Raw genomic sequence first — 55,575 nt, 5'->3', positions numbered from 1 at the left:
GGCGGATTGCGCGGCGGTCGGCGACTTCTCGCGCGGCGCGCAAGTTGATCGGAACGTTCTCGTCGGTGCTGCGTCCGGGCAGGTCGAGATCGGCGGCGGTGACGGTGCGTCCGTCGGCCATGATGACGGCGCGTTTCAGCCGGTTCTCCAGCTCCCGGACGTTGCCCGGCCAAGCATAAGCGTCGATCGCTGCGAGTGCGTCGGTGGACAGGCCGCGCACGCTCGGGTTCAAGTCGCGGCTAAAGCGGTTGAGGAAGTGCCGGGCGAGCAGCACGGAATCGCCTGCGCGCTCCGCGAGCGATGGGATCTTCACCACGATTTCGGCCAGCCGATAATAGAGGTCCTCCCGGAACAGGCCATTCGCAATCATCGCTTCCAGGTCCTGATGCGTCGCGCAAACGATGCGGGTGTCGACGGCAATCGGCTGGCGCCCGCCGATACGCTCGATCACGCGCTCCTGCAGGAAGCGCAACAGCTTCACCTGGAGGGGCAGGGGGATGTCGCCGACTTCGTCGAGGAACAAGGTGCCGCCTTCGGCGAGCTCGATCTTGCCGACGTTGGACTTGACCGCGCCAGTGAATGCGCCGCGTTCGTAGCCGAACAGTTCCGCCTCGAGCAGGTTCTCAGGGATCGCAGCGCAGTTGATCGCGACGAAGGCGCCCTTGCGGCCACTCTGCTCGTGGACGGCGCGGGCAAGCAGCTCCTTGCCCGTCCCGCTGGCGCCGAGCAGCATGACCGAGACGTCGGCGCTGGAAACGCGCTCGATGGTGCGCGCGACCTTCAGCATCTCGGGCGCCGCGCTGACGATGGAGCCGAGCACGGTCGTTTCGTCGCCGGCTTCGAGACGGCGGTTCTCGACCTCGATTTCGTGCAGGTGGAAGGCGCGGGCGACGATGAGGCCAAGTTCGTCGATGTCGATCGGTTTGCGGTAGAAATCGTAGGCGCCGAGACCGATCGCCTTGAGCGCGCTTTCGCGAGCCCCGTGGCCCGTGGCGACTATGACCTTCGTGTCCGGCTTGAGCCGAAGGATCTCTTCAAGCGCGGCGAGACCTTCGGACGTCCCGTCGGGATCGGGCGGAAGGCCAAGGTCGAGCGTGACAACTGCGGGCTCATGGGCGCGCAGGGCCTCGATGGCCGATGCTCGGTCGCCGGCGCATACCACCTGATAGCCCTCGTAGGCCCATTTGAGCTGACGCTGCAGGCCCTCGTCATCTTCGACGACCAGGAGCACGGGAAGGTCTTTGTCGCTCATGCGCGTTTCCGTTCAGGTTCGGATTGCTGTTCCGCCGGAGCGGCGGGCAGGAGAATGGTGAAGGTCGTTCCGCGACCCGGATTGCTGTCGACGCTGATCTGGCCGCCCATCGCTGCGATTAGCGACCGCGCCTCGAAGGCGCCGATGCCAAATCCGCCCGGCTTGGAAGAGGAGAAGGGCTGGAACAGCCGATCGCGAACGAAATCCGAATCCATCCCTGTTCCCTGGTCCGCAATCGCGATCGAGACGTCATCGCCGCGCGACGAAACGCGCACCGTCACCGGTAGCGTCGGCGAGCAGGCTTCGACGGCATTCTGGAGCAAATGGCCGACGGCCTGCTCCAGCGCCGCACTGTCCGCGACGGCGCTGATGCCGGCATCGCCGAGCAGCTTCACGTCATGGTCCCCTCGCTTGGCGGCAATCGCCGCCGCGAGGATCGGGCGAAGCGGCTGCGGTTCGAGGCGCTGAACCCGCGACGTCGATTTGGGCGACAGCCGCGCGAGCAGGTCGTTCATCTTGCCGACGGAAGATTTCAGCGTTTGCACCATGTCGGCGCGAAACTCGGGATTGTCGGCGTGACGCTCCGCATTGCGGGTCACCAGGGATAGCTGGCTCACCAGGTTCTTCACGTCGTGAAGGATGAAGGCGAAGCGGCGGTTGAATTCCTCGAAACGCTGCGCGTTGGCCAGCGCCTGCTGCACATGGGACTCGGCCAGCGCGCTCGCCGCATGGCGGCCCGCGGCGCGAAGAAGGTCGAAATCCTCCCAGTCGAGCGCCCGCTTGTAATCCGGCGTTGCGAGCAGGACGATGCCGATCAGCCGGTCGTGGTGGACCAGCGGGATGCCAGCCCACGCGCGGTCGTCGGCAACGAGCTGCTGCGGAACGGGAAGTGCGCGATCTTGCGGGCTTGCCCAGCCGTTCCGCAATCCGTCAAACTCGATCACGCGGCGGCATGCCTCGAGCCTCGACCAGAATTCGCCGGCGTCGTGCAGCGGCGCCGGACTTCCTTTCGGCCAATTCCACGAAGCTGCAGTCGAAATCACGCCGGAATCGCTGACAAGCAGCACTCCGCCCGGCGCGTCGACGATGTCCGCCAAAGCCTTGATGAGGCGGTCGCCCAGCGGCGGCGCATCCGGCTCCGCGCGGCCGAGCGTCGCAGTGAACTGAAGCCATTCCGTTCGATAGTCGTAACGATGCTCGAAGAGGTGCTTGGCGAGCTTCACCTTGACCCAGCCGCGCGACCATTCGGAAAGCGGCAGGATGACGGCGCCGGCAATAAGCACGAGCAGCAGGGCCGCCGTGCCTGCGCTGCCCCAGTTCCATTCTGTGTGCCGCAGCGCCCCGGCGAGCACAGCCATGAGTGCGAGGTATCCGCCCACGGCCACGAGCGACAGCGATTGAAAGGTCGCTGCGCGCGACAGCTTGATCTTGAGCGTCCGCCTCAGCCCGCCGGTCCAGGCGAACAACGGTGCAGTGACGGCCATGAACGCGCCGCGGAGCGCGAAAAGGTCCTCGACCGCGGACGAATTCGTTCCCTGGAGATAGGCCAGGGTCGCGAGGTTGAGGTCGTAGCCCCACATGAGGGTCAATCCGAGCATCGGTCCGCGAATGCTGACTCGGCTCTCCGGCGCCGCCTGACCGTATACATTGTGCACCAGGATCAGCGCGCCAGCAGAGGTCGTGATGCGAAGCAGGCTCCCGGTCGACAACACGTCGTCGAACTGGGCCGGCGACAGCGGCACGATGAGGGCGATCGTGCTCAACACGAGATGGAGCCCGATCGAAAGCGCAACGGCGCCAAAGACCAGCCGGACCCCGGTCAGGCTCTGGCCCCGCATTCCGCCGGCCATGTCGTAGAGGAGCATGACCCAGGCGAGGTTGCGCAGGGTGCCGAAGGTCATCGTCATCGGATCGGCGCGGCCGAACACCGCCGCGACGAGTGCCCAGACCGCAGTCGCCGCGCACGACGCCACGAGCAGCTTCTCGGAGCGGTCGGTGCGGAACCGCGCGCGCCACAAGACGACCGACGCGAATGCGCAGGCCGCCGCTGCATAGCTCCAGAACAGGATCAGCTCCTGCACGCTATTGCCCCTGTCAATTCCACCGACATGGGACAGGTGTCGCTAAATTTTACAAATAAGTGGTGAACGCTTGCGCGGACCCCGCATTCAGCGCAGCAGGTTCGCGACAGACGGAGGCTTCAGATGATCGAGAAACGCGCGATCGGTGACAGCGGGATCGAGGTTGCTCCGCTGGCCCTCGGCGGCAATGTCTTCGGCTGGACTGCTGATCAACCGACGAGCTTCGCGATCCTCGATGCGTTCGTCGACGCCGGCGGAACGATGATCGATACTGCCGACGTTTATTCGGCCTGGGTCCCCGGCAACAAAGGCGGCGAGAGCGAGACCGTCATCGGCAATTGGCTGCGCGCCGATCCGGGCAAGCGCGACAAAATTGTCATCGCCACGAAGGTCGGCTTCTTTGAGGGTCTTGCGCCTGAGAAGATCACGGCGGCCTGCGATGCGTCGCTTGGGCGGCTCGGGCTCGATTGCATCGACCTTTACTACCATCACAAGGACGATGCCCAGGTGCCGTTGGCGGAAAGCCTGGGAGCGATGGACGCGCTGGTGAAGGCCGGGAAGATTCGCGCGCTCGGCCTGTCGCAATACACTCCGGAGCGGCTGAACGAGGCGATGGAAACCGCAGCGTCCGAAGGTCTTACGAAGCCTTGCGCGCTCCAGACCTGGTACAATCTCGTCGAGCGCGGGAAGCTGGAAGGGCCGCTCCGGGACGCGGCGCTCGAGAATGGCCTTGGCATTGTTCCTTTTTATGGGCTCGCCAACGGCTTTCTCACTGGCAAGTACCGCAATCGCGAGGATCTCGACAAAAGTCCGAGAGGACTTCGCAACATCGAATATCTCGAAGGTCGCGGGATGCGCGTGCTCGAAGCGATGGACGCCATATCGGCGGAGACGGGCGCGGCGTTGGCCACGATTGCGCTCGCATGGACCATCGCTCAGCCGGGCATCGTCTCGGCGCTTGCGAGCGCAACGAGCCTGCGACAGCTCGATGAGCAGCTCGCCGCATTTCAGTTCAAATTGAGTCCGGCGCAGCTCGCTCGCATGGACGAGGCCAGCGCAGAGACCGTGCCGGCCTAGCTCCTCTTGAGGATGTCCAGCGCGGCCAGGGTCATAGCCTCGGTCGCGGTCGAGATGACCGTTTCCGCGTCGGGCGCCCAGAAAGGGCTGTGCAGCGACGGCAACTTGCTCGGATCACCGTTCACGGCGTCCCACTTTGCCTTCGGCACGCCGCCTACCCAGAATAGAGTTCCCTGAACGGATGCATCGTCCAGCCAGTATCGGCCCACATCCTCACCGACCATTAGCGGTGGCAGGATCGAGGTTCGGTCCGCTCCGAAATGCTCCCGGAACAAGTCGAGCTCGTGGTTGGACAGCTTTTCGGAATTGAAAGTCGCGGGCGTGTGCTGCTCTTCACGAATGGTGACGATCGGCATCTTGTCGTCCGGCACGCCCGCGGCGATGGCTTCGCCTCGCGCGATCCGTCCAATGCCGTCCAGCAGCAGCTTGCGTACCTCCGGCTTGTAGGTCCGGACCGTAAGCTGAAGCTTCGCTTCGTCAGGGATGACGTTGTGCTTGTTTCCGGAATTGAAGCTGCCGACGGTGACGACCGCAGGATCGAGCGGATTCTTCTCCCGGCTGACGAGGGTCTGCAGCGCAAGGACGATTCGTGAGGCGAGCACGATCGGGTCCTTCGTCGCTTGAGGCGTCGCACCGTGCCCGCCGACGCCGTTCACGATGATGTCGACATTATCGACGCTTGCGGTCGTGTATCCTGGCGTCAGGCCGATGTTGCCCGCGGGAAGGATTGCGGAATCGTGGAAGGCGAGAACGTAGCCGGGCTTCGGAAAGCGTGTGTAAAGGCCCTCGGCGAGCATGGCCCTTGCGCCCTCTCCGGTTTCCTCGCCGGACTGAAGGATCATCATCAGCGTGCCGGACCACTGATCCTTCATTGCCACTAGGCGGCGTGCCGTCCCCAGCCATGACGCAATGTGCGTGTCGTGCCCGCAAGCATGCATGACCGGCGTTTCGGTGCCGTCGGGAAGCTTGCCGACGGCCTTCGAAGCGAAGGGCAGGCCCGTCTGCTCCCTTACCGGCAGCGCGTCCATGTCTGCACGCAACATGAGCACGGGGCCGGGGCCGTTGCGCATGACGGCGACGAGACCGGTCTTGCCGACCTTCTCCGTCACCGTGAAGCCGAGCTTGCGCATCTCCGGCGCCAGCTTGGCCGGAGTCCGATATTCCTGCATCGACAGCTCGGGGTTCGCGTGCAGGTCGCGGTAGAGCGTCATGAGCTGCGGCATGTCGCCGCTGATGGCGCTTTGGAGCGTGGCTGATTGGGCTGGAGCCGCCAAGGCCAATCCAGCCAGGAACATGAACGTTTGCACTAACCCCCCTCTAAGTAGCCGGCACCAGCTCCATCACGTCAAGCTGGGACTCGTAATGCGGTTGCGGCATCACCAGGCGCCAGCGCTTGTTTCCGATACGCTCGACATAGCCCGCAACGTCGCGCGTTTCATCCAATCCATATTGAAGCGCGCCCAGCTCGTCGCCGAGCGCCATGGTCCCGAGGAAAATTTGCCGCAACATGTCACCGCCAAAAAGTAGCCCGACCTGGCGCTGCGACCCGTCCAGCTTGCGAAGCTTCTGAAGCTGCCCGGCAGCACTGACGCGGCAAGTAAAAGCTGGATAGCTGACATAGTCGAGCATGCCTTCGGTCTTCGCGCCGACCTTGATGGTGCGGCAGCGATACTCGCCGTTGGGGATTGGCCCACCGCCGAGCGCCGCATCGGGGTCCAGCAGCGCGCCTTCACGAGCGATCTCGCCCGAATGCCCTTTGCTGTTTGCGGCGGCGATGGCTTCCACGAACGTGCGCCGCCAATTTCGCAGTCGCAGCCTATCGCCTTCGGTTGCAACCTGCCGCCAGTCGTTGGTGTGCTGCGCGATCATCCGCGTCGGCTGAGCGATCGTGCTGCATCCGGTCACGGCAAATGCTACGCCTAGGAGAAGTCCCAATCGCATGCGAGCGAGCCTAGGCTGCCGTCCAGCCTCCGTCCATGCTGAGGTTCGCGCCGGTTATCGACGCCGCTTCGTCGCGGCAGAGGAAGACCGCCAGGGCCGCAACCTGCTCCGGAGTGACGAACTGCTTGGTCGGCTGTGCTGCGAGCAGGACGTCGTTCATGACCTGCTCCCGGGTCATGTTCCGGGCTTTCATCGTGTCGGGAATCTGATTCTCCACAAGGGGGGTCCAGACGTAACCCGGCGAGATGCAATTGGCGGTCACCCCATCCCGCGCGGCTTCGAGGGCCAGCGTCTTGGTGAAACCCGCGACCCCGTGCTTGGCGGCGACGTAGGCCGATTTGTTGGGGGAGGCGATGAGGCTGTGAGCAGAAGCCGTGTTGATGATCCGCCCCCAGCCTTTCCGCTTCATTCCTGGAAGCGCGTGACGCGTGGTGTGGAACACGGCGGACAGGTTGATCGCGATAATTGCATCCCACTTTTCCGGCGGGAATTCCTCGACGGGAGAAACGTGCTGGATTCCGGCATTGTTGACGAGGATGTCCGGACCGCCCAGCTCTTTGCCGCAGCGTGCGACCATGCGCTCGATCGCATCCGGGTCGGACATGTCCGCGCCGTCGTGGACGGCGCCGAGCTCGTCGCAGATGCTCGCGATCTCGTCTTCCGGTCCGAAGCCATTGATCATCAATTTGGCGCCCTCGGTCGCCAGCGCCTGGGCGATCGCCAGGCCGATGCCCGAAGTCGAGCCCGTCACCAGGGCCGTCTTGCCGTCAAGAATCATCTTGTCTCCTTGAGGCGCTAGTCGCCGCCTGACCAACGATTTGCAACCGGGTGGGACAGTCGCGCATTACGGCCCTGCAACGGAGGATGAAGATGCGGCTAGGCGGCGAGGGTCCAAGCGGGAATTTCGAAGACCGGACCGGACAAGGCGGAGGTCTCGGCTTCGGGGGTGGCGGCGGCAACATGCTCGGCTGCCTGCTGCCGTTCGTGCTCAGCCGTTTCGGCATCGTCGGGGTGGTCATCCTGCTCCTCGGCTATTGCGCGCTGACCCAGCTGGGCGGGGGAGGCGGCGGGCTGCTTCCGGGCGGCCCGAGCACGAGCAGCCAGGCAGGCCGGTCCACGCTCGACCCCAACATGCGCGACTTCCTGACGCGGGTGCTCGGGTCCACCGAAGAGACCTGGGGCGAGATCTTCCAGAAGAGCGGCGAGCGCTACACGCCGACCAAGATGGTCGCCTATTCCGGCGGCACGCAAACGGCATGCGGCTTCGGCCAGGCCGTCATGGGCCCGTTCTACTGCCCCAACGACAAGAGCATCTACATCGACCCCGATTTCTTCAATGAGCTGTCCCAGCGTTTCGGAGCGCCCGGCGACTTCGCCATGGCTTATGTCGTCGCGCACGAAGTCGGCCATCACATCCAGGACCTGGAGGGCACGCTCGACCAGGCGCACAATGCGCAGGCTGGCGCGGGTGAGGCGCAGGGCAACGCCATTCAGGTAAAGGTCGAGCTGCAGGCAGACTGCTATGCGGGCGTGTGGGCGGCCAACGCACGCGACGCGCAGGGCAAGATCCTTGAGCCCGGGGACGTCGAGGAAGGCATGCGCGCCGCCGAGGCGATCGGCGACGATACCCTCCAGCGGAAGGCGCAGGGCACGGTCGTTCCCGAAAGCTTCACGCACGGGACGTCGGCCCAGCGGATGGAAGCGCTTCGTCGCGGCCTGCAGGGCGGCGACCCCGCGCTCTGCCGCTTCTAGAGCCGGATCAGCATCTTCCCGGTGTTGGCGCCGCTGAACAAGCCGCGGAAGGCGTCGGGCGCCGCTTCGAGCCCATCGACGACCGTCTCGCGCGATTTGACGGTTCCGTTCGCAACCCAGGGGCCCATTTCGCCGTAGAATTCCGCCATCCGCGGGAAGTAATCGAACACGATGAAACCCTTCAGCCGGATGCGCATGGCGATCGTGCGCATGATGAAGCGGAAGCTGGGCGGTGTGGGGTCGTTATAACCCTCGATCATTCCGCAGATGGCGAAACGGGCATTTTGCCTGGCGAGCGCGAATGCCGCATCGAGGTGGTCCCCGCCGACATTGTCAAAATAGACGTCGATCCCATCGGGGGCAGCCGCGGCGAGGCCCTTCAGGATCGGCCCGGCCTTGTAGTCGACGACCTTGTCCGCTCCGAGCGATCGCACGAAGTCGCATTTGTCGGGACCGCCCGCCGACCCGATCACGGTCATGCCTTTGGCCTTGGCGATCTGAACGACGACCGAGCCCACTGCACCCGCGGCCGCCGACACGAAGACGATGTCGCCCTCCTTCGCCGACGCAGCGTCGAGCAATCCGAAATAGGCAGTTAGGCCCGTTACGCCGAGGACGCCGAGGAACAACTCGGGAGCGGCGCCGAGATTGGGCAGCTTGTTCGCGGTTCGCGCATCGATGACGGCCTCATCGCGCCAGCCGGCCATATGTTGGACGAGATCGCCGGCGGCGAAGCCGTCCGCCTTGCTCTCGATGACTTCGCCGATCGCTCCGCCGTCCATCGGCTGGCCGAGCTGGAAGGGGGGGACGTAGCTTTTCACGTCGTTCATGCGGCCGCGCATGTAGGGGTCGACGGAAAGCCATTGGTTGCGGACGCGCAGCATGCCTTCGCCCACCGGCGGCAGGTCGACGTCCTTGAGAGCGAAATCTTCGTCGGTGGGAAGCCCCTGCGGGCGGTTCATCAGATGCCAGGCGCGCGCCATAAAGTTCCTCCTGGCGGCGCGCATACGTCTGTCGAGCAGCACAGAAAAGGCCCGGCAGCGAAGGGGACGGCGCCGCCGGGCCTAGAATGCCTCCGTCACGCAGAGGCTGATCAGCTACCGAACGTCAGTCGCGGTAGGTGCCTTCGAAACTCCGATCGAGAATCCGCGGGCCCATTTCGCCCTGGTCCTCTCGCTCGAACAACGCGCGAGACCGATGTTCGTCGCGCCACTGCCGCCTCGCTTCGTCGGCCTTGCAGTCCAGAATAACGCGGTTGTCCTCGACGCGGTCGACGTTGGAGCAGCTCAGCGAGTGGTGCGCGCCGCCGCTCTCGGGATCCGACTTGGCCAGGATTACCCGATCCCCGGCAATGCGATCGACGGTACCGACATGCTCGTCGTCGCTGCCGACGACCTCCATATGCTCGCGGATGGTGCCGAGCAGACCACGCTTCGCCTGCCGCCGCTGCCGCCAGTTGCCGAAGTCGTCCTCGAACCGCGACTGGTTCTCGCGCCGATAGTCGTCGTAGTCGCGGTCGAGCTCGCTCATGTGCCGGTTCCGCCATGAGCTGTAATGCGGGTCGAAATCGCGTGACTCGCGGCCCTGGGACCCGGCGAAGCTCGTCCGCTGGTAATCGTCGCGGCCATATTGATCCTGGCCCTTGTAGGGTGTCCGAGACGGCTCGCGTTCGAAGCGGTCATTGCCGTGCCGGCCAAAGCCGCCGCGCGGCACGCCGCTCGCCGCGAAGAATTGCTCGGAATGCGGATATTCGCCGCTTCGTCCATAGTCGCCAGTCACGGGCCGATAACCGCCGCTCCGGCGGCCGCCGAAGCGACCTTCGTCCCGGTCCGACGATCCCCACATTTCGCGCTGACGGGGACGGTCCTCATCGACGTCGCGCCAGCCGCGTCCGCTCTGGCTGAAGCCGCCCCGGCTGCGGGTGTCGCTATCGCGATCGTAATCGCCGCTGCCCCAGCTCCTATCGCTCCAGAAACGGCCGCGCCCTTCGTCCCGGTCGCTGGCGGAGAACCTGCCGCGCTCATTCTCGCGATTGCGGCGGCCCCAGCCTTGTTCATGCTCGTCACGAATGCGGTCGTCGCGACGGCGGCGTTCCGCCTCGTCGTCGCCGAACCAGGAGGCGATCTCGTCGCCCGCGCGTTCGAAGAAGCCGCGGTCCTCGTTCGCCTGATCGCGGCCGCCCCAGGTGCGACCTTCGTCTCGCTCTTCGCGCCATCGCGAGCGGTCACCACGCGGGTCGTTCCGCGTATCGTAACGGTCGTATGCCATGTCTCTTCCTCCAGGGTGCCAAAAAGGGCCGGCGGAATGCCGGCTCGGAAACTGGTGGGGAAAACGAATGGCCGGGAACCGCCGTTCCTCCCTGGTGCCCGCTTTTCAGGCTGAATTCGGCAGAACGAAATGAAGGCGGGGCAGGCGATTGCGTGAGCCAAAAATCGCGGCTAGGGGAGCCGCTCTCTCAGGGTTCGAGGCACCTCGGACCCACGCCCGGCTGGGGCGCGGGGCTGTAGCTCAGATGGGAGAGCGCTGCAATCGCACTGCAGAGGTCAGGGGTTCGATTCCCCTCAGCTCCACCAGCCGCCCTTACCCCATTACAGCTGTGAATGCGGGCACTCGATCTCCACGGGTTACTGCTGATTTGCAAGGCGATTGGCCATCAACATATCATCCGGTCCCTACGCAGCGGGAGCGGCGATCGTGGAGGTCACTTACGGCCTGTCGCCTGAAGCAGTGATCGTCGCGCCCGTTGGGCGGGTCGACGAAGCTACATGGGAAAAATTCGGCGCCCACCTCAGCAGGGGCGTCGAGGAAGCTGCGAGCCAGTCTCGCCCCACTATGATCATAGATCTCTCGGGGATCGAATATATGTCCTCGCGCGGGCTTCGCGCCCTGACCGTGGCCAAGCAGGAAGGCGTCGGGGCCGGGGTTTCCGTCAGGCTCGCGGCCCCCAACGACATCATGCGCGAGATACTTGCGATCAGCCGCTACGATCGGTTGTTCGCGGTCGATGAGACCGTCCCCTTTGCCGAGGGTGGCGGCGCTTGACGGCCGACCCGTTGCTGGTTCGGTTCTGGGGAACCCGAGGGGTCGTGCCCGTGGCCTCGACCGCGCGGGAGGTTAGAGCCAAGATCGCCAACGCGCTGGTGGTCGCTCGCGGCGCTTCGATCGCCAGCTTCGAAGATGCGGCGCGGTTTATCGACGAGGAACTCGATTTCGCGGCGACCGCGACCTATGGCGGGGCCACCAGCTGCGTTGAGATCGAAAGCGGCGACGACGCCTTCTTCGTCTGCGACATGGGGAGCGGGCTCCAGCAATTCGGCCGCGAGGCGATGGGGCTGTGCCGGCGCGGCCGGCCTGCGAAGTTCAATGTCTTCCTGTCGCACATGCATTGGGACCACATCATGGGATTCCCGTCGTTCCTGCCCGCCCAGGACGACGCTTCGACAATCATCATCCATTCCTGCCATCCGGACGCCGAAGATGCATTGAGGCGCCAACAGGACGAGATTTTCTCGGCCGTGCCCTTCGAGGCCATGGCCGCGACGATCAGCTTCGTCGCCGTCAGGCCGGGCGAGGAAATCGAAGTCGATGGCCTGCGCGTCACCGCGATGCAGCAGGACCATCCTCATGGAAGCTTCGGTTATCGTTTCGGCGATGCCGCTGGCCGAAGCGTGGTCTACAGCACCGACAGCGAGCATCGGATCGACGACATGGCCCGCGAAGATGCTTTCACGGCTTTCTTCCGCGAAGCCGACCTCGTCATCTGCGACACCATGTACTCGCTCGCGGCGAGCAATATGGCAAAAGAGGATCGCGGTCATTCCAGCAACCTCGTCGCGATCGACCTGTGCCGCGAGGCGGGCGCCAGGCGTCTTGCCTTGTTCCATCACGATCCGTTCCACGACGATGAAGCCATTCAGCGCATGCACGAGGACAGCATCCGCTATGAGAAGCTGACGCGCGGAGGATTTCCGCTCGACGTGCTGTGCGCCTATGACGGGCTCGAAATCCTTCTTTAGACTCCGGCGTCGCGGCAACGTCTGGCCGACGTGGCTCGCGGCGCTTTTCATCGCACTCCTGGTTTCGATGGCGACCGGCGAGCAGACACGCCAGGCGCTTTTCGATGGCTGGCAGCGCCTGAGCCCGCGCGACAGCGCGGCGCCGAAGGTGCGCGTCGTCCTGATCGACGGCGAGAGCCTTTCTGCCGTGGGGCCGTGGCCCTGGTCGCGCTACTATCTCGGCCGCCTGACCGAGGACATTAACCGCCAGGGCCCGAAGGTCATCGGCTTCGACGTGCTCTTCCCCGAGCCGGATCGCGCGAAACCGGAGCTGTTCGCCAAAATGTACCCGGAGCTCACGCCGGAAGCCGCAAGCGAAGTCGTCGGATTGCCGTCGATGGACCAGCTCTTCGGACAGGTCATCGGCCAATCGCCGGTTGTGATCGCGCGCGCCGGCGCGTCGAAAGGCGTTACCGATCCGCGCCTGCTCGTTGTCGACGCGCAGTTTGAGGGCACGCCTCCGAAAGGGACCGACCATTGGCCGGCGGCGATCACCGCCATTCCGGAGTTGGAGGACACGGCGCTGGGACATGGGCTCGTGAATGGACAGCCGGATGCGGATGGCGTCGTTCGGTCCGTTCCGCTGATCGGAAGCGTGGTAGGTCGAACAATGCCGGGGCTGGCACTCGAGCTCGCTCGGCTAAGCCTAGACGCGGAAACCATCCGCGTTTCGTCCCAAGCGGTAGAGCTGTCAGGTCGGCGAATTCCGATCGACCCACGGGGAAGGATGCACTTCCGCTTTGGCGAATTTCCGCACGCGAATATCGTCTCCGCGCGGCAAGTCCTGGGCCATACCCTTCCGACCGATTATTTTCGGGACAAGATCGTACTCGTCGGCCTCGCCGCTGAAGGCACGTCCGACATCGTCGCCACGCCCCTCGCCTCGGAGAATTTCGGCGTTGTCGTGCAGGCGGAAGCGATCGACACGATCCTCAACGGGGGCTGGCTGTCGAGACCGACATGGGCCGCGGCGGCGGAATGGCTTGGTGGAGCGCTTCTGGCCCTAGCAGCCCTGGCCGTCGCGTGGACGGGACGATGGCCCAGGCTCGCCTTGACTGCGGCGTTCGTCGCAGTCCCCATCGCCAGCTGGCTCGCTTTCGATCGGCTCTCGCTGCTGGTCGATGCAGTTCGTCCGCTCGAAATCGGCGGTGCCGCCCTTGCGGGCGTTGTCGTCGGCCTGTTCGCCGACTCCCGGCGCGAGCGGGAGCGGCTGCGCAACGCGCTCCTTCAGGAACAGATGGCGGCGGCGAAGACCGAAGGCGAGCTGCAGGCAGCGCGGAAGATTCAGATGAGCATGGTGCCGCCCCGCTCGAAGTTGGCTGCTGCCGATCCGCGGCTCGATGCCGATGCCTTGCTCGAGCCGGCGCGGTCTGTCGGGGGCGATTTATATGATCTCGCGCGTCTCGACGATGACCGCATCGGATTTCTGGTGGGCGATGTTACTGGGAAGGGCGTGCCCGCAGCGCTTTTCATGGCCATGTCCAAGGCGCTGACGTCGTTCGTTTTGAACCGTGAGAACCGGGATCTCGGCGCCGCAGTGGCGAGCGTCAACGAGGAGTTGCTACGCGGCGGCGCCGAAGCGCTTAGCGTCACGATGATCATAGGCGTGCTGGACCTCCGCGATGGAGGCCTGTCCTTGGTCTGCGCCGGTCACGAGGACCCAATCACGGTGGAAATCAGCGGCGAGGCGCGCAGTCACCGCCTCGATGGCGGCCCGCCGTTAGGCTTGGTCGAATATCCCTATCCCGTTGAGACCCTGAAGCTCTCGCCGGGCGACGCCCTCCTGCTCGTGACGGACGGAATCACCGAAGCGCAGGATGCGGCGGGCGCACTCTACGGCCGCGATCGCCTGCTGCTCGAAACCGCATCGCGAACTCAGAGCGCCACCGCTCTGTGCGAAGGCTTGCGTGACGCCGTCCGGACGTTCGAGGGCGGAATCGAACCAACCGACGACCTCACGGTCATGGTGCTGCGCTATCTCGGCCAGAATGCCGAGCGTTAGCGGACGATCACCTCCACGCGGCGGTTCACCGGGCTGCTGACATTATCGTCTGTCGGGACTTGCAGCTCGCGCTCCCCGCGTCCGACCGCGCTCATGATCGTGCGGTCGAATCCCTTGCTCGCGAGCAAGCTCATGATCTCCTCTGCCCGCTTCTGGGAAAGCGCGTCATTGTCCGCGTCGCTGCCGACCGTATCGGTATGGCCTGTGACTTGCACCTCGGCGCCCGGACGACCCGCAATCTCTGCCTTGATCTCATCCAGCAAAGGTGCCGATTTCTCGGTCATCTCCGTCGTGCCCTCGAGGAAATAGAGCGTGAAGCTCTTCGGCGGCGGGGGAAGCGATGCAAGCAGCGCCGCTTCCGTCGGCTTCAGGCCCTTTGATCCCAACGGATGGATGGCAGGCGTTGCACTGAGCGTCGCGCGGCTGTTCGCCTCGCTGACGAGCGTCTCGCCGGTCCCGTCAGGTTTCAGGATGGCGACCTGGCCGTGGCCGCCGTTCTCGTCAGGCAACAGGACCATCGACGAGTGCGCGCACGCGGCGAGCCCGAATAGCGCCAACAGCGCGACGACGCGCCCGTTCACGGCCGCACCTCGACGATGAAGCGCGTGCCGCGAACGCCCAGGAGGGATTCGGGCGTGCTGACTTGCATCGCGTCGCGGCCGGACTTTGCGATCCTCCCCGACACGACGGCGAGCGATCCGCGCTCGACCTTGGTCACGAACGAGCCGTTCTGCTTCGTCTTGTCATATTCGAACTTGCTGAGCGCGATGCGGCTGTTCGGGCCGACCGCGAAGCGCGTGTTGTCGACGAAGGTCAGGCTCATTCGCCCATCCTTGCCGGTGACCAGCCAATCGCCCGGCATCAGCTCTTGCCCGATAGCAGCTGGGATGTGGTTCGATCCCCGCTCGATTGATGCCGAACCTACGCTGGATTTGATCCTGCCGATCTCGGCAGCGGCCGGCGATGAAATCAACGCGGCCAGTGAAATAAGGAAAAGCGAACTGCGAACCATTGCGCGTCTCCCACCCGTTCCCCGACCATGCCATATGGCAGCGGGTGGGGACGCGCGAATCAATTCCGGCTCCGTTACGTCTTTGTCTATCAGGGCAGACCCCGATTCACGATGCCACGCTGGCGGCGCGCCAGTTCGGCGAACAAGGGCGTATCGAAGAGAGCGATGTCTCGAAGCTCGCCGTTGTGGTCGAGGAACTCGTCACCAACCTGTACGAACATGGCGGCCTCGGTCCCGACGACGAGGTGATCTTGGAGCTCGCGCTTCAGGGCGGGGACGTCGTCCTTGTTCTCAGGGATTCCGCAAAGCCGTTCGATCCCTCGGCGGGAGAGACGGAGCAAGCAATACCAAGCCGCGGAGGCGGCGCTGGTTTGAGGCTGCTTCGGGCGTGGGCCAGGCAAATCGAATATGGGCGGTCCGAATGCGGAAACCGGCTGGAAGCACGCATGCCCGCGCACTTCAAGCCTGCTCGTCCCACATGATCGCTTGACGAGTCTGGCGAGTGCCGGTCTGCTGACCGGATGAGCAAGCTTTCTCGCGTCCTGATCGCCGCCTGTCTTTCCACCGTCGCAGTCGCACCCGCGGCGGCCCAGACCGCTTCGCCGACGGTGGCTGTGGCCAGCGCCGCCGACCGGCAGCTACAGCAGCTCTACACGGGCTATTCCGCCTGGGTCGCCAAGGAATATGGCTATTTCGAGGACGCGAACGGCGAGACCAAGCCGACAGATTATCTGGCCCATGTCGATGTGGCCGCGCAGCAGCGGCGGCTGCAATACGAACGCCGATTATTGTCGCAGTTGAGCGCCATTCCCTCCGCGCAATTGTCGGCGGACGAACGCGTCAACCAGTCGGTGCTTCGCACGATCATCGAGGCGGACATCGCTGATCTCGAGTTCCGCGATTACGAAATGCCCTTCAACAGCGACAGCTCGTTCTGGACCTATCTGAACGAGCGGGACCGACTTCAGAGCGCCGAGGAGTATCGCCGCTACCTCGCCCGGATGGCGGACATTCCTCGCTATTTCCGCGAGCAGATCGTCAACATGCGCGCCGGCCTTAAGCGCGGCTTCACGGTGCCTCGCGCAACGCTCGAAGGCCGCGACGCTTCGATCGCTTCCTTCACTGAGCAGGATGTCGAGAAGAATCCGTTCTACGGCGCGTTCAAGGATATGCCCGGCCAGATTCCGGAAGCGGAAAAGGCTGCACTGCGCCAGCAGGCGCGGCAGGTCATCACGGGAACCGTGGTGCCGGCTTACAACGAGCTCCTGAACTTTTATCGCAACGATTATCTCCGCGGCGCGCGACCGACGATCTCCGCGCACGATTTGCCCAACGGACATGCCTATTATCGCGCGCAGATCCGCAAGTTCACGACCGTCGACCTGCCACCGGAAGAAATCCACCAGCTAGGCTTGAAGGAGGTAACGCGCATCGAGGCCGCGATGCGCCAGACGATGGCGGACGCCGGTTTCAAAGGCACCTTCGAGGAGTTCCTGAAGTTCCTGCGGACCGACCCGCAATTTTACGCGAAGACGCCGGACGAGCTTCTGGGCGTCTCCTCCTATGTTGCGAAGCGCGTCGACGGGAAGCTTGGGGAGACGTTCGGGCTGCTGCCCCGTCGCCGGTTCACGATCATCCCCGTGCCTGATGCGCTTGCGCCCTTCTACACATCCGGCCGTGGCGGCCTCGAGAGCTGCCAGATGAACACATACAATCTGCCAACGCGGCCGCTCTATCAAATTCCGGCCCTTACCCTGCACGAATGCGCGCCTGGCCATAGCTTCCAGGCGGCGCTGTCCGAGGAGCGCAAGGCGCTGCCCTCATTCCGGCGCAACATCTATTTCTCGGGCTACGGCGAGGGCTGGGGCCTCTATTCGGAATGGCTCGGCTATCAGATGGGGATCTACCGCACGCCCTATGAGCGCTTCGGGGCGCTCAGCTTCGAGATGTGGCGCGCTGCGCGGCTCGTAATCGATACCGGCATCCACCGCTACGGCTGGAGCCGCGACAAGGCGATTGCCTATCTCACCGACCATACAGCGCTGTCGCAGCATGACGTCGAGATCGAGGTCGATCGCTACATAAGCTGGCCGGGCCAGGCGCTCGCCTACAAGCTTGGCGAGATGACGATCCGTCGGCTGCGGTCCGAAGCCGAGGCGCAGCTCGGCGAGAAGTTCGACCAGCGCAGCTTCCACGACGCAATCCTTGCCATGGGAGCCGTGCCGCTCCCGGTGCTTGAGCAAGAGATGCGGCGCTACATCGCCGAGCAGAAGGCGGGTAAGATAGCGGCGAAGCCAGCCCCCTAGCCGTCAGTCCGTTTTCGCACCGCCCTGTTCCGCTTCGAGGACGGTCGCCTCAACTCCCGTCGAGCTCTTGTTCACGCTGGCCTGCGTGACCAGCACCGTTGTGCCGGGCAACATTACGGAGCGCATCCCTTTCACGAATTCTACGGGCAAATGCATGTCGTCGACACGCTCGGTGCTGATGATCTCGGCGGGCTCTCCGGTCAGGTCGGAAACGCCGACCTGGATCCATTCCGGCCGCTTCCCGCCCGATAGGGTCATGACCTGCGCCTGAGTCGATGATTGCTGGACCTGCGCATGGGCGCGGCCGATCTCGACCCCGTTACGAAGCACGACCACCTGCTGATCGCCGGTGGAGATGATGATGGAGACGGGGCCCGACGGCGCGGCATCGGGATTCCACGTGAACTCGCCAGCCTCGGTCAAAAGCGCCGCTGGCGCAGGCGTGACGCCAGCGAGTACGGGCGCCAGCACGCCCGCCGGCGGCCGCTTGACGGGATCTTCGTGGCCGCCGGCGATCACGACCGTGCCGCCCATCGGCATGTTGGCGAACAGCAATTTTGCGAATTCCATCGGAAGGCGCACGCAGCCGTGGCTGGCGGGGAAACCGGGCAGGTTGCCCGCATGCATTGCGACGCCCTTCCAGGTCAGCCGAAGTGTGTAGGGCATCGACGCGTCGTCGTAGGTGCGCGAGCGGTGGTCTTCGTCCTTCTCCAGGATCGTGAACACGCCGGTCGGCGTTTCAAAACCGTCCTTGCCGGAGGATATGGTTGTAACACCGATGCGAACGCCGTTACGATAAACGGTCGCGCGCTGCCGGCCGAGATCGACATAGACCAGGATCGGTCCTTGCGGGGCGATGTTCGCCGCCCACACCCACTCGCCAGCCTTCAGCTTTTCAGCCTCTTTGGCCAGCTGAAGTGGAGATGAGACCTTCGACCCGCCCGCAACGGCGGGGGTCGTTGATGACAATGCAAGACAACAGGCGATCGCCGTCGCGAAAACACGCATAATATATTGCCCCGAGATATGCGGGACGACGATAGCGTTGATTTGGCTGGCGAAAAAGACCTCTGAGTCAGCCCATGTTCGTAGCTGCCGCTGCGGGTCGGGGGGATGAGCAGGCAAAGAAAAGGCCCCGCGATTGCTCGCGGGGCCTAATGTTACAGTCGCCTCTGGGCGGAAAGCTTAGTCTTCCCCTTCGCCCGTCAGGAACGCCGGTGAGAATTCCGGCTCGCGCTGTTCGCGCCCGCCGCCTTCGCCGCCTTCACGGTCCCGGCGTGGTCCGCGGTCTCCACGTCCTTCGCCCCTGGGGCCACGGTCGTCGCGATCGCCGCGTCCTTCGCCCCTGGGGCCACGGTCGCCGCGGTCACGCCGCGGTCCACGGTCGCGATCGCCACGCCCATGACGGCCACGGTCGCCGCGGTCACCGCGGGGTCCGCGGTCGCCACCCTCACGGGGTTCGCGCGGGGGGCGGGTGTCTTCGAGCTCTTCGCCGGTCTCCTGGTCGACGAGACGCATCGACAGGCGGACCTTGCCGCGCTGGTCGACCTCGAGCAGCTTGACCTTGACCTCCTGGCCTTCGCTCAGGACGTCGCGGACATTCTCGACCCGCTCGTTCTTGATCTCGGACACGTGGACCAGCCCGTCCTTGCCGGGCATGAAGGTCACGAACGCGCCGAAATCGACGATGCTCGCCACCTTGCCGGTGTAGATGGTGCCGGGCTCCGGCTCGGCGACGATGCCCTTGATCCAGTTGCGGGCGGCCTCGATCTGCGACAGGTCCGAGGACGCGATCTTGATCGTGCCGTCGTCGTCGATGTCGACCTTGGCGCCGGTTTCGGCGACGATCTCGCGGATCACCTTTCCGCCCGTGCCGATGACGTCGCGGATCTTGTCCTTCGGGATCTGCATCGTCTCGATGCGCGGCGCATGCGCGCTGAGCTCTTCACGCGTGTGGTCGAGCGCCCTGGCCATTTCGCCGAGGATGTGGGCGCGGCCTTCCTTCGCCTGTGCGAGGGCGGTGCGCATGATCTCCTCGGTGATTCCGGCGATCTTGATGTCCATCTGCAGGGAGGTGATGCCCTCGGACGTGCCGGCAACCTTGAAGTCCATGTCGCCGAGGTGATCCTCGTCGCCGAGGATGTCGCTGATCACCGCGAAGTCCTTGCCTTCGAGGATCAGGCCCATGGCGATACCGGAGACCGGTCGCTTCAGCGGAACACCCGCATCCATCATCGAGAGCGATCCGCCGCAGACCGTCGCCATCGACGACGAGCCGTTGGACTCGGTGATGTCTGACAGAACGCGGATCGTGTACGGGAAATCCTCCGCACTCGGCAGCATCGGGCGAAGAGCGCGCCAGGCGAGCTTGCCGTGACCGACCTCGCGGCGCCCGGGGGCGCCGAAGCGGCCGACTTCGCCGACCGAATAGGGCGGGAAGTTATAGTGCAGCATGAAGCGCTGGTAGGAGAGGCCCTCCAGGCCATCGATCATCTGCTCGGCTTCCTTGGTGCCCAGCGTGGTGGTGCAGATCGCCTGCGTCTCGCCGCGCGTGAACAGGGCGGAGCCGTGCGTGCGCGGGAGGAAGCCCACGATCGCTTCGATCGGGCGCACCGTCTTGGTGTCGCGTCCGTCGATACGGCGGCCTTCCTTCAGGATCGCACCGCGGACGATGTCGGCCTCGAGGCTCTTCACGAGCTTGGAAGCGACCAGTTGCTCCTGCGGCTCGCTTTCGGCGAAGGCTTCGGATGCCTTCTCGCGAGCGGCATTGAGGGCACTTGAGCGCTCCGACTTGCTCGTGAGCTTGTAGGCAGCCTCGATGTCCTTGCCGATCAGGTCCTTGAGCTTGCCCTTGATCGACGCCTTGTCGGCGGAGGCGGCGAGCTCCCACGGATCCTTCGCGGCCTGCTCTGCAAGCTTGATGATCGCACCGATGACATCCTGCATCGACTTGTGCGCGAACATCACCGCGCCGAGCATCTCCTCTTCGGAGAGCTCCTTGGCCTCGGATTCGACCATCATCACAGCGTCGCGGGTGCCGGCGACGACGAGGTCGAGGCGGCCTTCGCTGACCTGCGTCTGGGTCGGATTGAGGATGTACTGACCCTCAGTGTCGAAGCCGACGCGCGCGGCGCCGATGGGACCCATGAAGGGGACGCCCGACAGCGTCAGCGCAGCCGACGCGGCGATCATCGCCAACACATCGGGCTCGTTCTCGCCGTCGTAGGAGAGGACCTGCGCGATCACGAGGATCTCGTTGTAGAAACCCTCGGGGAAGAGGGGGCGAACCGGACGGTCGATGAGGCGGCTGGTCAGCGTTTCCTTTTCGGTCGCGCCGCGCTCACGCTTGAAGAAGCCGCCCGGGATGCGCCCGGCGGCCGAGAACTTTTCCTGGTAGTGGACGGTCAGCGGGAAGAAGTCCTGCCCCGGCTTGACCGACTTGGCGGCCGTCACTGCGCAGAGGACGACGGTTTCGCCGAGGGTCGCGAGCACCGCGCCATCGGCCTGGCGGGCAACGCGGCCCGTTTCGAGCTTGAGGGTCTTTCCGCCCCACTCGATTTCTACAGTCTTGGTATCGAACATTTGCTTTCCTTCGCCGGCGGCCGGATGCCTGCCGGGTCATCATCTGGCGAGCTGTCCGGCTCGCCTCGGTCGGGGCGCTTGATAAGCCCCACTGCGCCCCGCCGAATTGCGGGACTGCACTTGTTGTGCTCCTGCGAAGGCAGGAGCCTAGACTGGATCCTGAAACGAATTCAGGATGCCAAAAAGCCGCCCGCCGGGCGGCTTTTCGTCACTTGCGAAGGCCGAGCTTCGCGATGAGGTCGGTGTAGCGCTGCTCATCCTTGCGGCGGAGATAATCCAGCAGCGAGCGGCGCTGATTGACCAGCATCAGAAGGCCGCGGCGCGAGTGATTATCCTTCGCGTGCGTCTTGAAATGCTGGGTAAGGTTGGTGATGCGCTCGGTCAGAATTGCGACCTGGACCTCAGGAGAACCGGTATCCGCAGACCCGCGCGCATGCTCCTTGATGAGCGCTTCCTTGCGCTCCGCAGTAATCGACATCGTTTCACTCCTTTGTCTCTATAGGTTGAACCCCCGGACGACCTTGAGGCCGTCGGCCGAAGCTTCGATCAGTGCCACGGGAGTTCCCTCCAGCGTTGCAAGTCCAAGCCCCGGCTGTACGGGGAACCCGGCCAAGCGCTGTCCGTGGCGGAGCAGCTGAGCCTGGTCGGGGGTGACGGGGAGGGCCGGGATGTCGTCCAGCGCCGCTTCCAGCGGCAAGACCGCCCCATCGAGTGCGCGGGCCTTAGCGGTTTCTTCGAGAAAGTCCAGCGAAACGGCCTGTTCGAGCGTGAACGGCCCCGCACGCGTGCGTCTGAGATAGGAAACATGACCGACGGTTCCAAGCGCATGCGCGATGTCGCGCGCAAGGCTGCGTATGTATGTGCCCTTGGAAACGTCGGCCGAGAGAGTGACGGCGTCCTTCGACGCGTTGGAAAGGCGCAGCGTTCGAATTGTTACCGTCCGAGCTTTCAGTGCAACCTGCTCACCGGCACGCGCCCTCGCATAGGCTGCCTTGCCTTCGATCTTCAGGGCCGAGAAGGTCGGTGGGACTTGCTCGATCTCACCGATAAATCGCGGCAGCACTGCCTCGACTTCAGGGATGCCCGGGCGCGCTTCGCTCATCGCCACTACGCTGCCTTCGGCATCGAGCGTGTCGGTCTCCGTGCCGAACCGGATCGTAAAGTCATATTCCTTGGTCGCGTCGAGCATGCGGCCGCAGATCTTCGTCGCTTCGCCCAACGCGATCGGAAGGACTCCGCTCGCCAGCGGGTCGAGCGTTCCTCCATGCCCGACCTTCGTCTTCGGCTCGTCCGCCTGGCGAAGGATGCGCTTCACCGCGGAAACCGCGGTCGTCGAGCCGAGACCGATCGGCTTGTCCAGGATGATCCAGCCGTGGAGCATGCTGATCAGCCCCCTAGCAGCGGCCTTCGTTTCCTGCCGCGCGGAAATTGCTGATCCGGACCGAGTCCGCCTTGCGGTCCCATTGCTCCAGTATCGGCTTGTTGCCAGCGGGGAGGGTGCAGGTCCGTGCTGCCGTCGCCTTGGTGCCGCTCATCAATTCGGCGTTGAAGATATAGCCCGTGGCGCTGTTGTTGGTGGCGACCATCGTCGTGCCAAAGACAGCACGCACCGTCACCATGACCTGCCCTTTGGAAGGCTTGGCAGTCGCCTCCGCGCGCCGCGCATCGACAGGCTGGCCGTCCTTGACTGTGAACAGCCAGCTTTCGCCGGGACGGACGGTCAACGGAGAGGCTTGCGCTGCGGTGGCCAGCGCAATCATCAAGAAAGCAGCTAAAAGTCTCATTGCCATTCGTTCTTCAGGATCGCGAATAGCACGGTGTCGCGCACATGTCCGTTCCAGGTGATGCGGTCGGCGCGCAGGACGCCTTCGCGGACGGCGCCGATTTTCTTCATCGCGGCCTGGCTTCTCACATTGCGGCGATCGACGCGGAACTCGACGCGCCGGACCCCGCGGTCGAAGGCGCGGGCGAGCATCATGTCCTTGACGCGGCGGTTGAAGCCGGTGCCGCGTAGGTGCGGGCGGTAATAAGTCCCGCCGATCTCGAGCGCCTGTCGTGCTTCGTCGATGCCGAGGAAGCTCGACATGCCCGCGAGTTCGTCACCTGCGAACAGGACGAATGTGAAGTTGCGGGGGTTCGAAGTATAGAAGTCGATGCTCTCGTCGAACCCGTCGGGTCCGAAATTGTTCGCGTAAATCGCCCAGATATCGCGATCTTCAGCGCAGGCAGACTTGAGAGCCTGACGATGCTCTTCGTTGAATAGTTCGGCGCGGCAGCCATCGCCGGTCATCGGCTCGGCGAGCCGCACAACATCGATCATTCCTCGCCCAGATCCTGCGCGACATGCTCGGAGCGGAGCAGGCGGTCGATATGACCGCCCTCGTCGAAGCTCTCGTCGGCGACGAACTTGAGCTTCGCGGCATATTTCATCCGCACCCGGTGGGCGACCTCGCGCTGCAAGTAAGCGGTGTTCTGACGCAGCGCTTTCAGCACCGCCTCCTCGTCCTGGCCGAGCAGCGGCTTCACGAACACCGTCGCATGACGCAGGTCCGGCGACATCCGCACCTCGGTGACACTGACGAGATGCGACTGCAGCACGTCGTCATGGATGTCACCGCGCTGTAGCAACTCGCTCAGGATGTGGCGTACCTGCTCGCCGACGCGAAGCAGGCGGACTGAGCGCCCTTCTGCTGTTTCCTGACGACGCATTTACAGCGTCCGCGCGCGCTCCTCGACCTCGAATACTTCGAGCGAGTCACCCGGCTTGATGTCATTGGTATCCGCGAGGAGCACACCGCACTCCAGGCCCGAGGTGACTTCCGCCACGTCGTCCTTGAAGCGTCGCAGCGAGCTGATCGTCGTCTTGGAGACGATGACATCTTCGCGCGTGAGGCGTGCATTGAGTCCCTTGCGGATGACGCCTTCGAGCACCAGCAGGCCTGCTGCCTTGTCCTTCTTGCCGGCCGGGAACACTTCGTGGACCTTGGCGCGTCCGACCACCGTCTCGATGATCTCCGGGCCGAGCTCGCCGGCCATGGCGCCCTTCACCCAATCGGTGAGGTGATAGATGACATCGTAGTAGCGGAACTCGACCTTGTTGCGGTCCGCAACCTCGCGCGCCTTGGAGTTCGGCCGGACGTTGAAGCCGATGATCGGCGCACCCGTAGATGCCGCGAGCGTGACATCGCTTTCGGTGATCGCCCCCACGCCCGAATGAAGCACACGCACACGGATCTCGTCGGTGGACAGTTTATTGAGCGCGCTGACGATCGCTTCGACTGAGCCCTGAACGTCGGCCTTGATGACCAGCGGAAGCTCCTTGGTCGTCGACGCATGCGTCGCGAACATATTTTCGAGGGTGACCGGGGCAGAAGTGGTGCGCTTCTTGTCGAGAACACCCTGGCGATAGGCGGCCACTTCGCGTGCCCGGGCCTCGTTCTCGACGACCGTGAGCTGGTCGCCCGCGGCAGGCACCGCGCCGAGACCCAGGACTTCGACCGGCACCGACGGGCCGGCCTCCTTCACCTGCTGACCCTTGTCATTGAGCATGGCGCGCACCTTGCCCGACGCCGCGCCGACGACGATCACATCGCCGACGCGCAGGGTCCCGCGCTGAACCAGCACGGTCGCAAGCGGCCCTCGGCCCTTGTCGAGCTTCGCTTCGACGACGGTGCCTTCGGCGCTGCGGTCGGGATTGGCCTTGAGCTCGAGGATTTCCGCCTGCAACTGGATCGCTTCCAGCAACTTGTCGAGATTGGTCCCGTTCTTGGCCGAGACTTCGACGTCCTGAACTTCGCCGCCCATGTCTTCGACGATGATCTCGTGCTGCAGAAGCTCCTCGCGGACCTTCTGCGGCTTGGCTTCCGGCTTATCGATCTTGTTGATCGCGACGATCATCGGAACGCCGGCGGCCTTGGTGTGATTGATTGCCTCGATCGTCTGCGGCTTCAGCCCATCGTCGGCGGCGACCACCAGGATGACGATGTCCGTGACGTTGGCGCCGCGGGCACGCATCTCCGTGAACGCCTCGTGGCCTGGCGTATCGAGGAAGGTGACTTTGGACTTGTCCGGCAGCGCAACTTGGTAGGCGCCGATGTGCTGCGTAATGCCGCCTGCCTCGCCGGAGACAACATTGGCCCCGCGGATCGCGTCGAGCAGCGAGGTTTTGCCGTGATCGACGTGCCCCATGATGGTCACGACTGGCGGACGGGGCTGCAGCGTCTCGTCCGCATCCACGTCGATCGACGTGTCGATGTCGACGTCGCTCTCGCTGACGCGAGTGATGCGGTGACCGAACTCGGTAACGAGCAGCTCGGCCGTATCCTGGTCGATGGTCTGGGTGAGCGTGACGGGCATGCCCATCTTGAAGAGCGCCTTGACGAGGTCGGCGCCGCGCTCGGCCATGCGGTTGGCAAGATCCTGGACGGTGATCGCTTCCGGCACAACCACGTCGCGTACCTGCTTCGTCGAAGGACCGGCCTCCATATGGTGGCGCTTTTCCTTCTCGCGGGCGCGGCGAAGCGCGGCCAGCGAGCGGGCTCGACTGTCGTCCTCACCGGACAGCGCGCGGGAAACCGTCAGCTTGCCGCGCTGGCGATGCTCGTCGCCGCGACCGCGGCTCGGGCGCGCGGGCTCAGGGCGGCGCGGAGCAGGCGCATGCCCGCTCGGACGGCGGGCGGTGGCCGCCTTGTCATCCTGTTCGGTCGCGGCAGGCGCTTCGGGTTGCGGAGCCGCGGCAGCCTCGGCTGCCAGGCGTGCCTCTTCTTCGGCCGCCAGGCGAGCTTGCTCGGCCGCTGCCTCTTCGGCCTTACGGTTCTCTTCGGCTCGGCGGCGCTCTTCCTCGCTCTGCTCGACCTTCGTGCGCTCCTCGCGGCGGCGTGCCTCCTCGAGCGCGGTAAGACGCGATTCCTCCGCCTCGCGAAGAAGCTTGGCCTGCATCTCCTTGCGCGCGGTCATCTCGTCGGCAGCAGACGGCTTGCGCGGTTGCGGCGCGGCCTTTGGAGCGGGCGCGGGCGCCGGGGCAGGCGCTTCGGCAGCTGGCGCAGGCGTCTCGGGGGGCGGAGCCTCGCCCGGGCGGCCCAGGATGCGGCGCTTCTTGACCTCGACCACAACCGTGTTCGAGCGCCCGTGGCTGAAGCTCTGCTTCACCTTGCCAGTCTCGACCGTGCGCTTGAGGCCCAGCGGCGGCCGGGTGCCAAGCTTCGGTTTTTCGGTCTGGTCTGCCATTCTATTCCTTCGTCAAATCTTCGTCAGCCGAGCCGGTCCTCAAGGCGGGTTCGCCGCCTTCCAGACCACGATCGGGGCCAGTGAATGCCCGCCACCGGGCAATCGCGTGGGAGACACGCGAAGCGGCAGCGGGATCGGTCAGGGCAGCATGTACCACATTTTCGCGGCCCAGTGCCATCGACAAGATAGTGCGTCCCTCCGGGAATATCATCCCCTGCGGACCGCCTCCACCAACCCGCCAGGCCTGATCGAGCGCTTTGCGGCCATCCTCGCCAGCATCGGCCGCGTGAACCAGCATGTGCGCCTTGCCCGCGCGCGCGGCCGTCTCGACGCGTTCAGCGCCATTGATGAGGTTGCCCGCGCGCGCTTCCATGCCGAGCCGGTCGAGCGCCGCTCGGCGCAGCGCCTGCTCGGTGCGCTCGCCAAGGTCGGCGGGAACCTGCAGCTCATTGGTCTTGAGCGCACGCTGGAGCGCCGGCTTCAGCTTTCCCTTCGCGTTCGCCTGGTCGAGCTCGGCGCGAGACACTCCGATCCACGCGCCGCGGCCTGGCGCGCGGGCCCTGACATCGGGTGCTACCTCGCCATTCGGTCCGAGCGCGAGCCGGATCAGCTCCTCGCGCGGTGCGGTCCGCCGCGAGAGGATGCAGGTGCGCTCCGGAACGTGCGCGTCTAGCGGATCATTGCTCCTCGCCCGCAACCGCGTCCTCCTCGGTTGCAGCCGGGGCCTCGTCCTCGAACCAGTGGGCGCGGGCGGCCATGATGATCTCATTGCCCTGCTCTTCGCTCAGGCCGTACTCTGACAGGATTCCGCCCTTGTCCTCCGGCCGGTTGCTCGGCTCGCGGCGGCGGGGCTCGACACGCTTCTTCTGGATCAACTCGTCGGTTGCGAGGTCGGCGAGGTCGTCGAGCGTGCGGATATTGGCCTTGCCCAGCGTCACGAGCATCTGCTCGGTCAGGTGCGGGATCTCGGCAAGCGCGTCATCGACGCCGAGCTTGCGGCGCTCTTCGCGCGAAGCGGCTTCGCGCCGTTCGAGCGCCTCGCCCGCGCGGCTCTGAAGCTCCGACGCAATCTCGTCGTCCAGGCCTTCGATTGATGCGATCTCGTCGACCGGGACGTAGGCGACTTCTTCCAGGCTCGTGAAACCTTCGGCAACCAGCAGCTGCGAAAGCGTCTCGTCGACGTCCAGCTCGTTCTGGAACATCTCCGACCGCTCGACGAATTCGCGCTGGCGCTTCTCGCTCGCGTCGGCCTCGGTAAGGATGTCGATCTGCGAAGTCGTGAGCTGCGAGGCCAGGCGGACGTTCTGGCCGCGGCGGCCGATCGCAAGGCTCAGCTGGTCATCGGGAACGACGACCTCGATCCGGCCTTCTTCCTCGTCGATTACGACGCGGCTGACGGTCGCCGGCTGGAGCGCGTTGACGACGAATGTCGCCAGGTCCTGCGACCAGGGGATGATGTCGATCTTCTCACCCTGGAGTTCCTGGACGACGGCCTGGACGCGGCTGCCCTTCATGCCGACGCATGCGCCGACCGGGTCGATCGAGCTGTCGTGGCTGATGACGCCGATCTTGGCGCGGCTCCCGGGGTCGCGGGCGGCCGCCTTGATCTCGATGATCCCATCGTAAATCTCGGGCACTTCCTGCGCGAACAGCTTCTTCATGAAGTCGGGATGTGCGCGTGACAGGAAGATCTGTGGGCCGCGTGCTTCGCGGCGCACAGCCATGATCAGCGAACGGATGCGGTCGCCGACGCGCACCATCTCGCGCGGGATCTGCTGGTCGCGGCGGATGACGCCCTCCGCTCGGCCGAGGTCCACGACCACGTGGCCGAACTCGACGCGCTTCACCACGCCGGTGATGATCTCGCTCGTGCGGTCCTTGAACTCCTCGAACTGACGCTCGCGCTCGGCATCGCGGACCTTCTGGAAGATCACCTGCTTGGCGGCCTGGGCGGCGATACGTCCGAACTCGATCGGGGGCAGCGGGTCGACGATGAAGTCGCCCACGGCCGCACCCTTCTGCAGCTTCTGCGCGCCCTTGGTGTCGATCTGCTTGAAGTGGTCCTCGACCTCTTCGACGACTTCGAGCACCCGCCACAGGCGGAGGTCGCCGCTGTTGGGGTCGAGCTTGGCGCGAATGTCGTTCTCGGCGCCGTAGCGGGCGCGGGCGGCGCGCTGGATCGCGTCCTCCATCGCTTCGATGACGATGCCCTTGTCGATCAGCTTCTCGCGCGCGACGGCGTCGGCGATCGCGAGCAACTCTGCCTTGTTGGCGCTGACGGCAGCGGGTGCGGTGGCCATTATTCTTGTTCCTCTACGGTCTCTATGGTGTCTGCGCCTTCAGTGCTGAGCGGCGCGGTGGCGTTGATGAGCTTGTCGGTCAAGAGCAGCTTGGCCGAGGCGATTTCGGAAAAGGGCAGGGCGTGCGCCTCGCCGCTCTTGTCTGTGAGCCTGACGGTCTCACCGTCTAGTCCTTCGAGCGTCCCGGAGAATTGCTTGCGGCCGTTGCGCGGTTCGGCGAGCCCGACGCGCGCTTCGTGGCCGCTCCAATCGGCGAAGTCCTTGAGACGGGTGAGCGGCCGGTCGATGCCGGGCGAGCTGACCTCGAGCCGATAGCTCCCTTCGATGGGATCGGACGCGTCGAGCATCTCGGAAAGGCTGCGGGAGATCGCCTCGCAATCGGTGATGTCGAGCTGCCGCGTGTCCGGCCGTTCGGCCATCACCTGGAGCGTCGGATCGGATGCGCCGCCGATCATCTGCACGCGCACGAGATCATAGCCGAGGCGCTTCACCTCTGGCTCGATCAGACGTTGCAGTCCGGCGATGTCGGTCACCCGATTTCCTTCTCAAGATACTTACAAAGTCTCTCGGACCGGAGCCGAGTGGCCCCAGCCTCAGGCATCTGGCGATGTCGAGGAGAGAGCTGCGATATAAGCGGGAAGCCAGGTGTCCGCAAGCAATGCTTCGCGGCTTCGCGATCAGCCGCGGCCCAGCGCCTTATTCTCCTCGCGGATGCGTACGGACAGGACCGCGGCGTTCAACAGGCTGAAGAGGATGGCGAGGTCCCAGAAGCCGAATACCAACGGCAGCACGGCGATTTCGCCGACCACGACGACATAATTCGGATGGTTGACCCAGCGATAGGGGCCGCTTCGCACCAGCGGCGCCTGCGGAAGCACGATGATGCGCGTTGTCCAGCGCGACCCGAGCGTGCTGAGCGTCCATGCTCGGCCAGCCTGGAGCAGCAGGTAAATGCCGAGCCAGAAGAAATTCAGCGGGCGCCCAGGCGCTAGCCACCACATAGAGGCGAGCCATAGAACATGGACGGCGACGATCCACGGATAATGCCGTCTCCCATATTCCTTGGCGCCGTCCGCAAGCAGGCGCCGCGTATTGCGGTTGGACAGCCAAAGCTCGAAGAGCCGCTCCGCCGTCACCAATGCGAGGACCAGGATGCCGAGGGTCAAGCGGCTTCCAGCAGCAAACCGGCGCAGGTGAAGCCGGGCCCGAAGGCGGTCATCATGACGCGGTTCGGAAGCCCTCGCTCGAGCAGGCGCTCGAGCACGAACATGACCGTCGGCGCGCTCATGTTCCCATAATCGTTGAGCACCTCGCGCTCGATGTTCAGCTCACCCTGAGGCAGCTCCAGTGCGGTCTCGATGGCATCGATGACCTTGACGCCTCCCGGATGACAGCAGAATCGGTCGATCTCGTCCCGGGAGGTGCCGAGGCCTGCGCACATATCGTCGACGGCCTGGGCGAGCTCGGCTTCGATGAACGGCGGGATCGCGCGGTCGAAGACGACGGCAAGGCCGGGATCTTCCACATCCCAACCCATGATGCGCTGGGTATCCGGCCAGAGCTTCTCGGCCGATCCGACGATGCGCGCGAGACTGTGCTCGCCGCTGGAGACCACGGCCGCGGCGGCCCCGTCTCCGAACAGGGCAGTCGCGACGACGGCGGCTGGGTCATCGCTGTCCAGCCGAATCGAGATTGAGCAGGTCTCGACCGTGACGAACAGCCAGTTGGTGCCCGGCTCGGCCGAAGCCATGCGCGCCGCTGCGGCCAGCCCGCTCACGCCACCGGCGCAGCCCAGACCGAACACCGGGACGCGGCGAACATCGGAACGGAGGCCGAGCCGCGGCCCGGTGCGCGCTTCCAGGCTGGGGGTGGCGATGCCGGTTGTGGATACGGTGACTATTCCGTCGATTTCGTCGGGCTTCAGCCCGGCCTTTTCAATGGCCGCGCTTGCAGCGGCCATGAACAATTGCTCGGCGGCCTCGAGGTAGAGGTTGTTGCGATCGTGCCAGCCATGGTTGCCCGTGTACCAGTCGTGCGGAGCGACGATATGGCGCTTTGCGATCCCCGCATTGTCGAACACGCCCGACAGCCTGTCGAAGAGCGCCTTGCGGCCAAAGGCTTCCCTTGCAGTCGCCTTGGCCTGCGGCTGCTGAATCACGTTCGGCGGAACCGCCGTCGCGAGCGAGAGTAGGCTGCAGACTTGCATGCAAGGCCTTATTCAGTTGGAGCCGCCTAGCGACTCCGTTACGCGTAAGGAATAGTTTCGATGAGCAGACGCTTAATAGCTGCCCTTTATTTCGTGGTCGCCGCCTGCGGCTCCGCGCCTTCTCAGGCCGGGGACGGCCGGCCGTTCAGCGTGACCGAGGTCGCGACCTTCAATGAGCCTTGGGCCATGGCCTTCTTGCCCGGGTCCGGAGTGCCCCTGACCAACATGGCGCTGGTGACGGAAAAGCGCAGCGCGCTTTGGCTCGTCGACGTGCGAACGGGCAAGAGGCAGCAGGTTCTTGGAGGTCCGCGCGCTCATGTCGAAGGGCAGGGCGGCCTCGCCGACGTCGTCGCCCACCCGGACTTCGCTGGCAACCAGCGTGTCTATCTGAGCTTCAGCGAGTCCGGACCGGACGGGACCAGCGGCGGCGCCTTAGGCTATGGCCGGCTCATTCTCGGCCAGGGTGAGCCGCGGCTGGAGGGCTTCAAGGTGATCTGGCGACAGACGCCGAAGGTCAGCGGCGGTGCCCATTACTCGCAACGCATTGCCTTCGCCCCCGACGGGACGATCTATGTATCTTCGGGCGAACGCTTCCAGTTCGATCCAGCGCAGGATCCCAACAGCGACCTCGGCAAGATCATTCACCTGACCGCTGAAGGCCAGCGGATCGGCGGCCGCTTCTTCACCATGGGGCACCGCAACGCACTGGGCCTGGCGTTCGCGCCGGATGGCCGGTTCTGGGAAACCGAAATGGGTCCGCGCGGCGGCGATGAGCTCAATCTGATCGTCGCCGGCAAGAATTACGGCTGGCCGCGGGTATCGTACGGTTCGCATTACGACGGGCGCGATATTCCCGACGATCACAAGAGCCGCGGGTTCGAGGAGCCCAAGCTCTGGTGGAACCCGTCGATCAGCCCTGGGTCGTTGCTGATCTACTCCGGCGACCTGTTCCCGCAGTGGAAAGGCGATGCGCTGATCGGAGCTCTGTCCGGTGAGGCGTTGATCCGCGCCGACATCGATGGCGGCACGGCGCGCAAGGCCGACCAGTGGAGCATGGGCCATCGCATCCGTGCCGTGGACCAGGGCCCGGGTGGCGAGGTCTATCTCCTCGAAGACGGACCCGGCGGACGGCTGCTGCGGCTGGAGCCTCTGAGAGCAAGCAAGTAAATCACGACACGGTTACTGGAACATCCGGCGAGCAGACCGTTGTCGAGTTGAGCTCGCAAATCCGATACTGATACGTCCCCGGCGGGATGGCCGGCGTCGTATGATCGCCGTCGTTGGGGGTCGTCGCGACCTTGCTTCCATCGCGGTAGATATCGACCGACGCAGTGCTTGCGCCCGTCCATGTCAGGTGGACCATCCGTCCCGCGACCGCCATCGCCTGAAGCGAAATTGAAAGCGCTACCGGAGGTCCGATCGGGGGGATATTGAATCTATTGGCGAGCCGGGTGATCTTGTAAGTCAGCTCGTACGAACCGTCACCGCCTGTCGGTTTCACCGTATATACCTTGGACATGCCCACGGTAGGCAGATCGGCGAGCAGCTGATCACGAGGAATGCTGACCTCCGCGCGCCCGATCAGGTCGTCGCCCTCGTAGATGCCGTCGTTCAGGTAGACGTGCGTATTGTCCAGTTGCCCATGAGCAAAGCCGTCATCGTCATTTTCCCACATGGTGAGTTTGAAATGCACGTCCGGAGCTCCGCGATCGCATGCAGGCCGTGTGGCAACGCATTGCTCGGTCGGAAGGAAAGTCCGACTTTCGCCCGCATCGACGTCTCCATAAATTTTGGTGAAGGAGTCCTGGTTGGTGCTTACATCGGAAAAGACGACATAGACCTCGTCCGACCCAAGCCAATTGGCGTGGGTTTCATGGAGAGCTTTGAACCCTACGGCCGTCACGACGAACTGCGGGCTCCTGAAGCCAGCCGGCTGGCTGTAGGCTGATTGCGCTACAAAGATTGAAAGGGATGAGGCGGAGAGCAGAGCAATCCCTAGTGCTGCTGCATGACGGCTCAATGGCATTGCGACCTCCCTGCAGATCACAGACTCGCGCCGAGCTAAGTCATTATAATTAGCACATTTGCCGCAGTTTGTTAGTAACAGTCGTGCTGGAGCACCAACCCCTACCGCCGTCGGTAGCGGAGATAATAGGGGCGCCGGCCCTGCCGTCGGGACTTGGCGCCGTAGCGGGTCTCGATCCAGCCTCCCGACGGCTCGAGGAAGTCGTTCGGACGTTCCGCCAGCCAATCAAACTGATGCCCGTGCCGCTGCATGACCATCAGTGCCCAGGTGAGATAGGTCGGGTCGTCGGTCGCTACGCGGAACTCTCCGGCGGACTTAAGCTTCGTCGCGAACAGTTCGACCGGACCGTCGTTCACCATGCGCCGCTTGGCGTGTCGAGCCTTCGGCCAGGGGTCGGGGTGGAGCAGGTAGATGAAGCTGAGCGCTCCGTCCGGCACGCGCTGCAGGACGTCGAGGGCGTCGCCGCGCCAGATCCGCACATTGGCGAGATGCTTGTCGCGCACGTGGCCGAGCGCTGTCGCCACCCCATTCAAGAAGGGCTCGGCCCCGATGAAGCCGTGGTCGGGCAGCATGTCGGCACGGTCCGCCAGATGTTCGCCCGAGCCGAAGCCGATCTCGAAGTGGAGCGGTCGTTCCTCCCCGAAGAGCCGCGCCGCCGCGATTTCGCCTTCCGTCGGGACTTCGATCTGCGGGAGGAGTTTGTCGATCAGTTCCTGCTGACCTTTGCGCAATTTGTGCCCGCACGACCGGCCGTAGAGCCGATTGAGCGTCAGTGGATCGCCTGATTTATGAGCCGTCATCGCGCCGCTGCGCCTAGTCGTTCGACCCCGTTTTCAGCAAGACGCGGCGCGGAAGCCTAGCTCTCTTCTCGGGAACCTCTTCGCCTCTCCAGCGTCAATCAGTCCGCGTAGGGAGAAGAAAATGGCCGAAGCCGCAACGCGGCGCGGAACGCGGCCAATCGCGTTCGCCACGCGCCCACTTTATTCGATCCTGGTACCGATACCCGCTGTATGCTTCGTCGGTGCTTTGTTGACCGACCTCGCGTATCGAGGGAGCGGCGGCAATCTTCTCTGGTTGAACTTTTCCAGCTGGCTGATCGCCGCGGGCCTGCTTTTCGCTGCACTCGCCGGCCTTCTCCTGCTGATTGACGCTGCTCGGGGAGCCGTTCCCTGGATTTCTTTCGGAATTCTGCTTGCCGCCTGGATCGTGGAGTTCGTCAACAGCCTCGTTCACGCGCGGGACGGATGGACGGCGGTTGTGCCGCTCGGCCTGATTCTGTCGATCGTCGGTGCGGTGCTCGTTCTGGCCGCCGCGCGGTTCGCGGGAGAACGAAGGTGAAAGGCCGCTTGCTTGTTGCCGCTGGGGTGGCGGCGCTCGCTGCTTGCAGCAACCCACAGAAAGTCGATCCGATGCAGCAGGTCGGCGCGAACCCCCTGCTTCCGAAGCCGGAGGAAGAGCTCATCGCCGATGTCGGTGTGCCCAAGGTCGTTGGCTGGAAGGACGGAGAGACACCGACGGTCCCCGCGGGATTCCGCATTCAGGCGATGGCGACCGGCCTGGACAGTCCCCGTAATGTTTTGGCGTTGCCTAATGGCGATCTGCTGGTGGTGGAATCGCAGCGGACAGGATCGGAGCCAGTCGATCGACCCAAGGATCCGATCCGTGACTTCATCATGTCCATCGCGCATGGCGGTGGAGGATCGAAGGAGACGGCAGGTGCGGGGGGCGGCCCGCCGCAGCGGATCACGCTCCTGCGGGACGCCGATGGCGACGGGCGGCCCGAGCTGCGGACCGTGCTTGTTGATCACCTGAACTCCGCCTTCGGGATCGTCGAGGTTGGCAATGACCTCTACGTGGCGAATACCGATGCGATCCTGCGCTACCCCTTCACGCCAGGGCAGACGCAGATCACCGCCAGGCCGCAGAAGGTGATCGACCTGCCCGCCGGCCTGATCAACCATCACTGGACCAAGAGCCTGACCGCCAGCCCCGATGGCTCGATGCTCTATGTCGGCGTCGGCTCCAACAGCAACGTTCAGGAGCGGGGGCCGGAGGCTGAGGCTGACCGGGCCGCGATCCTCGAAGTGAACTTGCAAACCGGCCGGTCCCGCGTGTTCGCAAGCGGGCTAAGGAATCCGAACGGGCTGACCTTCTACCCGGGCAGCGACACGCTCTGGGCGGTGATCAACGAGCGCGACGAGATCGGGCCGAACCTCGTTCCGGACTATCTTACGTCGGTTCGTCCGGGCGCTTTCTACGGCTGGCCCTACAGTTATTACGGCCAGCACGTGGATCCCAGGGTGCGGCCGCAGCGGCCCGACCTGGTCGCGAAGGCAATTCCGCCCGACTACGCGCTCAGCTCCCACGTCGCACCGCTGGGCCTCGCTTTCTACACGGGGGAGAGCTTTCCGCCGATGTTCAGGGGTGGCGCCTTCATTGGAGAGCACGGCAGCTGGAACCGCTCCGAATATAACGGCTATCGCGTCGTATTCGTCCGGTTCTCCGGGGGGCGGCCGGTAGGAAAGCCTCTCACCATGGTCGCCGGCTTCCTCGATGGCGACGGCAATGCCCGCGGGCGTCCGGTCGGCGTCGCCGTCGACCGCACGGGCGCGCTGATCATCGCCGACGACGCGGGCAATACGGTGTGGCGGGTCACATATGCCGGCGCTGGAAAGGCGCCGGCGGCGACGACTTAAGCGTCGACGCGAGCCGCTTCGGTTCCGAGCGCCGCCTTCAGGTCATCGACCAGATCGAGGCGCTCCCACGGAAAGCTGTCGCCCTCCGGCGCTCGGCCGAAGTGCCCGTAGGCGGCGGTCGATCCGTAGATCGGCCGGTTGAGACCCAGGTGCGTGCGAATGCCGCGAGGAGTGAGCCCGCCGAGCTTCTCGATGCGGCCGATCGCCTGCTCCAGCTTGTCGTCGCCGACGGTCCCGGTGCCGTGCGTGTCGACATAGAGCGAAAGCGGCTCGCTGACGCCTATCGCATAAGCGAGCTGGATCGTGCAGCGCCGAGCCAGGCCGGCAGCGACGATGTTCTTGGCGAGGTAGCGCGCGGCATAGGCAGCCGATCGGTCGACCTTAGTCGGGTCCTTGCCGGAGAACGCGCCTCCGCCATGCGGTGCGGCGCCGCCATAGGTGTCGACGATGATCTTGCGCCCGGTGAGCCCCGCGTCTCCATCCGGGCCGCCGATCTCGAACGCGCCGGTCGGGTTGATGTGATAGACCGTCTCGTCGCTTAGGAGCTGCGGCGGCAGTACGGCCGCCACCACGCCTTTCACATAATCGCGCAGCTCGGCGTAGAGCTCGGGATCCGCGTGGTCGCCCTTTTCGGAATATCCGCGCTTGTGCTGCGTGGAGACGACGACCGCGGTCGCGGCCACCGGGCTCCCATTCTCGTAGCGCAGCGTGACCTGGCTCTTCGCGTCAGGCTCCAGGAACGGGGCCGCGCCGGAGTGGCGGTCGGCCGCCATGCGCTCGAGGATCTGGTGGCTGTAATAGAGCGTCGCCGGCATCAGCTCCGGCGTTTCGTCGCAGGCGAAGCCGAACATGATGCCCTGGTCGCCCGCGCCTTCGTCCTTGTTGCCCGCGGCGTCCACGCCCTGCGCGATATGCGCCGATTGCCCATGCAGGTGGTTCTCGAAGCTGGCGGTCTGCCAGTGGAAGCCTTCCTGCTCGTAGCCGATGCGCTTCACCGTGTGGCGGACGACCTGCTCGATCTCGTCGCGTGCGCCCGGCGCCCAGCCATGCGTATCGCTGAACTTGTCCTCATCGAAGACGGGACGGCAGCGGATCTCGCCGCCGATCACGATCCGCTGCGTCGTCACCAGCGTTTCGCAGGCGACGCGCGCCTCGGGGTCCTTCGAAAGGAAGAGATCGACGATCGCGTCGGAGATCTGGTCGGCGACCTTATCGGGGTGGCCTTCGGAAACGGATTCGGACGTGAACAGGTAAGAGCTGCGCATGTGCGGGGTTCGGACTTTCGATATCGGGATATAAAGAAGTCTTTATATGGCGGCGCGCTCTAGCGGCGGCTGCGGCCAAGCACAATGCCGCTGATGAGCAGCGCGAAGCCAAGCAGGAGCGGGATGAGGTTGCCGAGACGCGCGAACGGCGGCGGCGAGTTGGCTGCCGGCGGAATGACGGCATCGATCACGCCCGCCTTTCGCCAGCCGAGCTCCTGGACGACATTGCCTCGTGCATCGATGACCGCGCTGATTCCCGTCGGTGTCGCGCGGATTACCGGTATCCCTTCTTCGGCAGCGCGGAGCCGCGCCTGCGCGAGATGCTGTGGCGGCCCCCAGCGTCCGAACCAGGCATCGTTGGACGGATTGAAGATGAAGCTGGGGCGATTCATCCAGTCGACGACGTGGCCCGAGAAGATGATCTCGTAGCATAGCTGCAGCCCGACCTTGCCCCATGGATCCCCGAGCCAGATGCTGCGCGGGCCGGGGCCGGGCGTGAAATCTTCCTCTCCCGGAGCAAGGCGGCTGAGGCCGATCGCCGAAAGCAAGGGACGCATCGGCAGATATTCCCCGTAGGGCACGAGGTGGGCCTTGTCGTAGCGCCCGGCGATCCGCCCGCCCTGGCCCAGCACGTAGATGCTGTTCGCGGCGCGGTCGGCGTGGATTCCGTCGCTCGCCTGGACCGCGATGCCTCCAGTCAGCAGGCGATCTTCCGGCCCCAGCAGCGCGGTGGCGTGAGTCCGCTGGAATTCTGCCATCGCCTGGTGCTCCGGACTCCTCGCATCCTCGACGGGGCTGGTGATCGCGGCCTCCGGCCACAGCAGGAGGCGCGGCTCGCCCGTGGGACCGCCGGAAAGGCTCGCGAGCCGCCGCGCAGCCTCGACCTCGAAGCCCGGTTGCCATTTATCTTCCTGGCCGATGTTCGGCTGGACGACCCGCACCTTTCGGACCGTCAGCGGGTCCACCGGCACCGGTGACGCGGGAAGCACCCAGATAAGCGCGGTTACGGCGAAGATGACCACGAGCGGCAGCCATTTGCGGTAATATTCGAGCCAGACTGCTCCGCCGAACAAAACGACGAAGGTCGAAAGGCCGTAGGTCCCGATCAGCGCCGTCATGCTGATCAATGGCGTTGGCGCCAGCGCGGCGGCGGCAGGATTCCACGGGAAGCCGGTGAACATCGTTCCGCGCAGCCATTCGGTGATGGCCCAGGTTCCGGCGAGCACTAGGACGAGCGCGACGCGATTGTCCCTCCCGAAGCGCCAGGCGAGACCGGCCGACAGCGCCGGGTAGATGGCGAGATAAAGGGACAAGAGCACTACGGCGACCCACCCGAGCCATGCCGGCATTGCGGCCTGGTAAGTGAAGGCCGTGGCGATCCAGTTGAGGCCTACGACGAACTGGCCGAGGCCAAACATCCAGCCAATCAAGAGGCTTCGCCACAGGGTGGTCGACCGATCGAGCAGCTCGGACAGAATCGCAAAGGCCACCGGCAGGAGCGGCCACCAGCCGAACGGTTCGAAAGCGAAAGCGGACGCAGCGCCGGTCAGCAGCGCGATCAGGAACAATGGCATCGACGCAATGGCTAGCGGTTACATGCGGTTAACGAAAGCCTCGACAACGACGCGCGTCGCGAGCAGTGGCGAAGGATGGACTTGCCGCCCTTTCATCTCGCCTTTCCGGTCGACGACCTTTCGGCCGCGCGGCGTTTTTACGGCGATCTTCTGGGTTGCGCCGAAGGCCGCAGCTCAGAGCAATGGGTGGACTTCGACCTTCACGGCCATCAGATCGTCGCCCATCTCGCCCCGGCGGCGGTTCGGGAACGGGCGACCAATCCGGTCGATGGCGACGACGTGCCGATACCGCATTTTGGGCTCGTCCTTCAGATGGACGCTTGGGAAAAGCTTGCCGACCGCCTTACGCAAGCCGACGTCGAATTCGTAATCCGGCCGACGATCCGGTTCGCGGGCCAACCCGGCGAGCAGGCGACCATGTTCCTGCTCGATCCCGCGGGCAATGCGCTGGAGTTCAAGGCGATGGCGGACCCGGCGAAGCTTTTCGCAAGGAACTAGTCCTCCGCGCGCCGCTCCCCTTCGGGCGCGTGCAGTCGGACGCGTTTGATGCGGCGGCTGTCCGCGTCGACGCTTTCGAGTCGCCAGCCTGACGGATGGCTTACGGATTCGCCAGGCTGGAGGAGCCGGCCGGCGAGCAGGAATGTCAGTCCGCCGACCGTGTCGACGTCGTCGTCTTCGGCTGCGAGCCGGGCATCGACTGCCGCTTGCAGCTCTTCCAGCTCCAGGCGCGCGTCGGCTTCCCACAGTCCTTCGTCGAGCATCGTCAGCATGCCGATCTCCGCTTCGTCATGCTCGTCCTCGATGTCACCGACTATTTCCTCGACGACGTCCTCGATCGTGACCAGGCCTTCCGTGCCGCCGAATTCGTCGACGACGATCGCCAGGTGAATGCGCTGGCTGCGCATCCGAGCAAGCAGGTCGATCACCCCCATCGATTCCGGAATGAACAGCGGCTCGCGCATCAGTGCCTGCAGGCTGCGTTCGCGGTCCGCGGCGACACTGGCCATGAACACGTCCTTGATGTGGACCATGCCTACGACCTGATCCAGGCTTTCGCCGTAAACGGGCAGGCGGCTGTGTCCGGCGTCAACAAACGCGCGAACCAGCTGATCGAAGCTCACGCTCGACGGCACCGCCATGATGTCGCCGCGGGTCACGCAAATGTCCCCTGCGGTCTGCTCGCCGAAATGCAGCATGTTGCGGAGCATCTGGCGTTCGGCCGGGCTGAGATCGCCGGCTACGGCGTGGGTGCCCTGGCTTTCCTCGGCTTCATCGATCGCATCCTCGATCTCTTCGCGCAGGGTCGGTTCGGACTCGTCGCCAAAGATGAGATGCCGCATGCCGCGCCAGAGCCGGGAGCCGCCTTCGTCCTCGTTTCGCGTCGCCATCAGGCGGCATCCGCATAGGGGTCGGCGATGCCTATCCGCGCCAGCGCGCGTACTTCACGAGCCTCCATGTCCGCCGCTTCATCCTCGTCGCCGTGGTCGTAGCCCAGCAGGTGCAGCGTGCCGTGGACCAACAGATGCGTCGCATGCTGTTCCAGCTCGATGCCCTTCTCCTGCGCTTCGGCCTGACAGACGCCGCGAGCAAGTACAATGTCGCCGAGCAAAACTTCTGGTCCCGCAACGTTTGTATTCTTCAAATCGTCTGGTCCAGCGAGAGGGAAGGACAGCACGTTGGTCGGCTTGTCCTTGCCGCGCCACTCGGCATTGAGCGCCCGCACTTGATCGTCACCGGTCAGTCGCACCGACAATTCTATGGTGCGGGGACCTGACGCGAGCTGGGGGAAAGCGCTTTCCGCGACCGCTGCTTCGGCGGCACGCCGCACCAGCGGCTCCCAGGAGCTGCTACTGTCCCATTCCTCGTCGGCCTCGACTGCGATTTCGAGCATCATCGTCCTGGCCCTTCATACGCCTCGACGATGCGTCCGACGAGCGGATGGCGCACGACGTCCGCTGCGGAGAAGCGCACGGTCGCGACACCTTTGACGCGATCGAGCTTTTCCACGGCGTCCGCGAGGCCCGATTTGCTTGGATCGGGAAGGTCGACCTGGTGAGGGTCGCCGCAGATCACCATCCGGCTACGCATACCGAAGCGCGTAAGGAACATTTTCATCTGCAGCGGCGTGGTGTTTTGCGCCTCGTCGAGGATGATGAAAGCGTCATTCAGCGTTCGGCCGCGCATGAATGCTAGCGGGGCGATTTCGATTTCCCCGCTGGCAATGCGCCGCTCGACCTGCTCGGTCGGAAGCATGTCGTAGAGCGCGTCGTAGAGAGGCCGGAGATAGGGATCGACCTTCTCCTTCATGTCGCCGGGCAGGAAGCCCAGCCGTTCGCCCGCTTCGACCGCGGGGCGCGAAAGGATGAGCCGGTCAACGCTGCCCGTGATCAATTGCGACACGGCTTGCGCGACCGCGAGATAGGTCTTTCCGGTGCCGGCCGGGCCGAGCGCGAAGATCATGTCCTCTCGCGCCAGCGCTTCCATGTAGATGGTCTGCACGGGGGAGCGCGGGACGATCGTCTTCTTGCGCGTGCGGATCATTACTCGCGGCGCGGATGTCACTTCTTCCTTGATGATCCCGTCGAGGTTGGGCTGCGCGGCCATGCCGAGCACCGCTTCGACAGCTTCGGCATCGACGTCGTGACCCTGGTCAAGCCTGTTGTAGAGGCCGGTAAGCACGTCGCGTGCACGGGAAGCTGCGTCCGCATCGCCTTCGATCTGGACGCGATTGCCGCGCGCGGAGATGTGGACGCCCAACCGGTTTTCGATGGTTATGAGGTGGCGATCGTAATCGCCGAACAGGGGGCCGAGCAGATAAGGCTGGTCGAACTCGAGCTCGAGCCGCGCCCGATCGGGTACCGCCTGCAAGTCGCGCCGGGCCATCAGGCGGCTTCTTTCGCGCGGACCGCGCCGCTCATGCTGTTCGGACCGGCAGCTACCAGTGTAATGTCGATGATGTCGCCAGGCTGCGCAGGCGTTTCAACATGCACGGATTGAAGCCAGGGCGATCGGCCGATCATCTGGCCGTGAAGCTTGCCCCTTCTTTCGATCAGCACTTGCGTGTCACAGCCCACCTTGGATTGATTGAACGCAAGCTGGTGCGCGTTGATCCGGTTCTGGAGCTCTTGAAGACGCTCATCCATGATTTCGCGCGCTATCTGATCCTCCATGGTGGCCGCCGGAGTTCCCGGCCTGGCGCTATATTTGAACGAATAAGCCGCGGCGTAGCCGACCGCATCCACAATCCGCAGGGTGGCTTCAAAATCCTCGTCGGTCTCGCCGGGGAAACCGACGATGAAGTCGCCTGAAAGTGCGATGTCGGAGCGGGCCTGGCGCATCTTCTCGATGACAGCGAGATAGGTTTCGGTCGTGTGGCTTCGATTCATCGCCCTCAATATGCGGTCGCTTCCGGACTGCACGGGAAGGTGAAGATAGGGCATCAATTTGTCGACCTCGGCATGCGCGGCAATCAGCGCGTCGGTCATGTCGGCCGGATGGCTGGTCGTGTAGCGGATGCGCTCGAGGCCATCGATCCTCGCTATTGCGCGGATCAGTTCGGCAAGTCCGCGCTCTCCGTCGGTCCAGGCATTTACGTTCTGGCCGAGCAGCACCAATTCGCGCGCCCCCGCTTCGACGAGGCTCTGCGCTTCGGTCAGCACGTGGTCCCAAGGCCGCGAAATCTCGGCGCCGCGCGTGTAGGGCACGACGCAGTAAGTGCAGAACTTGTCGCACCCTTCCTGAATGCTGAGGAAAGCGCTCGGCGCAGCCTTTCGCCTCGGCGGCAAGGCGTCGAACTTGCTGATCGCCGGCATGTCCGTGTCGACGGGGCGCGCACCTTTCGACGCTTGCACGACCATGTCGGGAAGCCGGTGATAGGCCTGCGGGCCGACGACGATGTCGATTAGGCTGGAACGGCGCTTGGCCTCGGCGCCCTCGGCCTGCGCGACGCAGCCTGCGAGCGCGACGATCGGCTTTGACCCGTCGTCCCGCCGCAGCCGTCCGACATCCGAATAGGCCTTTTCCGCAGCCTTCTCCCGGATGTGGCAGGTGTTAAGCACGACGAGTTCCGCGTCTTCGCCGTCGGGAGCCGGCGCCATGCCGTGATCCGCCAGCAACTCGGCCATTCGCTCGCCGTCATAGACGTTCATCTGGCAGCCGAAGCTTTTGATTTTGAAAGTCTTGGGAGTCATTCGACCACGCCTATAGGCGAGTGGGCATCGGACTTGAAGTCGAGCCGGCTCGCAATCGCGTCGCGTGCCAGCGCGGTGAGCTGCTTGCGGTCGCCGGCCCGGTCGAGCGGCGGCAAGACCTGCACGCGCACAGGCAAGGTCCCGGCGCGGTTCAGGAGTCGTACGATGTTGGCCTTGCCCGGCTCGTGATACCAGCCGATCTCCGCTGCGGCATTGCCATAGTCGATCGCGACCGGGCGGATTTCGACCTCCTTCGAAGCATAGTTGGCGGCTTCCAGCAGCGTCGACCGGAACGGCAGCAGATGCGTTCCCGGGCCGGTCGTGCCTTCAGGAAAGACGGTCACGGGCTTTTCCCGCTCGAGCGCCGCAGCGACCGCGATGGCCTGGTCCTTCGCGCCCTTGCGGTGAGTTCGCTTCACATAGACCGTGGCATTCTGGTCAGCGAGCCAGTGGATGAGCGGATGCCCAAGCTCGTCCTTCGAGATGAAGGTGGTGCCGGTCGAGCCTCCGAGCACCAATATGTCGAGCCAGCTCGTGTGGTTGGACACCAGCAGGGTGTGCGGCGAGGCGGGCCCGCCGGAGCATCTCACGCGAGCACCGATGATCCACGCTGCCGCGGCGAGAAATCGCGAGGGCCACGGGGACCGGCGGGCCAGCCATTTGGTCGCAACATGAGCCGGCGCCAGCACCGCCAGCAGCAGTACGAGCCCGGCGATCCGCAGGATGGCGCGCCAGCCGATGCGAGGGGTCGCCTTAGCGATCGCGGTCGAGGGCGACGCCGTACAGCTCCATGCGATGATCGACGAGGCGGAATCCGAGCTTCTCGGCGATCCGCTTCTGCAGGGCTTCGAGCTCGTCGTCGACGAATTCGATGACGTTGCCGGTCTCGACGTCGATCAGATGATCGTGGTGGCTTTCGGACGCCGCTTCGTAGCGCGACCGTCCGTCGCCGAATTCGTGCCGTTCGAGGATGCCGGCCTCTTCGAACAGCCGGACCGTCCGGTACACCGTCGCAATCGAGATGTTGGGATCGATCGCTGCCGCGCGGGCGTGCAGCGTTTCGACGTCGGGATGGTCCTCGCTGTCGCCAAGCACCCTGGCGATCGTCTTGCGCTGTTCCGTGATCCTGAGGCCCTTGTCGGCGCAGAGGGCCTCAATGTCGATTTGCCGGGTCATCGAGGCAGGTTAGGCATCGGCAGAGGCGCGGTCAAAGGCCTCCGCGCAACTTTACTTGCCGCGAGACTTGCGGCGCCGCGTGCCGAGGCCGATCGATTTGGCCAGGGTCCTGCGTTGCTCCGCGTAATTGGGCGCGACCATCGGATAGTCGGGCGACAGTCCCCACTTCTGGCGGTACTGGTCGGGCGTCAGATTATAGTGCGTCATCAGGTGCCGCTTGAGCATCTTCAGCCGCTTCCCGTCCTCCAGGCAGACAATATAGTCCGGCTTGATGGAAGAGCGGATGGGCACCTTGGGCTCGGGTCGCGGTTCCGCTGCCGACGACCTGCCGGAGATGCTGGTCAGGGCCGCATGAACGTTCTGGATCAGATTCGGCAAATCATTCACGGCAACGCTATTATTGCTGACGTGAGCGGCAACGATGTCCGCAGTCAAGGTCAGTAAAGTATCTTCGGCGTCTTCATTGTCGGCCATGGCATTTTCCTCGAACGAGCAGAGGCTGCGCAGTTCTAAAGCTGCAATTAGCTGCGCGTAGCCCCCGCGCTAGGGCTGCGCAATTATCGTTGGTTAAGATTAAACGGTCCTGGCGAAGGTCAATGCGTCGAAGTTCTGTCCGTCGGGCGCATGATAATACTTGCGGCGACGTCCGACCGGTTCGAACCCGGCCGCGCGATACATATGAACGGCAGGATTGCCGTCGCGAACCTCCAGATGAACTCTCGAAGCTCCATCCGCCGCGGCGCGCCGCGTGAAATGGTCGAGCAACTGGCGCCCAATGCCCTGGCGGTGCCGGCTCGGGAGCACGCCGAGCAGGAGCAGTTCGGCCTCGCCCGCAACGCAGCGCGACAGGGAGAAGCCGACCACGTTTCCCGTATGCTGTTCCCGCGCGAGCTGCAGCCAAACGCCCGCCATGGGCAGGATTCCGGCGCATTGGGACCGGGTCCAGGCTTCGCCATATTTCGATCCGAACGCCGCTTCCATGATCTCCATCACGGCTTCGAGATCGCGCGAGCTCCCGGGCTCGAGCTGGACGACGGTGCTGAGCGCAGGGGTCGCCATCAGGCCGCCTCCCGCACGCGCGCATCGGGCGCTCGGGCATAGACCGGCTTCGGGGCGAGGAGGCGCAGTGAGGCGGGCAGCCGCAACGCATCCGCCGCGGACGGAAAGGCATCGCGCGCCTCTCCCCATCCGCGCAACGCGACGAGCTGCGCCGCGCCGGAGCCCACGACCGTCGGCGCGTCCGTTTCTTGTGCTGCGGCATCGGGCCTGAGATTGGCGATCTCTCCGGCGGGCTCCAGGCCCGCTTCGAACTGCTGCACGAACAATTCGCCATGTCCGCCAGTCATCGCAGCAGCAATTCTCCCCGGCGCATCGGCCCGGGCGGCAAGCAGGGCGAGCGACGACATTCCGTGCAGTTTCGCATCCCAGCCGATCGCAAGGCCGTGCGCCGCCGCTATTCCCACGCGGATTCCGGTGAAGCTTCCAGGACCGGTCCCGACGAGGATCTGGTCGGGCCGCCGGCCTTCCAGCAATTCGGCGATCATCGGCACCAGTCGCTCTGCGTGGCCGCGCCCGATCGTCTCATCGCTGTGCGCCACGCACTGCCCGCCCTCATCGAACAGGGCGACGGTGCAGGCTGCGGTCGAGGTATCGAACGCTAAAAGCATGATCTGATGATGGTCACATGCGGCGGCTTGCCGCAACCCCCTAGAAACTAAGGCAGGTTAGACTGCTTCGACCGATTCCACCTCGGGCACATAGTGCCGGATGAGGCTTTCGATGCCCCGCTTCAGCGTGATCGTCGACGAAGGACAGCCGGAGCAGGCGCCCTGCAGGCCCAGGTAAAGCCGCCCGTCCTTATAGCCCCGATAGATGATGTCCCCGCCGTCCTGTGCGACTGCTGGGCGCACGCGCGTCTCGATCAATTCCTTGATCTGGTCGATGATGTCGGCGTCCTCGGGACTCTCCTCGAACACCGGATCGTCCGCGATATGGATCCCCCCCGCGCTGCCAGGCGCGAACAACGGCGCTCCGCCCACGAAATGATCGAGCAGGGTTTCGAGGACCAAAGGCTCGAGGTCCGTCCATGAAATGCCCGGCGCGGCAGTCACCGAGATGAAATCGCGCCCGTAGAACACGCCTTCGATCAGGCCGCTGTCGAACAAGGCGCTGGCAAGCGGCGAGGCATGCGCCGATTCGGCGTCCGGGAAATCGCGGGTTCCGGCTTCCATGACCGGCTGGCCTGGAAGGAACTTGCGTGTCGCGGGATTCGGCGTGTGTTCGGTGCGGATGAGCATGGTGGGGATGTGGCGGCGGAATGGGTTGCAATCAAGTACCGAACGGAGGTGCGCCGGCGATGATCCAGCGCGTGACGCCGATCGCTACCGCTAGGCAAATAAGCGCGATCCACCATTTTCCGCGACTCATCGGCTCGGTTCCCGGCGGGATCTCCGCCCGGCCCGTGATCATCGGGGCGACAAGCGATTTGCCCCGCAGGCGATAGAAGATGATCGCCGCGACGTGCAGACCGGCGAGCGCGAGAAGAACGTTGAAGAATTCCTCGTGCAGGTCGGTGATCTTGTCCGATAGATCGATGCTGACGAGATTGGCGATCGGACCGGACGCCAGCCCATCCTCATCGCTGCTGAGCAGGCCTGTTCCGACCTGGAAGGCGATAGCGCCGAGCAGGGCGACGACGCTGAGCGCGCCCAGCGGATTGTGGCCGATGCCTTTCCACTTGCCGCCGAGATAATCGCGAACTGCGCGAGGGCCACGAACGAAGCTGGAGAAGCGCGCGGTGGAGCTTCCGAAAATGCCCCAGAGCAAGCGGAAGATGAGCAGGCTGAGGACGGCGATTCCGGACCAAATGTGAAGGTCCAGCTCCTCATTCTCCCCCGCCCACCAGCTGAAGCCGATGAGCGCCGCCGTCAGCCAGTGAACCAGCCGCGTCGGCAGGTCCCAGACCGGCTGCTTCACCGAGCGCTCGTCGATCAGTGGTGCATCTCCGACCGGTATTTGTCGTGACACGCCTTGCAGGTGCCGCCCATGTCGGCGAACCGCGCCTTGATCGCTGGCACGTCATTTCCCTTGGCGGTTGCGCTCAACGCTCGCGCGGATTTCTGGAATGCGGACAGCTTGGCGACGAAGTCCTTTTCATTCTGCCAGATTTCCGGCTTGGCGCCCGTCTTGCCTGCGTCTGGCCCGGTGCCGGCGGGGAACCAGCCCGAAGCCTTGCCCGACAGGTTTGCGATTTGCGCCGCCGCCGTACGGACGGCAGCGAGATTGGGAGATGCGGCGTCGAGCTCGCGCCTGATCACTTTGTTGTTCTTCCCGATGCTTTCCATGCCCTCGTGACGCTCGTGCATGATCTTGAGCGCCCGCTCGCCGGACACGGGCTTGGCGACGAGCACGATCATTGCATTTGTGGCATTGGAATCCGCAGTCGCAGGTGGCGATGCATTGTGGCTCATGTTGGCGTCCGCATCGTTCGCCTGGCTCTTTTCCGGCCCGCCGCAGGCAGCAAGCAGGGCACAGGCGCTCGCGGTGGCAATCAAGGCAAATCGCATGACCACTCCTACTTCTGTTAGGAAACCTTCCAGCTGTCGTCGATCATCTTGATGATTCCGGAGAAGTCTTTGTTCCCTCCGCCGCGATCAACGAACCTCTGGAAAAGCTCTTCTGCTTCGCCGCCGATAGGCGTGTAGGCCCCGGCCTCCTGAGCTGCCTGCATGGCGAGCTTCAGATCCTTGAGCATCAGTGCTGCCGCGAAGCCGCCCTCATAATCGTGATCCGCGGGCGTTTCGGGACCGACACCGGGGACCGGTGCATAGCTGGTCATCGACCAGCTTTGGCCGGATGCTTTAGACGCGATGTCGAAGAAGACCTGCGGGTCGAGCCCCAGCTTCTGCGCCAGTACGAAGCCCTCGCACGTCACGATCATCGTCGCGCCGAGGATCATGTTGTTGCAGATCTTGGCCGCCTGTCCCGCGCCGGGCCCTCCAGCGTGGATGACGGCCTTGGCCATGGGATCGAGGATCGGCTCGGCTTTTGCGAACGCCTCGTCCGAACCGCCGACCATGAAGGTCAATGTGCCGCCGGCCGCCGCGGCGATGCCGCCCGATACCGGCGCATCGACCATCGTATAGCCCTTCGCCGCTGCTTCCTCTTCCACCGTCCGCGCGCTGGCGACGTCGATGGTCGAACAATCGATCAGCAGGGCGCTGGTCGGCGCCTTGCCCAGCACTTGGTCGCGATACACGCCGAGCACATGCTGCGCCGCCGGAAGCATGGTGATGACGACTTCTGCCCCCTCAACGGCTTCCTCGGTCGAGCCTGCGCGTAAGCAGCCTTGCTCGACGGCCTTGGCCAGCGCTTCCTCGCTGAGGTCGAAGGCACGAACGTCATGGCCCGCCTTGGCGAGGTTCGGTGCCATGCCGCCGCCCATATGACCGAGGCCGATGAATGCGATGCGTGCCATTAGCGAGCCTTCCAGTTGCCGGGGCGCTTCTCGACGAAAGCGGTCATGCCTTCCTTCTGGTCTTCCGTGCCGAACAGGCCGTGGAACAGCCGGCGCTCGAAGCGGATGCCCTGCGCCAGGCTCATCTCGAAGGCCGCATTGACCATCTCCTTGGTGGCGATGGCCGCAAGCGGCGCCATGCCGGCGATCGCTTCCGCCGTTTTCAATGCTTCCTCGACCAGATGATCGGCCGGAACCACCTTGGCGACGAGGCCCGAGCGTTCCGCCTCGGCGGCGTCCATCATCCGCCCTGTCAGGCACATCTCCATCGCTTTCGCCTTGCCGACGGCCCACGTTAGGCGCTGCGATCCGCCCATGCCGGGCGTGACGCCGAGCTTGATCTCCGGCTGGCCGAACTTGGCGCTGTCGGCGGCAATGATGAAGTCGGCCATCATCGCGACCTCGCAGCCACCGCCCAGCGCATAGCCCGCAACCGCGGCGATCCACGGCTTGCGGGTCGCCGTGACCTGCTCCCAGCCCGCAAAGAAGTTCGACGAATACATGTCGGCAAAGCCCTGGCTCTGCATCTCCTTGATATCCGCGCCCGCCGCGAATGCCTTCTCGGAGCCCGTAAGGATCAGGCAATGCTGCGACTGGTCGGAATCGTACGCGCCGAAGGCATCGATCAATTCCTTCAACACTGTCGAGTTGAGCGCGTTGAGCGCCTGCGGACGGTTCAGCGTGACCAGCGTCACCGCACCCTTCTTCTCGACCAGGATCGTTTCGTAGCTCATTGAATCCTCTTCAGAAGTCGAACGGCCGCCATTGCTCCTCGAGCGGCAGCGGTTCGAAGAAGGCCTCGACGTCGCGGTCGCCGATGACCTGCGGGTTGGTCGGGTGCCAGTTGGGACGGTTGTCCTTGTCGATGAGGAGTGCGCGCACGCCTTCCTTGAAGTCGGGATGGTGGATCAGGCGGACCATGATCCCATATTCCATCCGCATCTCGTCGACGAAATGGAGCTGGTAGGGACTTTCCTGCAGCAGCTTGAGGCTGACCTTGCAGGCCATCGGCGACTTCTTGCGAATGGTCTCCGCTTCTTTCGCCGCCCAGCCGTCGCCTTCGTCCGCGCCCGCGTCCAGCGCCTCGATGATGTCCTCCAGCCGGTCGCTCGCGAAATAGCGGTCTATCTTCTGGAGGTTCTCCATGATCTTCGCGTCCGGGATATATTCTTCGCTCAGCTCATCAAGCACTGCCTGGGTGCGGAACGGCTGGGCCATGATCCGTTCCTTGGCCTCCTCGAGCCTGTCCGACGGCAGGTAATGGGTGGCGAGCCGCAGGCGCAGGCATTCGGCGCCGTCTAGCCGCGCTCCCGTCAGTGCGAGGAACTGTGCGAGCCGCCCCCGCAGCCGCGACAGATACCTGCCGCCGCCGACGTCCGGGAAGATGCCGATCGTGGTCTCGGGCATGGCAAGCACGGTCCGCTCCGTCGCCACGCGATAGCGGCATGGACAGGCGATCCCCACGCCGCCGCCCATGGTGACGCCGTCCATGAAAGCTACCCCCGGCTTGGGGTAGGTATATTCGAGGTGATTGAGCCGATATTCGTCGAAGAAGAAGGCGCGCGCGGCCGTCTCATGGCCTTCGACGTTCTGCGAGATGTCGACGACGTCGCCGCCGGCGCAGAAACCCCGGCCTTCGGTGTGGTCGATCAGGATGATGCGCACGTCTGGATCGTCGCGCCATTCTATCAGCGCGTTGGCCATGTCGCGGACCATCTGCCGGTTGAGGCTGTGGAGCGCTCGAGGCCGGTTGAGGCGAAGGCGGCCAGCGAGGCCTTCCTTCGGGGTCAGTACATCCTGGCTCGCGATCGGCATATCCATCACGGCATCATCACGTAGCGGCCCGGCGCCGGCTCGATCGGCTTCTTGGGCTGGCGTGCCGCGACTTGCTTGCCGTTGCCTTTGTCATCGAGCCACTTCGTCCACCACGGCCACCAGCTGCCCTCATGGCGAGTTGCGGTTTCGAGCCACTGCTTCGCATCCGCCGGCTGTTTGGAGTTGGTCCAGAAGCTGTGCTTGTTGTTGGCTGGCGGGTTGATGACCCCGGCATTGTGCCCGGACCCGCCAAGCACGAACTCGGCCTTCAAATGTCTGGCGCCCCGATAGACGGCATCCCATGCCGACACGTGATCGTCCTTTAGCGCGATGACGAGCATGGGCGTGGTGATGTCGGCAAGATCGATCGCCGCATCGCCGACCTTGAAGCCTGCCGCATCCGTCAGCCGGTTCTCCAGCAGGAGCTCTCGATTGTAGCTCTTGAGGAATGCGGCCGGGATCCGAGCGCCATCCTCGAACCAGTAGAGCAGGTCGGAAGGGGGAGCAGGGCGGTCGAGGAGATAGTGGTTCACCACCGACGACCAGATGAGGTCGTTGGCGCGCATCGCCGCGAACAGCCGCTGCAGTTCCAGGCTGTCGACGAATCCCTGCGCCTCGAGATGATCCTCGAGCGCGGTGAGGTGGCTTTCGTGAACGAATGCTGCCCAGTCCCGCATGTCCGAGAAATCCACCAGCGAACCGATCAAGGTCGCCGAGTTCACCTCATTCGCGCGCCCCTTCGCGGCCAGCCAGGCTAGCGCGATTGCCGCGAGCGTTCCGCCGAGACAGAAGGAGAAGAGGTCGGGAGCTGCGCCGGCCCGCTTGCGAACCTGACCGACGGCCTCGACGATGCCGGAGAGCACGTAATCTTCGACGCCCTTGTCCTTGTGCTCGGGGCCCGGGTTGATCCAGCTTATCACGAAGACGGTGCGGCCCTCGTCGACCAGCCATTTGACCAGGCTTTGCCGGGGCACGAGGTCGATCATGTAGTAACGGTTCACGAGAGGCGGCACGTAGAGCAGAGGCTCAGCCGCGACCTTGTCCGTCGTCGGATCGTACTGGATGAGCTGGAACAGCTCGTTTTCATAGACGACCGCGCCCCGTGTCGCGGCGACCGTATCGCCCTTCTTGAACGCGTCTGGGTCCGTTCGGCGCTGGACGATGCCCTTCCCGCTGCCGACGTCCTCAAGGAGGTTGAGGAAGCCCTGCACGAGGTTGGCGCCGCCGGTCTCCTTGGTGCGCTTCACGACCTCGGGATTGGTCGTCGCGAAGTTCGTGGGCGCAATCGCGTTCAGATATTGATCGAGCAGGAAGCGGGCCATCGCCCCTTGCGGTGTGTCTCCCGCTGCTTTGCCGACCGTCTCGCGCAGCTGCTTCGAAGCGAGCAGGTAAGCGTCACGCATCGCGCGATAATAAGGATCGTCCTGCCATTCCGGAGCGGAGAAACGGCGGTCGCGGGGCTTGTCGGTTGCCTTCCCGGTCACGGCGCCGGTCCAGAAATCGGACCATTGTCTCGCCGCTTCCATCTGGACCGTCAGCAGCTCTGCTGGCCTCGCCGCGAGCCCGACTGCGGCTTCACCTGCCGCCTGGGCGAGCGCGAACGGGTCGAACGGAAGTGTCGGCCTGCTGCTTGCCATCTTACTGCCGCAGCATGTCGCGGCTGACGATGACGCGCATCACCTGGTTGGTGCCTTCGAGGATCGAATGGACCCGAAGGTCGCGCCAGAAGCGCTCGATCGGATAATCCTGGAGGTAGCCGTAGCCGCCGTGCAGCTGGAGCGCGCGGTCGACGACGGAAGAGCCGGTATCCGTCGCCAGCCGCTTTGCCATCGCCGCGAAGCGCGTCTTGTCCGGCGCATTGGCCGTCACCTTCGCCGCTGCGACATAAAGCAGGTATCGGGCGGCCTGCAGCTCGGTCTCCATGTCGGCAAGCGTGAACTGCGTCGCCTGGAAGTCGGCGATCGCCTGCCCGAACTGCTTGCGGTCCTTGGTATATTTGATCGCCTCGTCGAGGCAGCGCTGAGCGCCCCCGAGCGAGCATGCGCCGATGTTGAGCCTGCCGCCGTCGAGACCCATCATTGCGATGCGGAAGCCTTCTCCCTCAGCGCCGACGCGGTTGGCGACTGGCACGCGCACCTCGTCGAAATTGACCTGGGCAGTCGGCTGGGAATGCCAGCCGAGCTTCTTCTCCTGCGCGCCGAAGCTGACGCCTTTCATGTCCTTTTCGATGACGAGCGCGGTGATGCCCTTCGGGCCCTCCTCGCCAGTCCGGACCATGGTGACATAGATTTCGTTTTCGCCGCCGCCCGAGATGAACGCCTTGGAGCCGCTGACGACATAATGGTCGCCGTCGAGCACCGCCTTGGTCTTGAGTGCAGCCGCGTCCGAGCCCGACGACGGCTCGGTCAGGCAATAGCTGCCCATCCTTTCCATCGTGATCATCGACGGCAGATACTTCTGCTTCACCTCGGCGGAGCCGAAGCGGTCGATCATCCAGCTCGTCATGTTGTGGATCGAGATGAACGCGCTGGTCGACGGGCAGCCGTACGCCATGGCTTCCATGATCAGCGCCGCCTCGAGCCGGCCGAGCCCGATTCCACCGCTTTCCTCGCTGACATAGATGGCTCCGAAGCCCAGCTCGGCGGCTTCGCGGATCGTGTCGCGTGGGAAAATGTGCTTCTCATCCCACTCGGAAGCGTGTGGGGAAATTGCGTCTGCCGTGAATTTGCGCGCCATCTCCTGAATTTGGAGCTGGTCGTCGGTGAGATCGAATTGGCTCATTGCGCGGGCGCTCTAGCCCGCCGTTTCCCGATGAAGCAATCCTCGAAGAGCATGGACGCCATCAGTAGGCGTTGCTCTCCGCATTCAGATCGGACACGTCGGCGTTGTCGGCCCCGTTCTCGAGCTGATCGGTCGGGGTGGCGCTGCTTTCGTCAGGCGGCAGCGCTTCAACATCGGCGGCGTTGTTGTTGATCGCGATATTCTGGTCGGATTGGTCGCGCTGGCAGGCACACAGGCCGGCAGCGAAGACGAACAAAGGTATGACCCTACGTGCATTTCGCATAGTTAAAGCTCGCTGATGGGTTGGTCTCCGTCCGCACGAGGTCCTGGCCCTGCAATTTCAGCGCCTGGAACTTCGTCCAGCTCTGTCCTTCCCCTGTAAAAGCAAAATCTCCGCTCATCGAGTCATCGTCGGTCTCGACGTTGCTCGTGGGCTTCGCACGCGATTCATAGAAGCGCAGCTCGTCCCCCGTGATCGTCAGCAGACCTTTCGCGTCGCTGCGGCCGGGGATGCAATCGTTGGCGCCGAGACCCCAGCGTCCCTGCAGTGCAGCAGGGATTTTTCCCGAAACAGGCGCCGCGACGGCATTCCCTTCGGCGACAGCATTGGTCGGCGGCGTCCCGCTTACGTCCGGCGAGGGCTCGTTGACGGTGGGGAGGCCGGCCGTGTTGTTCGCTCCATCGGCCACCGGGTCGCGCCCGCCGCAAGCAACGACGGCCAGCATTCCGAAGCAGGACAGGATCGGTGCGATCGCGCGGAGCATGAGGCTCCAACGCTGTTCGCGGTCGTCCGTATCCCTGCGACGTTATCGGGTTAGCCCATGGTTGGGATGATGAAGGCGCTTTCTCCATGGGCGCCCCCGTCGGGCCAGCGCTGCGTCACGACCTTGTTCTTGGTCCAGAAGCGCAGGCCTTCCATCCCATATTGTCCGATGTCGCCGAAGCCGGAACGCTTCCACCCGCCGAAGCTGTGGTAGGACACGGGAACCGGGATCGGCACGTTGATGCCGACCATGCCGACATTCACGCGCGCCGTGAATTCGCGGGCGGCATGGCCGTTACGAGTGAAGATGGCGACGCCATTGCCGTACTCGTGCTGGGATGGGAGCCGCAGCGCATCCTCGAAATCACGCGCGCGGACCATCTGCAGAACGGGTCCGAAGATTTCGTCCTGATAGCTCTTCATCTCCGGCTTGACGTGATCGAACAGTGTAGGGCCGATGAAGAAACCTTCCTCGTGGCCCTGAAGCTTGAAGCCGCGGCCGTCGACGACAAGCTCCGCGCCCTCGTCGATTCCCATCTGGATGTAATGCTCGATGCGTTCCTTGTGCGCCTGGCTGACCACTGGGCCATAGTGGGCGTCGGGATCGGTCGAGACGCCGACGCGGAGGCCTTCGATTGCAGGAATGAGCTTCTCGCGAAGCGCATCGGCGGTGTCGTCGCCCACCGGGACTACAACCGGAAGCGCCATGCAACGCTCGCCGGCGGAGCCGAAGGCCGCCCCGGCGAGGTCGTTGACGACCTGATCCAGGTCTGCATCCGGCATCACTATGCCGTGATTCTTGGCGCCGCCGAAGGCTTGGACCCGCTTCCCGTTCGCGGTGCCGCGCGAGTAAATGTACTGCGCGATATCCGACGAGCCGACGAAGCTGACCGCGGCGATGTCCGGGTGGTCGAGGATCGCATCCACCATTTCCTTGTCGCCGTGAACGACGTTCAGCACGCCGTCGGGGAGACCGGCTTCCGTCATCAGCTCGGCAAGCCGATTGGGGACGCTCGGGTCTCGCTCGGACGGCTTCACGATGAAGGCGTTGCCGCAGGCGATCGCCATGCCGAACATCCACATCGGGATCATCGCGGGGAAGTTGAACGGCGTGATCCCGGCGCCAATGCCGAGCGGCTGCCGCATCGAATAGACGTCGATGCCAGGCCCGGCGCCGACCGTATATTCGCCCTTGAGCGACTGAGGGATTCCGCAAGCGAACTCGATGACCTCCAGCCCGCGCTGCACGTCGCCTTTCGCGTCGGCGATGACCTTGCCATGCTCGCTGCTCAGCAGATGGGCGAGCTCGTCCATGTTGGCCTCGACCAGCTCCTTGAACTTAAACATCACGCGCGCGCGTTTCTGCGGATTGGTGGCGGCCCATGCCGGCTGGGCGGCTTTCGCGGCATCGACGGCCTTCTGGAGGTCGCTTGCCGAGCCGAGGCGGACGTGCGCCTGCACCTGGCCCTGGTTCGGGTCGAACACTTCGCCTTGCCGCTCGCCTGAGGAAAAGGTCGAGCCGCCGATGAAATGGTCAATGGTACGGAGCATGATACGCGGTCCTGGGTCTAGGGATTTGAGGTCGCGCGTCCCCTAGACCGCCGCGCACGGGATTTCTACCGCATGCGATCTCAGGACGGCTCGGGCCGCTTTCGGAACGTCATGAATATGAGCTTGCGGTACTCACCGCCCGGCGCGTCCATAATATCCATCTGGAACGTGCGGATCGGTCCGTTGAAGACTTCGGTCATCCGCATGCGCGTCGCGACGCCGTCAGGCTGGAGCGTGTCTGCTTCCCAGCGCATCGTCTTCTTCGCAGCGTCGTAATAGCCGATGTCATGCCGGATAAGGTGGTGATCGCCGTCCATCCAGATGCCGGTGTAGCGATTGTCGTAGGCGTCCCAGCCCCACATGCCCGTGCCTTCGTAGCTTCCGTCCGTGTAGCGGAACTCATTAAGCATGTGCCGGCCCTTGGAAACCA

The 55,575-nt window shown here is 64.4% G+C and carries 58 protein-coding genes and 1 tRNA gene (2 of these 59 only partly in view); 12 read left to right on the top strand and 47 right to left on the bottom strand.

The window, feature by feature from the left end:
• Both prsR and prsK read right to left on the bottom strand, forming a co-directional pair.
• Positions 1–1,252, bottom strand: partial view of a PEP-CTERM-box response regulator transcription factor gene (gene prsR, locus LZ538_RS06355; RefSeq protein ID WP_249831161.1) — the 5' portion only. It extends 107 nt beyond the left edge of the window; only the first 1,252 of its 1,359 coding nucleotides appear in the window; its start codon is at positions 1,250–1,252; the stop codon falls past the left edge of the window.
• A complete protein-coding gene (gene prsK, locus LZ538_RS06350; RefSeq protein WP_249831160.1) occupies positions 1,249–3,333 on the bottom strand; it encodes an XrtA/PEP-CTERM system histidine kinase PrsK in 2,085 nt (694 codons plus the stop codon). Before prsK ends, prsR begins: the two co-directional genes overlap by 4 nt.
• Before the next feature lie 123 nt (positions 3,334–3,456).
• Between prsK and LZ538_RS06345 the strand changes: the two genes are divergently transcribed.
• Complete coding sequence (locus LZ538_RS06345; protein WP_249831159.1) at positions 3,457–4,410, top strand: aldo/keto reductase; 954 nt, start codon at positions 3,457–3,459, stop codon at positions 4,408–4,410.
• Here the strand turns inward: LZ538_RS06345 and LZ538_RS06340 are convergent.
• Genes LZ538_RS06340 through LZ538_RS06330 form a run of 3 tightly spaced genes read right to left on the bottom strand, consistent with a single transcriptional unit; the run spans position 4,407 to position 7,129 of the window.
• A complete protein-coding gene (locus LZ538_RS06340) occupies positions 4,407–5,705 on the bottom strand; it encodes an amidohydrolase (RefSeq protein ID WP_249831580.1) in 1,299 nt (432 codons plus the stop codon). The two genes, LZ538_RS06345 and LZ538_RS06340, sit on opposite strands and share 4 nt — an antisense overlap.
• Before the next feature lie 22 nt (positions 5,706–5,727).
• Positions 5,728–6,315: a DUF4893 domain-containing protein gene (locus LZ538_RS06335; RefSeq protein ID WP_249831158.1), complete on the bottom strand. Its 588-nt coding sequence runs from the start codon at positions 6,313–6,315 to the stop codon at positions 5,728–5,730.
• A gap of 46 nt (positions 6,316–6,361) precedes the next feature.
• Positions 6,362–7,129: a 3-hydroxybutyrate dehydrogenase gene (locus LZ538_RS06330; RefSeq protein ID WP_249831157.1), complete on the bottom strand. Its 768-nt coding sequence runs from the start codon at positions 7,127–7,129 to the stop codon at positions 6,362–6,364.
• 92 nt (positions 7,130–7,221) lie between these two features.
• Between LZ538_RS06330 and ypfJ the strand changes: the two genes are divergently transcribed.
• Complete coding sequence (gene ypfJ, locus LZ538_RS06325; protein WP_249831579.1) at positions 7,222–8,103, top strand: KPN_02809 family neutral zinc metallopeptidase; 882 nt, start codon at positions 7,222–7,224, stop codon at positions 8,101–8,103.
• Here ypfJ and LZ538_RS06320 read toward each other — a convergent pair.
• Positions 8,100–9,086, bottom strand: a complete 987-nt coding sequence (locus LZ538_RS06320) for an NADP-dependent oxidoreductase (protein ID WP_249831156.1) — start codon at positions 9,084–9,086, stop codon at positions 8,100–8,102. The two genes, ypfJ and LZ538_RS06320, sit on opposite strands and share 4 nt — an antisense overlap.
• Before the next feature lie 124 nt (positions 9,087–9,210).
• Complete coding sequence (locus LZ538_RS06315; RefSeq protein WP_249831155.1) at positions 9,211–10,371, bottom strand: DUF2171 domain-containing protein; 1,161 nt, start codon at positions 10,369–10,371, stop codon at positions 9,211–9,213.
• 229 nt (positions 10,372–10,600) lie between these two features.
• On the opposite strand from LZ538_RS06315, the gene LZ538_RS06310 reads away from it, so the two are divergent.
• The 4 genes from LZ538_RS06310 to LZ538_RS06295 all read left to right on the top strand — a co-directional run bounded on the left by LZ538_RS06310 (position 10,601) and on the right by LZ538_RS06295 (position 14,160).
• A tRNA-Ala gene (locus LZ538_RS06310) sits at positions 10,601–10,676 on the top strand.
• Between the two features lie 73 nt (positions 10,677–10,749).
• Positions 10,750–11,145, top strand: a complete 396-nt coding sequence (locus LZ538_RS06305) for an STAS domain-containing protein (protein ID WP_249831154.1) — start codon at positions 10,750–10,752, stop codon at positions 11,143–11,145.
• Positions 11,142–12,119, top strand: coding sequence for an MBL fold metallo-hydrolase (locus LZ538_RS06300; RefSeq protein ID WP_249831153.1), 978 nt, complete (start codon positions 11,142–11,144; stop codon positions 12,117–12,119). The genes LZ538_RS06305 and LZ538_RS06300 overlap by 4 nt, the downstream gene beginning before the upstream one ends.
• Positions 12,094–14,160 (top strand): CHASE2 domain-containing protein, encoded by a 2,067-nt coding sequence (locus LZ538_RS06295; protein WP_249831152.1) that lies wholly within the window; start codon positions 12,094–12,096, stop codon positions 14,158–14,160. Before LZ538_RS06300 ends, LZ538_RS06295 begins: the two co-directional genes overlap by 26 nt.
• Here the strand turns inward: LZ538_RS06295 and LZ538_RS06290 are convergent.
• Together LZ538_RS06290 and LZ538_RS06285 are read right to left on the bottom strand one after the other, a co-directional pair.
• The gene (locus tag LZ538_RS06290) at positions 14,157–14,741 is read right to left on the bottom strand and encodes an OmpA family protein (RefSeq protein WP_249831151.1); all 585 of its coding nucleotides are present in this window, start codon (positions 14,739–14,741) and stop codon (positions 14,157–14,159) included. The genes LZ538_RS06295 and LZ538_RS06290 overlap by 4 nt on opposite strands.
• Positions 14,738–15,172, bottom strand: a complete 435-nt coding sequence (locus tag LZ538_RS06285) for a FecR family protein (protein ID WP_249831150.1) — start codon at positions 15,170–15,172, stop codon at positions 14,738–14,740. The genes LZ538_RS06290 and LZ538_RS06285 overlap by 4 nt, the downstream gene beginning before the upstream one ends.
• A gap of 44 nt (positions 15,173–15,216) precedes the next feature.
• Here LZ538_RS06285 and LZ538_RS13415 point away from each other — a divergent pair, with 44 nt between their 5' ends.
• Positions 15,217–15,654, top strand: a complete 438-nt coding sequence (locus LZ538_RS13415; protein ID WP_430741955.1) for an ATP-binding protein — start codon at positions 15,217–15,219, stop codon at positions 15,652–15,654.
• A gap of 39 nt (positions 15,655–15,693) precedes the next feature.
• Positions 15,694–17,478, top strand: a complete 1,785-nt coding sequence (locus LZ538_RS06275; protein ID WP_249831148.1) for a DUF885 domain-containing protein — start codon at positions 15,694–15,696, stop codon at positions 17,476–17,478.
• Positions 17,479–17,481: 3 nt separating this feature from the next.
• On the opposite strand, the gene LZ538_RS06270 is transcribed toward LZ538_RS06275, so the two are convergent.
• The 13 genes from LZ538_RS06270 to LZ538_RS06210 form a co-directional block, all read right to left on the bottom strand.
• Positions 17,482–18,486 carry a L,D-transpeptidase family protein gene (locus LZ538_RS06270; RefSeq protein ID WP_249831147.1) on the bottom strand — a complete coding sequence of 335 codons (1,005 nt, stop codon included), beginning with the start codon at positions 18,484–18,486 and terminating at the stop codon, positions 17,482–17,484.
• A gap of 177 nt (positions 18,487–18,663) precedes the next feature.
• A complete protein-coding gene (gene pnp, locus LZ538_RS06265) occupies positions 18,664–21,060 on the bottom strand; it encodes a polyribonucleotide nucleotidyltransferase (protein ID WP_249831146.1) in 2,397 nt (798 codons plus the stop codon).
• A gap of 208 nt (positions 21,061–21,268) precedes the next feature.
• On the bottom strand, positions 21,269–21,538 hold the full coding sequence (gene rpsO / locus LZ538_RS06260) for a 30S ribosomal protein S15 (RefSeq protein ID WP_249831145.1): 270 nt from the start codon (positions 21,536–21,538) through the stop codon (positions 21,269–21,271).
• An 18-nt stretch (positions 21,539–21,556) separates the two neighbouring features.
• The gene (gene truB / locus LZ538_RS06255) at positions 21,557–22,441 is read right to left on the bottom strand and encodes a tRNA pseudouridine(55) synthase TruB (protein ID WP_249831144.1); all 885 of its coding nucleotides are present in this window, start codon (positions 22,439–22,441) and stop codon (positions 21,557–21,559) included.
• A 13-nt stretch (positions 22,442–22,454) separates the two neighbouring features.
• Positions 22,455–22,820: a hypothetical protein gene (locus tag LZ538_RS06250; RefSeq protein ID WP_249831143.1), complete on the bottom strand. Its 366-nt coding sequence runs from the start codon at positions 22,818–22,820 to the stop codon at positions 22,455–22,457.
• Positions 22,821–22,840: 20 nt separating this feature from the next.
• Complete coding sequence (locus tag LZ538_RS06245; RefSeq protein ID WP_249831142.1) at positions 22,841–23,380, bottom strand: GNAT family N-acetyltransferase; 540 nt, start codon at positions 23,378–23,380, stop codon at positions 22,841–22,843.
• Positions 23,377–23,769 (bottom strand): 30S ribosome-binding factor RbfA, encoded by a 393-nt coding sequence (gene rbfA / locus LZ538_RS06240; protein WP_249831141.1) that lies wholly within the window; start codon positions 23,767–23,769, stop codon positions 23,377–23,379. Before rbfA ends, LZ538_RS06245 begins: the two co-directional genes overlap by 4 nt.
• Entirely contained in the window at positions 23,770–26,286 is a 2,517-nt protein-coding gene (infB, locus tag LZ538_RS06235) for a translation initiation factor IF-2 (protein WP_249831140.1), read from the bottom strand. It lies immediately after the preceding gene.
• Between the two features lies 1 nt (position 26,287).
• Entirely contained in the window at positions 26,288–26,983 is a 696-nt protein-coding gene (locus LZ538_RS06230; RefSeq protein ID WP_249831139.1) for a DUF448 domain-containing protein, read from the bottom strand.
• Entirely contained in the window at positions 26,964–28,586 is a 1,623-nt protein-coding gene (gene nusA / locus LZ538_RS06225; RefSeq protein ID WP_249831138.1) for a transcription termination factor NusA, read from the bottom strand. The genes LZ538_RS06230 and nusA overlap by 20 nt, the downstream gene beginning before the upstream one ends.
• Positions 28,586–29,119, bottom strand: a complete 534-nt coding sequence (gene rimP / locus LZ538_RS06220) for a ribosome maturation protein RimP (protein ID WP_249831137.1) — start codon at positions 29,117–29,119, stop codon at positions 28,586–28,588. Before rimP ends, nusA begins: the two co-directional genes overlap by 1 nt.
• Positions 29,120–29,263: 144 nt before the next feature.
• Positions 29,264–29,752 (bottom strand): isoprenylcysteine carboxyl methyltransferase family protein, encoded by a 489-nt coding sequence (locus tag LZ538_RS06215; protein ID WP_249831136.1) that lies wholly within the window; start codon positions 29,750–29,752, stop codon positions 29,264–29,266.
• A complete protein-coding gene (locus tag LZ538_RS06210) occupies positions 29,749–30,792 on the bottom strand; it encodes a type III polyketide synthase (RefSeq protein ID WP_249831135.1) in 1,044 nt (347 codons plus the stop codon). The genes LZ538_RS06215 and LZ538_RS06210 overlap by 4 nt, the downstream gene beginning before the upstream one ends.
• Positions 30,793–30,852: 60 nt before the next feature.
• Between LZ538_RS06210 and LZ538_RS06205 the strand changes: the two genes are divergently transcribed.
• The gene (locus LZ538_RS06205) at positions 30,853–31,959 is read left to right on the top strand and encodes a PQQ-dependent sugar dehydrogenase (protein ID WP_249831134.1); all 1,107 of its coding nucleotides are present in this window, start codon (positions 30,853–30,855) and stop codon (positions 31,957–31,959) included.
• Between the two features lies 1 nt (position 31,960).
• Here the strand turns inward: LZ538_RS06205 and LZ538_RS06200 are convergent, their stop codons facing one another.
• Together LZ538_RS06200 and trmB are read right to left on the bottom strand one after the other, a co-directional pair.
• Entirely contained in the window at positions 31,961–32,695 is a 735-nt protein-coding gene (locus LZ538_RS06200) for a hypothetical protein (protein WP_249831133.1), read from the bottom strand.
• A 224-nt stretch (positions 32,696–32,919) separates the two neighbouring features.
• Positions 32,920–33,618: a tRNA (guanosine(46)-N7)-methyltransferase TrmB gene (trmB, locus tag LZ538_RS06195; RefSeq protein WP_249831132.1), complete on the bottom strand. Its 699-nt coding sequence runs from the start codon at positions 33,616–33,618 to the stop codon at positions 32,920–32,922.
• A 121-nt stretch (positions 33,619–33,739) separates the two neighbouring features.
• Between trmB and LZ538_RS06190 the strand changes: the two genes are divergently transcribed.
• Positions 33,740–34,156, top strand: coding sequence for a DUF2231 domain-containing protein (locus LZ538_RS06190; protein WP_249831131.1), 417 nt, complete (start codon positions 33,740–33,742; stop codon positions 34,154–34,156).
• Positions 34,153–35,514 carry a PQQ-dependent sugar dehydrogenase gene (locus tag LZ538_RS06185; protein WP_249831130.1) on the top strand — a complete coding sequence of 454 codons (1,362 nt, stop codon included), beginning with the start codon at positions 34,153–34,155 and terminating at the stop codon, positions 35,512–35,514. The genes LZ538_RS06190 and LZ538_RS06185 overlap by 4 nt, the downstream gene beginning before the upstream one ends.
• Here the strand turns inward: LZ538_RS06185 and metK are convergent.
• Together metK and lnt are read right to left on the bottom strand one after the other, a co-directional pair.
• Positions 35,511–36,779: a methionine adenosyltransferase gene (gene metK / locus LZ538_RS06180; RefSeq protein ID WP_249831129.1), complete on the bottom strand. Its 1,269-nt coding sequence runs from the start codon at positions 36,777–36,779 to the stop codon at positions 35,511–35,513. The genes LZ538_RS06185 and metK overlap by 4 nt on opposite strands.
• Before the next feature lie 59 nt (positions 36,780–36,838).
• The gene (gene lnt / locus LZ538_RS06175; protein WP_249831128.1) at positions 36,839–38,353 is read right to left on the bottom strand and encodes an apolipoprotein N-acyltransferase; all 1,515 of its coding nucleotides are present in this window, start codon (positions 38,351–38,353) and stop codon (positions 36,839–36,841) included.
• 75 nt (positions 38,354–38,428) lie between these two features.
• On the opposite strand from lnt, the gene LZ538_RS06170 reads away from it, so the two are divergent.
• Positions 38,429–38,851 carry a VOC family protein gene (locus LZ538_RS06170; RefSeq protein ID WP_249831127.1) on the top strand — a complete coding sequence of 141 codons (423 nt, stop codon included), beginning with the start codon at positions 38,429–38,431 and terminating at the stop codon, positions 38,849–38,851.
• Here the strand turns inward: LZ538_RS06170 and LZ538_RS06165 are convergent.
• The 21 genes from LZ538_RS06165 to LZ538_RS06065 form a co-directional block, all read right to left on the bottom strand.
• Positions 38,848–39,741, bottom strand: coding sequence for a hemolysin family protein (locus LZ538_RS06165; RefSeq protein WP_249831126.1), 894 nt, complete (start codon positions 39,739–39,741; stop codon positions 38,848–38,850). The two genes, LZ538_RS06170 and LZ538_RS06165, sit on opposite strands and share 4 nt — an antisense overlap.
• Complete coding sequence (gene ybeY / locus LZ538_RS06160) at positions 39,741–40,244, bottom strand: rRNA maturation RNase YbeY (RefSeq protein WP_249831578.1); 504 nt, start codon at positions 40,242–40,244, stop codon at positions 39,741–39,743. The genes LZ538_RS06165 and ybeY overlap by 1 nt, the downstream gene beginning before the upstream one ends.
• Positions 40,244–41,236 (bottom strand): PhoH family protein, encoded by a 993-nt coding sequence (locus LZ538_RS06155; RefSeq protein WP_249831125.1) that lies wholly within the window; start codon positions 41,234–41,236, stop codon positions 40,244–40,246. Before LZ538_RS06155 ends, ybeY begins: the two co-directional genes overlap by 1 nt.
• Positions 41,236–42,543 (bottom strand): tRNA (N6-isopentenyl adenosine(37)-C2)-methylthiotransferase MiaB, encoded by a 1,308-nt coding sequence (gene miaB / locus LZ538_RS06150; protein ID WP_249831124.1) that lies wholly within the window; start codon positions 42,541–42,543, stop codon positions 41,236–41,238. The genes LZ538_RS06155 and miaB overlap by 1 nt, the downstream gene beginning before the upstream one ends.
• The gene (locus LZ538_RS06145) at positions 42,540–43,232 is read right to left on the bottom strand and encodes a lysophospholipid acyltransferase family protein (protein ID WP_249831123.1); all 693 of its coding nucleotides are present in this window, start codon (positions 43,230–43,232) and stop codon (positions 42,540–42,542) included. The genes miaB and LZ538_RS06145 overlap by 4 nt, the downstream gene beginning before the upstream one ends.
• 64 nt (positions 43,233–43,296) lie before the next feature.
• A complete protein-coding gene (locus tag LZ538_RS06140; protein WP_249831122.1) occupies positions 43,297–43,719 on the bottom strand; it encodes a Fur family transcriptional regulator in 423 nt (140 codons plus the stop codon).
• A gap of 51 nt (positions 43,720–43,770) precedes the next feature.
• Positions 43,771–44,193, bottom strand: coding sequence for a Ros/MucR family transcriptional regulator (locus LZ538_RS06135; protein WP_249831121.1), 423 nt, complete (start codon positions 44,191–44,193; stop codon positions 43,771–43,773).
• Between the two features lie 99 nt (positions 44,194–44,292).
• Complete coding sequence (locus tag LZ538_RS06130) at positions 44,293–44,778, bottom strand: GNAT family N-acetyltransferase (RefSeq protein ID WP_249831120.1); 486 nt, start codon at positions 44,776–44,778, stop codon at positions 44,293–44,295.
• Positions 44,778–45,386 carry a tRNA (adenosine(37)-N6)-threonylcarbamoyltransferase complex dimerization subunit type 1 TsaB gene (gene tsaB, locus LZ538_RS06125; RefSeq protein WP_249831119.1) on the bottom strand — a complete coding sequence of 203 codons (609 nt, stop codon included), beginning with the start codon at positions 45,384–45,386 and terminating at the stop codon, positions 44,778–44,780. The genes LZ538_RS06130 and tsaB overlap by 1 nt, the downstream gene beginning before the upstream one ends.
• Positions 45,387–45,443: 57 nt before the next feature.
• On the bottom strand, positions 45,444–46,016 hold the full coding sequence (locus LZ538_RS06120; protein ID WP_249831118.1) for a NifU family protein: 573 nt from the start codon (positions 46,014–46,016) through the stop codon (positions 45,444–45,446).
• Positions 46,017–46,047: 31 nt separating this feature from the next.
• Positions 46,048–46,746: a cytochrome b/b6 domain-containing protein gene (locus tag LZ538_RS06115; protein WP_249831117.1), complete on the bottom strand. Its 699-nt coding sequence runs from the start codon at positions 46,744–46,746 to the stop codon at positions 46,048–46,050.
• Entirely contained in the window at positions 46,710–47,285 is a 576-nt protein-coding gene (locus tag LZ538_RS06110; protein WP_249831116.1) for a c-type cytochrome, read from the bottom strand. Before LZ538_RS06110 ends, LZ538_RS06115 begins: the two co-directional genes overlap by 37 nt.
• A gap of 17 nt (positions 47,286–47,302) precedes the next feature.
• Positions 47,303–48,196, bottom strand: coding sequence for a 3-hydroxyisobutyrate dehydrogenase (mmsB, locus tag LZ538_RS06105; RefSeq protein ID WP_249831115.1), 894 nt, complete (start codon positions 48,194–48,196; stop codon positions 47,303–47,305).
• Positions 48,196–48,969 carry an enoyl-CoA hydratase gene (locus tag LZ538_RS06100; protein WP_249831114.1) on the bottom strand — a complete coding sequence of 258 codons (774 nt, stop codon included), beginning with the start codon at positions 48,967–48,969 and terminating at the stop codon, positions 48,196–48,198. Before LZ538_RS06100 ends, mmsB begins: the two co-directional genes overlap by 1 nt.
• Positions 48,970–48,979: 10 nt before the next feature.
• Positions 48,980–50,056, bottom strand: coding sequence for an enoyl-CoA hydratase/isomerase family protein (locus tag LZ538_RS06095; RefSeq protein ID WP_249831113.1), 1,077 nt, complete (start codon positions 50,054–50,056; stop codon positions 48,980–48,982).
• Positions 50,056–51,687: a PHA/PHB synthase family protein gene (locus LZ538_RS06090; RefSeq protein ID WP_249831112.1), complete on the bottom strand. Its 1,632-nt coding sequence runs from the start codon at positions 51,685–51,687 to the stop codon at positions 50,056–50,058. The genes LZ538_RS06095 and LZ538_RS06090 overlap by 1 nt, the downstream gene beginning before the upstream one ends.
• Position 51,688: 1 nt before the next feature.
• The gene (locus LZ538_RS06085) at positions 51,689–52,831 is read right to left on the bottom strand and encodes an acyl-CoA dehydrogenase family protein (protein WP_249831111.1); all 1,143 of its coding nucleotides are present in this window, start codon (positions 52,829–52,831) and stop codon (positions 51,689–51,691) included.
• A 61-nt stretch (positions 52,832–52,892) separates the two neighbouring features.
• Complete coding sequence (locus LZ538_RS06080; protein ID WP_249831110.1) at positions 52,893–53,087, bottom strand: hypothetical protein; 195 nt, start codon at positions 53,085–53,087, stop codon at positions 52,893–52,895.
• Positions 53,088–53,097: 10 nt separating this feature from the next.
• Entirely contained in the window at positions 53,098–53,595 is a 498-nt protein-coding gene (locus tag LZ538_RS06075) for a hypothetical protein (protein ID WP_249831109.1), read from the bottom strand.
• A gap of 50 nt (positions 53,596–53,645) precedes the next feature.
• On the bottom strand, positions 53,646–55,145 hold the full coding sequence (locus LZ538_RS06070) for a CoA-acylating methylmalonate-semialdehyde dehydrogenase (RefSeq protein ID WP_249831108.1): 1,500 nt from the start codon (positions 55,143–55,145) through the stop codon (positions 53,646–53,648).
• Between the two features lie 80 nt (positions 55,146–55,225).
• Positions 55,226–55,575: the 3' portion of a DUF1579 family protein gene (locus LZ538_RS06065; RefSeq protein ID WP_249831107.1), read on the bottom strand. The gene runs 223 nt beyond the window's last position; 350 of the gene's 573 nt are visible here — the last part of the coding sequence; its start codon lies off the right edge, out of view; the stop codon is at positions 55,226–55,228.

Source organism: Sphingomonas hankyongi, assembly GCF_023516575.1.
Taxonomy (GTDB): Bacteria; Pseudomonadota; Alphaproteobacteria; order Sphingomonadales; family Sphingomonadaceae; genus Sphingomicrobium; species Sphingomicrobium hankyongi.
The sequence above is the reverse complement of the archived record's forward strand: the minus strand, read 5'-3'. Positions and strand labels throughout refer to the sequence as shown.

Coding starts and splice junctions, on each gene's coding strand:
- LZ538_RS06345 (WP_249831159.1), top strand. CDS start 3,457: ATGATCGAGAAACGCGCGATCGGTGACAGCGGGATCGAGGTTGCTCCG.
- LZ538_RS06340 (WP_249831580.1), bottom strand. CDS start 5,705: ATGTTCCTGGCTGGATTGGCCTTGGCGGCTCCAGCCCAATCAGCCACG.
- LZ538_RS06330 (WP_249831157.1), bottom strand. CDS start 7,129: ATGATTCTTGACGGCAAGACGGCCCTGGTGACGGGCTCGACTTCGGGC.
- ypfJ (WP_249831579.1), top strand. CDS start 7,222: ATGCGGCTAGGCGGCGAGGGTCCAAGCGGGAATTTCGAAGACCGGACC.
- LZ538_RS06320 (WP_249831156.1), bottom strand. CDS start 9,086: ATGGCGCGCGCCTGGCATCTGATGAACCGCCCGCAGGGGCTTCCCACC.
- LZ538_RS06315 (WP_249831155.1), bottom strand. CDS start 10,371: ATGGCATACGACCGTTACGATACGCGGAACGACCCGCGTGGTGACCGC.
- LZ538_RS06295 (WP_249831152.1), top strand. CDS start 12,094: ATGACGGGCTCGAAATCCTTCTTTAGACTCCGGCGTCGCGGCAACGTC.
- LZ538_RS06285 (WP_249831150.1), bottom strand. CDS start 15,172: ATGGTTCGCAGTTCGCTTTTCCTTATTTCACTGGCCGCGTTGATTTCA.
- LZ538_RS06275 (WP_249831148.1), top strand. CDS start 15,694: ATGAGCAAGCTTTCTCGCGTCCTGATCGCCGCCTGTCTTTCCACCGTC.
- LZ538_RS06270 (WP_249831147.1), bottom strand. CDS start 18,486: ATGCGTGTTTTCGCGACGGCGATCGCCTGTTGTCTTGCATTGTCATCA.
- pnp (WP_249831146.1), bottom strand. CDS start 21,060: ATGTTCGATACCAAGACTGTAGAAATCGAGTGGGGCGGAAAGACCCTC.
- rpsO (WP_249831145.1), bottom strand. CDS start 21,538: ATGTCGATTACTGCGGAGCGCAAGGAAGCGCTCATCAAGGAGCATGCG.
- truB (WP_249831144.1), bottom strand. CDS start 22,441: ATGCTCCACGGCTGGATCATCCTGGACAAGCCGATCGGTCTCGGCTCG.
- LZ538_RS06250 (WP_249831143.1), bottom strand. CDS start 22,820: ATGATTGCGCTGGCCACCGCAGCGCAAGCCTCTCCGTTGACCGTCCGT.
- LZ538_RS06245 (WP_249831142.1), bottom strand. CDS start 23,380: ATGATCGATGTTGTGCGGCTCGCCGAGCCGATGACCGGCGATGGCTGC.
- rbfA (WP_249831141.1), bottom strand. CDS start 23,769: ATGCGTCGTCAGGAAACAGCAGAAGGGCGCTCAGTCCGCCTGCTTCGC.
- infB (WP_249831140.1), bottom strand. CDS start 26,286: ATGGCAGACCAGACCGAAAAACCGAAGCTTGGCACCCGGCCGCCGCTG.
- nusA (WP_249831138.1), bottom strand. CDS start 28,586: ATGGCCACCGCACCCGCTGCCGTCAGCGCCAACAAGGCAGAGTTGCTC.
- LZ538_RS06210 (WP_249831135.1), bottom strand. CDS start 30,792: ATGCAAGTCTGCAGCCTACTCTCGCTCGCGACGGCGGTTCCGCCGAAC.
- LZ538_RS06205 (WP_249831134.1), top strand. CDS start 30,853: ATGAGCAGACGCTTAATAGCTGCCCTTTATTTCGTGGTCGCCGCCTGC.
- trmB (WP_249831132.1), bottom strand. CDS start 33,618: ATGACGGCTCATAAATCAGGCGATCCACTGACGCTCAATCGGCTCTAC.
- LZ538_RS06190 (WP_249831131.1), top strand. CDS start 33,740: ATGGCCGAAGCCGCAACGCGGCGCGGAACGCGGCCAATCGCGTTCGCC.
- metK (WP_249831129.1), bottom strand. CDS start 36,779: ATGCGCAGCTCTTACCTGTTCACGTCCGAATCCGTTTCCGAAGGCCAC.
- lnt (WP_249831128.1), bottom strand. CDS start 38,353: ATGCCATTGTTCCTGATCGCGCTGCTGACCGGCGCTGCGTCCGCTTTC.
- LZ538_RS06170 (WP_249831127.1), top strand. CDS start 38,429: ATGGACTTGCCGCCCTTTCATCTCGCCTTTCCGGTCGACGACCTTTCG.
- LZ538_RS06165 (WP_249831126.1), bottom strand. CDS start 39,741: ATGGCGACGCGAAACGAGGACGAAGGCGGCTCCCGGCTCTGGCGCGGC.
- ybeY (WP_249831578.1), bottom strand. CDS start 40,244: ATGCTCGAAATCGCAGTCGAGGCCGACGAGGAATGGGACAGTAGCAGC.
- LZ538_RS06155 (WP_249831125.1), bottom strand. CDS start 41,236: ATGGCCCGGCGCGACTTGCAGGCGGTACCCGATCGGGCGCGGCTCGAG.
- miaB (WP_249831124.1), bottom strand. CDS start 42,543: ATGACTCCCAAGACTTTCAAAATCAAAAGCTTCGGCTGCCAGATGAAC.
- LZ538_RS06140 (WP_249831122.1), bottom strand. CDS start 43,719: ATGACCCGGCAAATCGACATTGAGGCCCTCTGCGCCGACAAGGGCCTC.
- LZ538_RS06135 (WP_249831121.1), bottom strand. CDS start 44,193: ATGGCCGACAATGAAGACGCCGAAGATACTTTACTGACCTTGACTGCG.
- LZ538_RS06130 (WP_249831120.1), bottom strand. CDS start 44,778: ATGGCGACCCCTGCGCTCAGCACCGTCGTCCAGCTCGAGCCCGGGAGC.
- tsaB (WP_249831119.1), bottom strand. CDS start 45,386: ATGCTTTTAGCGTTCGATACCTCGACCGCAGCCTGCACCGTCGCCCTG.
- LZ538_RS06120 (WP_249831118.1), bottom strand. CDS start 46,016: ATGCTCATCCGCACCGAACACACGCCGAATCCCGCGACACGCAAGTTC.
- LZ538_RS06110 (WP_249831116.1), bottom strand. CDS start 47,285: ATGCGATTTGCCTTGATTGCCACCGCGAGCGCCTGTGCCCTGCTTGCT.
- mmsB (WP_249831115.1), bottom strand. CDS start 48,196: ATGGCACGCATCGCATTCATCGGCCTCGGTCATATGGGCGGCGGCATG.
- LZ538_RS06100 (WP_249831114.1), bottom strand. CDS start 48,969: ATGAGCTACGAAACGATCCTGGTCGAGAAGAAGGGTGCGGTGACGCTG.
- LZ538_RS06095 (WP_249831113.1), bottom strand. CDS start 50,056: ATGGATATGCCGATCGCGAGCCAGGATGTACTGACCCCGAAGGAAGGC.
- LZ538_RS06090 (WP_249831112.1), bottom strand. CDS start 51,687: ATGGCAAGCAGCAGGCCGACACTTCCGTTCGACCCGTTCGCGCTCGCC.
- LZ538_RS06085 (WP_249831111.1), bottom strand. CDS start 52,831: ATGAGCCAATTCGATCTCACCGACGACCAGCTCCAAATTCAGGAGATG.
- LZ538_RS06075 (WP_249831109.1), bottom strand. CDS start 53,595: ATGCTCCGCGCGATCGCACCGATCCTGTCCTGCTTCGGAATGCTGGCC.
- LZ538_RS06070 (WP_249831108.1), bottom strand. CDS start 55,145: ATGCTCCGTACCATTGACCATTTCATCGGCGGCTCGACCTTTTCCTCA.